At 41.1% G+C, this 53,003-nt stretch carries 48 protein-coding genes, 1 tRNA gene and 2 other RNA genes; 19 read left to right on the plus strand and 32 right to left on the minus strand.

Translation table 11 applies throughout. The features are described from left to right. Window positions 1-29: 29 nt before the first annotated feature. Window positions 30-485 carry a DUF29 domain-containing protein gene (locus H6G79_RS20340; RefSeq protein WP_190591410.1) on the minus strand — a complete coding sequence of 152 codons (456 nt, stop codon included), beginning with the start codon at window positions 483-485 and terminating at the stop codon, window positions 30-32. Between the two features lie 345 nt (window positions 486-830). On the opposite strand from H6G79_RS20340, the gene H6G79_RS20345 reads away from it, so the two are divergent. The 4 genes from H6G79_RS20345 to H6G79_RS20360 all read left to right on the plus strand — a co-directional run bounded on the left by H6G79_RS20345 (window position 831) and on the right by H6G79_RS20360 (window position 5,636). Next, on the plus strand, window positions 831-1,109 hold the full coding sequence (locus H6G79_RS20345) for a hypothetical protein (RefSeq protein WP_190591411.1): 279 nt from the start codon (window positions 831-833) through the stop codon (window positions 1,107-1,109). A gap of 187 nt (window positions 1,110-1,296) precedes the next feature. Next, complete coding sequence (locus H6G79_RS20350; protein WP_190591412.1) at window positions 1,297-2,037, plus strand: cytochrome c biogenesis protein CcdA; 741 nt, start codon at window positions 1,297-1,299, stop codon at window positions 2,035-2,037. 3 nt (window positions 2,038-2,040) lie between these two features. Then, window positions 2,041-3,426, plus strand: coding sequence for a cytochrome c biogenesis protein (locus H6G79_RS20355; RefSeq protein ID WP_190591413.1), 1,386 nt, complete (start codon window positions 2,041-2,043; stop codon window positions 3,424-3,426). An 818-nt stretch (window positions 3,427-4,244) separates the two neighbouring features. Next, window positions 4,245-5,636, plus strand: a complete 1,392-nt coding sequence (locus H6G79_RS20360) for a DUF4114 domain-containing protein (protein WP_242048473.1) — start codon at window positions 4,245-4,247, stop codon at window positions 5,634-5,636. A 213-nt stretch (window positions 5,637-5,849) separates the two neighbouring features. On the opposite strand, the gene queF is transcribed toward H6G79_RS20360, so the two are convergent. From queF to H6G79_RS20390, 6 genes are all read right to left on the minus strand, one after another. After that, window positions 5,850-6,248 (minus strand): preQ(1) synthase, encoded by a 399-nt coding sequence (gene queF, locus H6G79_RS20365; RefSeq protein WP_190591415.1) that lies wholly within the window; start codon window positions 6,246-6,248, stop codon window positions 5,850-5,852. A 102-nt stretch (window positions 6,249-6,350) separates the two neighbouring features. Further along, window positions 6,351-6,746 (minus strand): hypothetical protein, encoded by a 396-nt coding sequence (locus H6G79_RS20370; RefSeq protein WP_190591416.1) that lies wholly within the window; start codon window positions 6,744-6,746, stop codon window positions 6,351-6,353. A 164-nt stretch (window positions 6,747-6,910) separates the two neighbouring features. After that, on the minus strand, window positions 6,911-7,294 hold the full coding sequence (locus H6G79_RS20375; protein WP_190591417.1) for a phasin family protein: 384 nt from the start codon (window positions 7,292-7,294) through the stop codon (window positions 6,911-6,913). A 26-nt stretch (window positions 7,295-7,320) separates the two neighbouring features. After that, window positions 7,321-7,417, minus strand: an RNA gene (ffs, locus tag H6G79_RS20380) — signal recognition particle sRNA small type. A 95-nt stretch (window positions 7,418-7,512) separates the two neighbouring features. Beyond that, window positions 7,513-7,609, minus strand: an RNA gene (gene ffs / locus H6G79_RS20385) — signal recognition particle sRNA small type. Window positions 7,610-7,773: 164 nt separating this feature from the next. Next, window positions 7,774-8,040: a YciI family protein gene (locus tag H6G79_RS20390; RefSeq protein ID WP_190591418.1), complete on the minus strand. Its 267-nt coding sequence runs from the start codon at window positions 8,038-8,040 to the stop codon at window positions 7,774-7,776. A 192-nt stretch (window positions 8,041-8,232) separates the two neighbouring features. On the opposite strand from H6G79_RS20390, the gene H6G79_RS20395 reads away from it, so the two are divergent. After that, window positions 8,233-9,357: an RNA-guided endonuclease TnpB family protein gene (locus H6G79_RS20395; RefSeq protein ID WP_190591419.1), complete on the plus strand. Its 1,125-nt coding sequence runs from the start codon at window positions 8,233-8,235 to the stop codon at window positions 9,355-9,357. A gap of 36 nt (window positions 9,358-9,393) precedes the next feature. Here the strand turns inward: H6G79_RS20395 and H6G79_RS20400 are convergent, their stop codons facing one another. The 3 genes from H6G79_RS20400 to fni all read right to left on the minus strand — a co-directional run bounded on the left by H6G79_RS20400 (window position 9,394) and on the right by fni (window position 13,277). Beyond that, window positions 9,394-9,996, minus strand: coding sequence for a PEP-CTERM sorting domain-containing protein (locus tag H6G79_RS20400; protein WP_190591420.1), 603 nt, complete (start codon window positions 9,994-9,996; stop codon window positions 9,394-9,396). 231 nt (window positions 9,997-10,227) lie between these two features. Then, window positions 10,228-12,063 carry a signal peptide peptidase SppA gene (gene sppA / locus H6G79_RS20405; RefSeq protein WP_190591421.1) on the minus strand — a complete coding sequence of 612 codons (1,836 nt, stop codon included), beginning with the start codon at window positions 12,061-12,063 and terminating at the stop codon, window positions 10,228-10,230. Between the two features lie 164 nt (window positions 12,064-12,227). Further along, window positions 12,228-13,277, minus strand: coding sequence for a type 2 isopentenyl-diphosphate Delta-isomerase (fni, locus tag H6G79_RS20410; RefSeq protein ID WP_190591422.1), 1,050 nt, complete (start codon window positions 13,275-13,277; stop codon window positions 12,228-12,230). Window positions 13,278-13,533: 256 nt separating this feature from the next. Between fni and H6G79_RS20415 the strand changes: the two genes are divergently transcribed. Further along, complete coding sequence (locus H6G79_RS20415; RefSeq protein WP_190591423.1) at window positions 13,534-14,622, plus strand: HEAT repeat domain-containing protein; 1,089 nt, start codon at window positions 13,534-13,536, stop codon at window positions 14,620-14,622. 150 nt (window positions 14,623-14,772) lie between these two features. Here the strand turns inward: H6G79_RS20415 and H6G79_RS20420 are convergent, their stop codons facing one another. The 8 genes from H6G79_RS20420 to H6G79_RS20455 all read right to left on the minus strand — a co-directional run bounded on the left by H6G79_RS20420 (window position 14,773) and on the right by H6G79_RS20455 (window position 23,705). After that, complete coding sequence (locus H6G79_RS20420; RefSeq protein WP_190591424.1) at window positions 14,773-15,195, minus strand: rubrerythrin family protein; 423 nt, start codon at window positions 15,193-15,195, stop codon at window positions 14,773-14,775. 529 nt (window positions 15,196-15,724) lie between these two features. Next, on the minus strand, window positions 15,725-16,324 hold the full coding sequence (locus H6G79_RS20425; RefSeq protein ID WP_190591425.1) for an HMA2 domain-containing protein: 600 nt from the start codon (window positions 16,322-16,324) through the stop codon (window positions 15,725-15,727). Between the two features lie 335 nt (window positions 16,325-16,659). Then, window positions 16,660-16,965: a DUF5132 domain-containing protein gene (locus H6G79_RS20430; RefSeq protein WP_190591426.1), complete on the minus strand. Its 306-nt coding sequence runs from the start codon at window positions 16,963-16,965 to the stop codon at window positions 16,660-16,662. A 70-nt stretch (window positions 16,966-17,035) separates the two neighbouring features. Continuing rightward, window positions 17,036-19,381 (minus strand): heavy metal translocating P-type ATPase, encoded by a 2,346-nt coding sequence (locus H6G79_RS20435; RefSeq protein ID WP_190591427.1) that lies wholly within the window; start codon window positions 19,379-19,381, stop codon window positions 17,036-17,038. A 192-nt stretch (window positions 19,382-19,573) separates the two neighbouring features. After that, window positions 19,574-20,449: an HMA2 domain-containing protein gene (locus H6G79_RS20440; RefSeq protein WP_190591428.1), complete on the minus strand. Its 876-nt coding sequence runs from the start codon at window positions 20,447-20,449 to the stop codon at window positions 19,574-19,576. Between the two features lie 32 nt (window positions 20,450-20,481). Then, on the minus strand, window positions 20,482-21,621 hold the full coding sequence (locus H6G79_RS20445; protein ID WP_190591429.1) for an HMA2 domain-containing protein: 1,140 nt from the start codon (window positions 21,619-21,621) through the stop codon (window positions 20,482-20,484). A gap of 96 nt (window positions 21,622-21,717) precedes the next feature. Continuing rightward, a complete protein-coding gene (gene def / locus H6G79_RS20450) occupies window positions 21,718-22,251 on the minus strand; it encodes a peptide deformylase (RefSeq protein WP_190591430.1) in 534 nt (177 codons plus the stop codon). 215 nt (window positions 22,252-22,466) lie between these two features. Next, window positions 22,467-23,705, minus strand: a complete 1,239-nt coding sequence (locus tag H6G79_RS20455; RefSeq protein WP_190591431.1) for an HhoA/HhoB/HtrA family serine endopeptidase — start codon at window positions 23,703-23,705, stop codon at window positions 22,467-22,469. A gap of 167 nt (window positions 23,706-23,872) precedes the next feature. On the opposite strand from H6G79_RS20455, the gene dnaA reads away from it, so the two are divergent. Further along, window positions 23,873-25,261, plus strand: coding sequence for a chromosomal replication initiator protein DnaA (dnaA, locus tag H6G79_RS20460; protein WP_190591432.1), 1,389 nt, complete (start codon window positions 23,873-23,875; stop codon window positions 25,259-25,261). A gap of 417 nt (window positions 25,262-25,678) precedes the next feature. Beyond that, on the plus strand, window positions 25,679-26,830 hold the full coding sequence (gene dnaN, locus H6G79_RS20465) for a DNA polymerase III subunit beta (RefSeq protein ID WP_190591433.1): 1,152 nt from the start codon (window positions 25,679-25,681) through the stop codon (window positions 26,828-26,830). Here the strand turns inward: dnaN and H6G79_RS20470 are convergent. Beyond that, on the minus strand, window positions 26,827-27,567 hold the full coding sequence (locus tag H6G79_RS20470; RefSeq protein ID WP_190591461.1) for an amino acid ABC transporter ATP-binding protein: 741 nt from the start codon (window positions 27,565-27,567) through the stop codon (window positions 26,827-26,829). The genes dnaN and H6G79_RS20470 overlap by 4 nt on opposite strands. 285 nt (window positions 27,568-27,852) lie before the next feature. On the opposite strand from H6G79_RS20470, the gene H6G79_RS20475 reads away from it, so the two are divergent. Continuing rightward, window positions 27,853-28,758 (plus strand): DUF4351 domain-containing protein, encoded by a 906-nt coding sequence (locus H6G79_RS20475; RefSeq protein WP_190591434.1) that lies wholly within the window; start codon window positions 27,853-27,855, stop codon window positions 28,756-28,758. Here the strand turns inward: H6G79_RS20475 and H6G79_RS20480 are convergent, their stop codons facing one another. The 3 genes from H6G79_RS20480 to H6G79_RS20490 form a co-directional block, all read right to left on the minus strand. Then, a complete protein-coding gene (locus H6G79_RS20480; RefSeq protein ID WP_190591435.1) occupies window positions 28,759-29,907 on the minus strand; it encodes an amino acid ABC transporter permease in 1,149 nt (382 codons plus the stop codon). A gap of 21 nt (window positions 29,908-29,928) precedes the next feature. Then, entirely contained in the window at window positions 29,929-30,855 is a 927-nt protein-coding gene (locus H6G79_RS20485) for an amino acid ABC transporter permease (protein ID WP_190591436.1), read from the minus strand. 89 nt (window positions 30,856-30,944) lie between these two features. Beyond that, window positions 30,945-32,024, minus strand: coding sequence for an amino acid ABC transporter substrate-binding protein (locus H6G79_RS20490; RefSeq protein ID WP_190591437.1), 1,080 nt, complete (start codon window positions 32,022-32,024; stop codon window positions 30,945-30,947). A gap of 501 nt (window positions 32,025-32,525) precedes the next feature. Here H6G79_RS20490 and H6G79_RS20495 point away from each other — a divergent pair. Continuing rightward, window positions 32,526-33,083: a hypothetical protein gene (locus H6G79_RS20495; protein ID WP_190591438.1), complete on the plus strand. Its 558-nt coding sequence runs from the start codon at window positions 32,526-32,528 to the stop codon at window positions 33,081-33,083. Between the two features lie 77 nt (window positions 33,084-33,160). Further along, complete coding sequence (locus tag H6G79_RS20500) at window positions 33,161-33,805, plus strand: DUF3318 domain-containing protein (protein ID WP_062287077.1); 645 nt, start codon at window positions 33,161-33,163, stop codon at window positions 33,803-33,805. Window positions 33,806-33,855: 50 nt separating this feature from the next. Here the strand turns inward: H6G79_RS20500 and H6G79_RS20505 are convergent, their stop codons facing one another. Next, complete coding sequence (locus H6G79_RS20505; protein WP_190591439.1) at window positions 33,856-35,349, minus strand: esterase-like activity of phytase family protein; 1,494 nt, start codon at window positions 35,347-35,349, stop codon at window positions 33,856-33,858. A gap of 177 nt (window positions 35,350-35,526) precedes the next feature. Next, on the minus strand, window positions 35,527-36,324 hold the full coding sequence (locus H6G79_RS20510; RefSeq protein WP_190591462.1) for a 7-carboxy-7-deazaguanine synthase QueE: 798 nt from the start codon (window positions 36,322-36,324) through the stop codon (window positions 35,527-35,529). A gap of 285 nt (window positions 36,325-36,609) precedes the next feature. On the opposite strand from H6G79_RS20510, the gene H6G79_RS20515 reads away from it, so the two are divergent. Continuing rightward, window positions 36,610-37,659, plus strand: a complete 1,050-nt coding sequence (locus H6G79_RS20515; RefSeq protein ID WP_190591440.1) for an anti-sigma factor antagonist — start codon at window positions 36,610-36,612, stop codon at window positions 37,657-37,659. Window positions 37,660-37,771: 112 nt separating this feature from the next. Here the strand turns inward: H6G79_RS20515 and H6G79_RS20520 are convergent, their stop codons facing one another. After that, window positions 37,772-38,020, minus strand: a complete 249-nt coding sequence (locus H6G79_RS20520) for a hypothetical protein (protein ID WP_190591441.1) — start codon at window positions 38,018-38,020, stop codon at window positions 37,772-37,774. Between the two features lie 35 nt (window positions 38,021-38,055). Next, window positions 38,056-38,301 carry an HNH endonuclease gene (locus tag H6G79_RS20525; RefSeq protein ID WP_190591442.1) on the minus strand — a complete coding sequence of 82 codons (246 nt, stop codon included), beginning with the start codon at window positions 38,299-38,301 and terminating at the stop codon, window positions 38,056-38,058. Window positions 38,302-38,520: 219 nt separating this feature from the next. Between H6G79_RS20525 and H6G79_RS20530 the strand changes: the two genes are divergently transcribed. After that, window positions 38,521-38,793 carry a GlsB/YeaQ/YmgE family stress response membrane protein gene (locus tag H6G79_RS20530; protein ID WP_190591443.1) on the plus strand — a complete coding sequence of 91 codons (273 nt, stop codon included), beginning with the start codon at window positions 38,521-38,523 and terminating at the stop codon, window positions 38,791-38,793. 213 nt (window positions 38,794-39,006) lie between these two features. Here the strand turns inward: H6G79_RS20530 and H6G79_RS20535 are convergent, their stop codons facing one another. Beyond that, a complete protein-coding gene (locus H6G79_RS20535; protein WP_190591444.1) occupies window positions 39,007-39,189 on the minus strand; it encodes a CsbD family protein in 183 nt (60 codons plus the stop codon). Window positions 39,190-39,517: 328 nt separating this feature from the next. On the opposite strand from H6G79_RS20535, the gene H6G79_RS20540 reads away from it, so the two are divergent. After that, a complete protein-coding gene (locus tag H6G79_RS20540) occupies window positions 39,518-40,315 on the plus strand; it encodes a hypothetical protein (protein WP_190591445.1) in 798 nt (265 codons plus the stop codon). A gap of 208 nt (window positions 40,316-40,523) precedes the next feature. Here H6G79_RS20540 and sir read toward each other — a convergent pair whose 3' ends face one another. Together sir and H6G79_RS20550 are read right to left on the minus strand one after the other, a co-directional pair. Next, window positions 40,524-42,482, minus strand: coding sequence for a sulfite reductase, ferredoxin dependent (sir, locus tag H6G79_RS20545; protein ID WP_190591446.1), 1,959 nt, complete (start codon window positions 42,480-42,482; stop codon window positions 40,524-40,526). A 540-nt stretch (window positions 42,483-43,022) separates the two neighbouring features. After that, entirely contained in the window at window positions 43,023-43,559 is a 537-nt protein-coding gene (locus H6G79_RS20550) for an outer membrane beta-barrel protein (RefSeq protein ID WP_190591447.1), read from the minus strand. Window positions 43,560-43,893: 334 nt separating this feature from the next. On the opposite strand from H6G79_RS20550, the gene H6G79_RS20555 reads away from it, so the two are divergent. The 3 genes from H6G79_RS20555 to H6G79_RS20565 all read left to right on the plus strand — a co-directional run bounded on the left by H6G79_RS20555 (window position 43,894) and on the right by H6G79_RS20565 (window position 45,996). Continuing rightward, complete coding sequence (locus H6G79_RS20555; RefSeq protein WP_190591448.1) at window positions 43,894-44,082, plus strand: hypothetical protein; 189 nt, start codon at window positions 43,894-43,896, stop codon at window positions 44,080-44,082. Then, window positions 44,030-44,974 carry an ADP-ribosylglycohydrolase family protein gene (locus H6G79_RS20560; protein WP_190591449.1) on the plus strand — a complete coding sequence of 315 codons (945 nt, stop codon included), beginning with the start codon at window positions 44,030-44,032 and terminating at the stop codon, window positions 44,972-44,974. Before H6G79_RS20555 ends, H6G79_RS20560 begins: the two co-directional genes overlap by 53 nt. A 74-nt stretch (window positions 44,975-45,048) precedes the next feature. Beyond that, window positions 45,049-45,996 (plus strand): ADP-ribosylglycohydrolase family protein, encoded by a 948-nt coding sequence (locus tag H6G79_RS20565; protein WP_190591450.1) that lies wholly within the window; start codon window positions 45,049-45,051, stop codon window positions 45,994-45,996. 57 nt (window positions 45,997-46,053) lie between these two features. Here H6G79_RS20565 and H6G79_RS20570 read toward each other — a convergent pair whose 3' ends face one another. The 3 genes from H6G79_RS20570 to H6G79_RS20580 form a co-directional block, all read right to left on the minus strand. Next, window positions 46,054-47,052 carry a transposase gene (locus H6G79_RS20570; protein WP_190591451.1) on the minus strand — a complete coding sequence of 333 codons (999 nt, stop codon included), beginning with the start codon at window positions 47,050-47,052 and terminating at the stop codon, window positions 46,054-46,056. A 14-nt stretch (window positions 47,053-47,066) separates the two neighbouring features. Then, complete coding sequence (locus tag H6G79_RS20575; protein ID WP_190591452.1) at window positions 47,067-47,930, minus strand: hypothetical protein; 864 nt, start codon at window positions 47,928-47,930, stop codon at window positions 47,067-47,069. Window positions 47,931-48,108: 178 nt separating this feature from the next. Then, entirely contained in the window at window positions 48,109-48,768 is a 660-nt protein-coding gene (locus H6G79_RS20580) for an Npun_F0813 family protein (RefSeq protein ID WP_190591453.1), read from the minus strand. 335 nt (window positions 48,769-49,103) lie between these two features. Here H6G79_RS20580 and H6G79_RS20585 point away from each other — a divergent pair. Both H6G79_RS20585 and H6G79_RS20590 read left to right on the plus strand, forming a co-directional pair. After that, window positions 49,104-49,176 (plus strand) — tRNA-Arg (locus H6G79_RS20585). Between the two features lie 1,164 nt (window positions 49,177-50,340). Further along, on the plus strand, window positions 50,341-52,806 hold the full coding sequence (locus tag H6G79_RS20590; RefSeq protein ID WP_190591454.1) for a dynamin-like GTPase family protein: 2,466 nt from the start codon (window positions 50,341-50,343) through the stop codon (window positions 52,804-52,806). Window positions 52,807-53,003: the final 197 nt, after the last annotated feature.

The raw sequence follows: 53,003 nt of genomic DNA on the forward strand, positions 1-53,003 counted from the left end.
AAGCTGGGCGTTTAGCGATCGCTCTAAAATTAAGGGATAAAATCTGCGTCCAGAATCTGAGTTACCGAAAAAGGCGATTCTTTGGGGAATAATTCTGAGTTAAGTTGATATTTTCTAATGGTATCGTTTCTGGCATTTGTATAGCAATCTAGAAATACATCCTCTAAAACAGATTTTAAACTGGGACTATCTTCTAGAAGATAAATTATTTGTCGTCTTTGCTCAACAACAGTATTACGCCACCCTCTAGAGTTGTCATCTTTTTCGGCTGTCCAAAATTGGAGCTTTAATAAATGTTCAATTAAAATTATTAGACGATTTTTTAGTTCTTTCTTTTCACTCCGCCCCATACTATCAATTTCTTCAATTAAATTCGTAATATCTAATTGTTCCAGTTTTCCTTCCTGCAAAAGTTTTACTGTATTTTGTGTCCACAAATAAAAATCTTGTTCATATAATGTTTTGTTATTCTTGTTTGTCAGCATAAAATTTTCTCCTGACTCGATAGAATATTGATTCTATTATACAGTAAATAAATGCTCACGATTCACGATCATTATATTAATAAATGCTGCTAATGTTAGCTTAATTCAACATTATTATTCTCTAGAAAAATTTTCCCAATTTTTCTAAAAATTTTTGCATTAGTGCTTGACAAGTATAAATTTATACTTTAATATAAAGGCATGATAAAGCAGATCGCCCAATTCCATCCAGAAACAAGCGATCGCCCTTATCTAAACCCAAAACTGAAATAAAAGCGATCGCGTAATTCCGGCAAGAAGGCGGCGATCGCTTTTATAAAAACCCAAACCTGGAGTTTCAACCCCATGATTGCATATTTACTACAATTTGCCCAATCCAAATTAGCGCAGTTCTTAGGCGCAAATGCCAATTCCCCCAGCCGCAAGCAATTCGCATCACAGCCATTTCCCCACAGAGAACCAATCAAACATTTGCTCATCGGTTCTCCCAAAGCTGTCACCAGTACCATTCACCACTTGCATCTGCTGGGCTACGCTAATGTTGCAGATTGGAGTCCACTGCTTCCAACCGACAATCCAGATGAGGTGATGAGTATTCTAACTCGGCAAATTTTGATGCAATGAGTAGTGCTGTACACTTCGACTTCGCTCAGTGTACAGCACTGATTAGGGTAAAGTGAAAAAGACGTTGCACTGCAACGTCTTTTTTAACATCTAACCTCAACTAAATGTACCTCTGCTTCTTTTTCCCTAAGCCTGTGAAGTAAGCTAGAATTCAAGCATATCAAGCATTTCCACATTAAAAATTTCTATGCTGGAGACTTTACAAACTCAAATTTATCAACTCGAACAATTTGCCAACAATGTAGTTGCTAACCAACTCACACACTTAAGTTTGTTGAGTGTGGGGATTATTTTTCTGGCTGGCTTACTCACCAGCTTAACTCCCTGTATGTTGTCGATGCTACCAATTACCATCGGCTATATCGGCGGCTATGAGGCGAAAAGTCGTCTACAAGCAGCAGCCCAGTCTACTTGGTTTGCATTAGGATTGGCAACTACCCTGGCTGGAATGGGGATCATAGCTGGTTTAGTCGGCAAAGTTTACGGACAAATTGGATCTGGTTTACCCATTATTGTCAGTATCATCGCCATTATTATGGGGCTGAACTTGCTCGAAGCATTGCCCTTACAATTTCCTTCTTTGGGCGAGACAAATTGGATTTCTCAAGATTTACCGCCGGGAGTGCGTTCTTATTCAATTGGCTTAACTTTTGGTTTAGTGGCTTCTCCTTGTAGTACCCCGGTTTTAGCAAGTTTACTGACTTGGGTTGCCAGCACAAAAGACTTAATTTTAGGCGCTGTTTTGTTACTGTCTTATACAGCAGGGTATGTAGCCCCTTTAATTTTGGCGGGTACTTTTACTGCTGCAATCAAAAAACTGCTGGAGTTGCGTCGTTGGTCTGGTTGGATTAACCCGGTTAGCGGGGCGCTATTGGTAGGATTTGGTGTTTTTTCTTTGATTTCTCGCATTCCCTTTGGCAGTTTGTAACCCATGACTTTAGATAATTCAGCGTCCACATCCACAACATCAAGTTGGTGGTCAGCACCTTGGCGATTTGTGCGTCAGGAGATTTTACCTGTACTGACAGACTTACGATTAGCGATCGCCTTATTATTAATCATTGCCTTATTCAGCGTTAGCGGCACGGTCATAGAACAAGACGAGTCAGCCAGCTTCTATCGCACTAACTACCCAGAACATCCAGCTTTGTTTGGTTTCCTAACCTGGAAGGTCATCTTAATAGTTGGTTTAAATCATGTTTATCATACTTGGTGGTTTAGTGCGTTACTCATCTTGTTTGGTAGCAGTTTAACTGCTTGTACTTTTACCAGACAGTTACCAGCCTTAAAAGCTGCCCAACGTTGGAAATATTACGAAGAACCCCGACAATTCCAAAAATTAGCTTTAAGTGCAGAATTAGATACTGCTTCTTTAGATTCCCTCGCTCCCTTATTGCAAAACCGTCGTTATAAAATTTTTCAAGACAAAGACAATATTCTCTACGCTCGTAAAGGCATAATTGGACGTATCGGCCCAATTATTGTACACATTGGGATTGTGATGATTCTGTTAGGCGGCATTTGGGGTTCCATGACTGGATTTACCGCCCAAGAAAAAATTCCTAGTGGCGATCGCTTTCAGGTAGAAAACATCATCAATGCTGGCCCTTGGGCAAATACCAAACACTTAAAAGATTGGTCTGTGCGGGTAAATCGGTTTTGGATTGAATACACACCCTCTGGCAGTATTGACCAATTTTATTCCGATATGTCTGTTTTAGACGATGACGGTAAAGAAGTTGACCGCAAGACAATTTTCGTTAACCAACCTCTGCGTTATCGTGGCGTAACCTTCTATCAAGCCGATTGGGGAATTTCTGGTGTCCGGTTCCAATTCAATAACAGTCCGGTGTTTCAATTACCAATGGCGGCGTTAAATACCAGTCCCCAACAAGGTAGGATGTGGGGAACTTGGATACCTACTAAACCCGATTTGAGTGAGGGTGTGTCGTTGATTGCCAAAGACTTGCAAGGCATGATGTTAATTTATGACAGCAAAGGTCAGTTAATTACAACAGTGCGGTCGGGGATGGCAGCCGATGTCAACGGTACGAAATTAAAAATCTTAGAAGTGATTGGTAGTACTGGCTTACAAATCAAATCTGACCCTGGTATTCCCATTGTTTATGGTGGTTTTGCCATTTTGATGACGGGTGTGGTAATGAGTTACTTCTCCCATTCACAAATTTGGGCATTACAAAAAGGCGATCGCTTGTATGTTGGTGGTAAAACTAATCGCGCTCAAGTTGCTTTTGAAAAAGAAGTGTTGGAGATTTTAAATGGACTAAATTCGCAATCAACAGCAGCAGTGGGGTAAATTTAACAGTTATCAGTTATCAGTTATCAGTCATCAGTCAAGAGTGATGTGTTTATCGTTGAGGGAAACACATCACCATACGCCTTTATAACTGTTAACTGTTAACTGTTCACTGATTTAACATCTCTCTACTAAAATCAACACGTAGATAAATTATGAAGGCTGAATAAATATAGTGATTTTCTCTGTATCTTCACTGTAATTATTCAGCTTTTATATTTTTTAGTGTGCAGAGAAATATTATTTACTACTGAGAATCACAGCTAATTCTATTTTTTGAGGCTTTCATATAGCCCAAATTTATTATTATTCAGATAATTATCAGAAATATTTTGTAATTTGGCTCTTATATCTTAGCAAAAATGATTGTTAGAGAACCTAATTTACGCCTAAATTTTAAGCCTACTTTATAAATCCAGTATTACAGTCATTGGGTTTATAGAGTTTTATTTATTATCATAGCGATGAATTTATATAGTAATTTCATCCCTACTGAGATGAATGTCGTATCCTCAAAACTATCTCCTCATATTATCTGTGTTTTTACCAGTTTTGGATAACTAAATTTTTTGCCAGATAACAATCAGCCCCAAATTCTCATATCTGTTCGCTTGATTGATATTTCGTTATAAAGACTTAGCAAAAACAACTCTTAACTATCGACGTTAAAAATCTTAATAGGATACAAAGTAGTTACCCGAAAAAAAGTAGCTCCCATACAACCAGTTTTTTCCAACGGTGAGCAAGTGAATGATTGAAATTTCATTACTTGATTAAAAGAAATCAAAACTAGGTGCATATCAATATCTATGAAAAACATGAACAGAATCCGCTTTGGACTGATTGCTGCTGCTACTTTAACCTACTCACTTTCTGGTATAGCTTCAGCGAGTGCGACAACTACCATTCAAGAAGCCATCAAGGAAGCTCCCATAGCTGCTCAAAAGGCGAAAGACAGTGCAGATACTCTCAAAAAAGTTGAAGCTGCATTAACAAAAACCACACAAGTTGCAACAAAAGCTAAACAAGATGCTGCTAAGGTTTTAACTTCTGCTGAACAGACATTTCAAAAAGCAGATGCAGATTTTATTACAGCCAAAGCAGCGTATGATGCAGCCAATAAGACTTTAACTGATACCAAAACAGTCTATGATGCCGCTACTAAGGCTTTAGCAGATGCGAACACCATCCTCTCATCTGCAACTCCAGCGCAAAAAAGTGCAGCACAAAAAGCTGTTACTGACGCGACTAAAGCCTTTAATTCTGCAAATACCAAGCTGAATGATGCGACTAAAACTTTTAATTCTGCAAATACCAAGCTGAATGATGCTACAAGTAAGCGCGGTACAGCAGAACAAGCTAGAAATCAAGCTAGTCAACAACTGCAAACTGTCACTGCAAGTGCTGATAAACAAGTTAAAGATGCTGAAGATGCAAGAAATCAAGCTAAATTAGATGCTGATAATGCAGCTAAGTATTCCGTAGAGGCACAAGAAGCCGCCAAAAAGGCTAGTGACTGGAGTACAATGAAGCGTCTCTCTGTCACAGATAAAGCAGAAGACAAAAATTTCTTATCTATACTTCCCCAGTTTCAAGCTTTAGTACAAAAAGAAGGTGTGGCGATCGCCGCAGATAAAGTCCAAGCACAGCAAGTGGACTTTTCTCAACTATTTTTGAAACAAAAGCACAATGTACGTGTTTGGTTCCTGAATGAAGGCGCTACTTATAAAAACCAGTTAGCCTATGAATCAGTTAGGGGTGAACAATACAATAACGGTATGATTTTTGAAAATGTCTCTTGCGACAGCACCAAGAATAAGTGTGAAAGAGGCGATAAAGATGGTGTTTTAGATATCGGTGATTTTGTAGATTTGGGTAATTTTAAAGCTGGTACACAGCTGAATTTCTTACTCAAATCTGATGGATACAGCGCCACACCAAAAAATGGTGATATTTATGGTGCAGATGCCAGCCTTAACCCTGATGGCTTACAACACGTAATGGCTTGGAAGATTGGCAATTATCTGATGATGGGTTTTGAAGATTTACGCAATGGTGGCGATAAAGATTACAACGACACAATTTTTGTTGTTGACTTTGGTAAAGATAATCTCAAAGCCTCTGCTGTACCAGAACCTTCCGCCACACTCCCAATTTTGGGCTTAGGCGCATTGGGAATGCTGAAGTTGCGTCGCCGCCGTCGTTCATAGTTCAAGACTTAAGGATAAAGGTTGTCTGTAGAGAATGGGTTTAAAGGGGTAGGCATTTTAAACACTGATACCTCTTTACCCTAACCCACACCCTTGATTTTCCGTGTTATTAAATACTAAGTTGCTTTCAGGAATAGTATTCCTACTCCCCACTCCCTACTCCCTACTCCTACTTACTATCTTTAACTGCAACTGAGTATAAGCATTAGCGATTTAATGCGCTGATGCTTTTTGATGTCTGACTTCAATAACTGTATGGACGTTACCTCTAGGAGCAAAATCGGCTTTAACAGTAATTTCTAGCGGATCACAAGCTGCAACCATGTCATCTAAAATTTGATTGGCAGATTCTTCATGGGAGATATAGCGATCGCGATAACTGTTAATGTAAAGCTTCAGGGCTTTTAATTCTACTACCCGTTCATCTGGTATGTATGTAATATAAATTGTGGCAAAGTCTGGATAGCCAGAAAACGGACATTTACAGGTAAATTCCGGCAAGGTAATGTTGATATCATATCGCCTACCTAATCGCGGATTGGGAAAGGTAATTAAATTACCTTCCGCAATGTTGCGTTCACCATACTTTACTTCTGATGCTTCCTGGGTCATGGGTCAATTATCCTTGGTCATCTATCGCCTCAACAATAATAGGCGAAAAGCTGATTAAGATAAAAATTCTTTGATTTTTGACTTTTACCTTTTGCCTTATTTTTACTCTTGTTCCCAGTCAGGACAGTTTTGATCATCCCAACCGTGGGGGTGCATAGCGCAGACTAGCAAGTTGCCACCATAAACTTGACCATGATAGTTAGTACAACCCACACAAGCAGGATTTTGTTCTGGTGTGGGTTCCACTGAGTAAGGAAACCCCGGATCTGCATCTGCAACTACATCTTCTAGTTCCCAATAAATTTCTAGGAAGGGTGCAGATATTTCTTGTAAGTATTGTTCTACGTCGGCGGCAATGTTACTTTGTACTTGCTCAGTCAATTCTTCTGTGAGGTCAAAAAAGCTATCAACCATATCATTCATTCCTTGAAAGAAGCGTTCTACTTCCTCTGCCACTGTTTCTACGATTCCCATTAAATCTTTTTGCCACTCTTCCATAAAATTGACGCTCTTACTGGCTATAAAATTAGGATGCTAACAACCACCCCAATTGAAGTACATAAATACATTCTAGGCAATGTATGTTATCAACTTCCTGGGTGATATCTGAGTTATAGTACTATTTGCTGCTGATGCTGAAGGTAAAAACAAACTGCCGTTTATTAATCGCGTTGCAGTCTTTTTAATTCTTCTTGCAGTTTTAGCACTTGGCTACGCAAGTCATCCACATTTTCCGTTGAGGTCTCTTTTACAGTTGGCTCTTCATCTTCCTCTAGGATTTCGATGCGACGAGGTTCAGAAGGAGTTGTTTTTTCAGTAGTATCAGCAGTGGGTGTTTGTGGCTGTTGCGCTTGCTTCATCATATCCTCAACGAAGCGGCGGGCTTCTTCTGTGTTCATTTCGCCCCGCGCTACCATTTCATCTGCCAGTTTTTGGACTTGCGATCGCAATTCTGCTACTTTTCCTCCAGCTTTCTCACCTGCGTAAGAAGCCAACCCAACACCGAGGTAAAAAGCTTTTTGTACAATATCTCCAAAACCGGGCATTGCTGCTGATCGCTCCTAAAAAATAGGGCGACCCGGAGACTACGCCTACTACAAGCATCCCGTATTGCTGCTACCTTCCGGTTCTGACAAGGTTTAGGCGTTGCAGTCGCATAGATCCAGGTCTAATGAAATAATAACACTAAAAGTTCGTAAGTGTGTCCTACTCAACCACATTTTTTTCTTCGTCAAGCTGGTAGTTAACACAGACCCAAAAACAGGTCAGCCCGGAGACTACGCCTACTACAAGCATCCTTGATTGCTGCTACTTTCACGTTCTGACAAGGTTTAGGTGTTTTAGTCGCATAGATCCGAGCCTCAAGAAAATAATAACACTAGGACTTACGCATAAAAACGAAAAATTAAGGATTTTGGTGAGGGTATAGGGGTGTATGTATCTCAAACCCTTACACCCTTACACCCCATCTTCATAGACAATATTGGTGCGTAAGTCCTGAACACTAAAAGTTCGTCGGTGTTTCTTACTCAACCACAATTTTCCACTCGTAAAGCTGATAGTCAACACAACCGTTTTTAACCAAGGGGTCTAGGGCAATAATAGCTTGAGCCTCATCCAGAGAAGCAGCTTCAAACAGCAACATCCCGCCTCCCATTTTTGCCCAATAGCCTGTTTTAGCTTGATGTCCTTTGGCAATTAAATCCTGTACGAATGCTTTGTGGGCAGGTATATATTGGTCAAAAATGGTTTTATCGACTTTTCCTGACTCTATTTTGACAAACCAGGGCATTTTGCTATGAACCTCATCGGAGCAAGAACTAGCTTCCATCACCATAAAGCTTTTGAGAGACGTAGCATAGCTACGTCTCTATTTCGATATTACCAAAAACATGGGTTGAAAGCCTCGCCCTTGAAGGGCGACTTTGCTTAATTTTAAGAAGAATTTGAGTTTTTAGCTTTAGATTTTTGGTAAAAAATTAATATGAAAACACTGAAGTTTAAGCTATATCAACACAAAAGAAATAGACACCTCAAACGCATGATAAATGCTGCCGGGGTAATCTATAATCATTGTATTGCCCTACACAAACGCTACTACAGAATGTGGGGCAAGCATTTGAGTTGTGCAAAACTCCAGTCTCATATTGCTAAATTAAGAAAGCGTAACCCATTCTGGCAAACAGTAGGCTCTCAAGCAGTACAAGATATTTGTCAACGCATTGAGAAAGCCTATCAATTGTTTTTTAAACATAATAAAAAAGGAGTTAGAACACCGGGATTTAAGAAAGTTAAAAAATACAAATCATTCACCCTTAAACAAGCTGGCTATAAGTTTTTAAATGGCAATAGAGTAAAAATAGGTCAGCGAGTATATCAATTTTGGAAGTCTAGAGAGATTGAGGGAACAGTCAAAACCCTAACCATTAAACGCACACCGTTGGGTGAGTTGTTTATGGTTGTGGTGGTTGATAATTGTGTTGAGTCAGAAACCAAGTCCACGACTGGTAGAATAGCGGGGTTTGATTTTGGACTCAAGATATTTCTCACTTGCTCGGACGGTACTAAAATTGAGTCACCCCAATTTTTTAAGCAATCCCTAAACGCTATTAAAAATGCTAGTAGACAGCATTCCAAAAAGTTAAAAGGCTCATCTAACAGAGAACGAGCTAGAAAAAATTTAGTACGCAAGCATGAAGATATTTCTCATCGTCGGCGTGATTGGTTTTGGAAGTTGGCACATGAACTAACTGATAAGTTTGATGTGCTATGTTTTGAAACCTTAAACCTCAAAGGAATGCAGCGTCTGTGGGGAAGGAAAATCTCAGATTTGGCGTTGGGAGAGTTTCTACAAATACTAGAATGGGTTGCCAAAAAGAAGAAAAAGAGGGTTGTTTTCATCGACCAATGGTATCCCAGCACTAAGACTTGTTCTTGCTGCGGCCATGTTTTAGAAAGTCTTGATTTGTCTACTAGAGAGTGGCGCTGTCCGTCCTGTCAGTCATTAAACGGCAGGGATGAAAACGCATCTCAGGTAATTTGTGCAGTCGGGGCATCGACTGTTGGGTTAGGTGATGTCAGTCGGGTTATGCCTGCTATCGCTGTTTGAGCCTAGAATCCCCACTCTTCAAGGGTGGGGAGTATGTCAAGAAGCTTTTGCATGTTTCTGTTTAGTCAATTGTAGCGATTGCTGGCGTTTAGATGCTGATACTAGGCCAAGAGTGCCAACAGCAAGTAAGCTCAAAATTGACGTATATTCAGGAATAGAGATAATTCTGGCTGAAAAAACAACGGCTGATTCACTATCTTCTGTCCCCAAAGACCCCAACACAAACGGCGGTGCTGAAAAAACCTCTAAATAACCCGGTATGGGCAGAAAACTAGCAAAAAACGGACTAGCATAGTTTCCTGATGATGTGGAATAACCAAAACCGTCACCTGTTAACTGCTGACTATTCAAACTAATTAAATTGTCCACGTTAAAAGGTTCGTTGCCAGGTATAGGAGTCCCCGCAGGTTGCAAACCAGTAATTGTTTCATTATTACGGGTGCCACTGATTTCCAAAATCTCGTAAAAACCGAAATTGTCAGGAGTGTCATTAGTAATGAATTTACCGCGTGCTGTTATACCAGAACCAAAATAACTCCATTCCCAATTTAAAGTGGCAGCAGAGACAGCTTGCATGGTACCGAAAACCAATCCCGAAACAGTCAAGGCTGTAGTAGATAGTAAAGCGAGATTTTTCATAGAGGATAGTTGGGGGTAGATGCGTAACTGTAAAGCTGCGCTGCGAAAGGATGAGTCATACCCAGGCAAATGCTGAGACTTTCTGTATAGCTTCCCTGGGAATAAGGTAGATATTTCACCCGAAAGGCTTGTGGCTAGACATCAAAAACTTTGTCAGTCCATTGACATTGGAAACTTCAACCAATGGCAGTTTAACATCAAAGATACTTGGTTTATCCGTATAGCAATTACTTACTCGATTTTTAAATTAAACGGCAAACGAGCATAAACCCCATTAGGATCATTCATGCTTTGAAATATCTCTAATTCTTGTTGCAGTTTTTGGAATTCTGCGGTGAGAGGGTTGCTGGCTTTGATTTGTTGTTGTCCCTGGATTTTTAAAGCTGTGCTGGCTTCTTCCACAGCTTTACCAAATAAAATTTCGTTGAGGCTATTTTCTTTGGGATATTCTTTTAACTGCCAATTGTTGCCTAAATTGGCTTTTTCGGCTGCGTATTTCACCGCCGCATTCAGTCCACCAATTTCATCTACCAAACCAATTTGTTTTGCAGCTACACCAGACCAAATTCTACCTTGAGCAATTTCGGCGACTTTTTGTTCTGGTAATTTGCGCCCTTTGGCAACTTTATCGAGGAATATGCTGTAAATTCGGTTGACGCTACGCTGATAAAGTGCTATCTCCTGGGGTGATTTGGGACGAGCCACAGTTTGAGCATCGGCGTAGCGGGCTGTTTTGACTACATCCCAAGTGATACCATTATCATTTGCTAGTTTTTGCCCGTTGAATAGGATACCAAATACACCGATGGAGCCAGTGATTGTATTTGGTTCGGCAAAAATTCGGCTAGAGTCACTTGCAATCCAATAACCACCAGAAGCGGCGACATCACCCATAGATACTACTACAGGTTTAACTTCATGGGTTAAGCGGATTTCTCGTTGCATGATTTCGGCGGCTGTGGCGCTACCACCAGGACTATTAATTCTTAAAACAACGGCTTTGATATTTTTATCTTGGCGGATTTTGTTGAAGATTTTAGCAAAGCGATCGCCACCTACTTGTTCATTATCACCGCTACCATCAACAATTTCGCCTTCGGCATAGACTACAGCAATTTGGTTTTTTGATGCTTGTTCGGCTTTGAGAGATTTATTAATAACTTGGGAGTATTCTAGAATGTCAACTTGGCGGAAATTTTTCTCATTTTGATCGCTATCGGTGAGTTTTTTCAAGTCTGCAACTACTTGATCATGGTATGCAACTTGATCAACTAAACCATTGGTTTTCGCTGCGGGTGCTTCGACTATGGCTTGATTATCGGCGATCGCTTGCAATTTTTGTGGGTTAATTTTGCGGCTTGTTCCTACTGTAGTTCGCCACTCGCTCCACACGTCATCCAGTAGTTTCTGGGTTTGTTCGCGGTTTTCTGGACTGAGTTTGTTTAAAATGAACGGTTCAACAGCGCCTTTAAATTTGCCAACTCGCACAACCTGTACACCAATACCAAACTTTTGCAATGCACCGCTTAAGAACATTGGTTGGCTACCCAAACCATTGATTTCTATTGCACCCAAGGGATTGAGAACTACGGTATCAGCCACAGAACTGAGATAATATTCTTTTTTACCCCAATCTTGACCATAAGCAACTACTTTTTTCCCGGCGGCGCGAAATTCTTCTAAAGCTTTGCGAATTTCTTTCAGGGAAGCAAAGCCTAAATTTCCCCCGGAACTATTACTACCATCTATATATATACCAACAATTTTTGGATCTTGTTTGGCTTGGTTAATTGCATCTAGAACTTTGCGGAGTGTGATTCTGTCTTCTGGAGTCCCGGATAATGTTCTTTGTAATTCTTCACCCGCAGTTGGTTCTCGATCGGTAATATTCAAAGATAAGTCAAACACTAACACAGACTTGTTTTTGACTACTGGACTCACCTCTTGAGTAGCTGCGATCGCAAATAGGAGTAAAAATAGTCCTGTAGTCCCAATCCCAAAGAAAATAAATAACCCTAGTAAGCTACCAATCACACTGGCAGCAGTTTGTTTAACAAAATTAGTCATTAGTCTATCAATTTTAGATTTTAGATTGTCTCTCCAGAAAACTCTGGAGACTTTTAGCGTTCAGGAATTATTGGACTGATGGTGAGTGATTGACTACAACAGCTAAACTCTTTTTGGAATTGGGCTGCGTATTAAATCCTACCTCTGACGCTTAACTCCTGACTTTATTTTAGGCGTTGTAAACTGCCAGAATGTTTTAACTGTTGTAAGTTAATATTCCCTGTACAAAATAGCACTGTGACAATTTCAGCCATTAAAACTTCTACTAACTCTGAAATTGCTGTTTCTGAAATTACCGCCGCTTGCAAAAAAGGCATTGCTAAACCTGCAATATCTGCACCTAATGCGATCGCTTTGGCAACATCTAAGCCATGACGCAAGCCACCAGAGGCAATTAAGGGAATATCCGGTGCGATCGCGCGTACACTTGTAATACATTCTGCTGTTGGGATGCCCCAATCTGCAAATGTTCTGCCTAACCTGCGTTGCAAGTCATTTTCTGCCCGTTCACCCTCCACTTTTGCCCAAGAAGTACCCCCCGCACCAGCAACATCAATTGCCCTCACTCCAGCCGCCATCAATTTTTCCGCCATTGCACCGGAAATACCATTACCTACCTCTTTCGCAATCACCGGTACATTTAACTTACTACATAAATTAGCGATTTTGTCAATTAAGCCGCGAAAATTCACATCCCCTCTAGGTTGAATGCACTCTTGCAGAGGATTAATGTGCAGAATCAACGCATCAGCTTCTAGCATATCGATGATTCGCAGACATTCATCTAAACCATACTTATAGTTCAGTTGCACAGCACCCACATTGGCAAACAACAAAACATCCGGCGCATATTTACGCATCGCAAAAGTATCAACCACCTGGGGTTTTTCTACAGCTACCCGTTGAGAACCGACACCCATCGCCAACTTGTAGTGCTGACAGACTTCCGCTAAACGTCGGTTAATGATTCCCGCTTCCTCAGTTCCACCAGTCATGGAAGAAATGAGTAATGGTGCTACTAGGTACTTGCCTAAAAAATTGGTGCTGATATCAATATCGTTGCGATCGATTTCTGGTAAACAACAATGGCTAAAACGATAACTTTCCAATCCATTGGTAATTTCACGGCACTGAACGTCTTCTTCCAAACAGATACGGATATGATCTGCCTTACGCGACTGAGTTGGTTCTAAATTGCTAGTAGGGGCTTTCACAGGTAGATATGACTCAAAGCAGTTGTCATCACTATTCTATGGCTTTGATAAAAAGGTTAGAGCAGGTGATAGATAGGTTACAGGTAAATTCCCATCAATTAAGTTATTTAGGAATGGAGAAGAGTTTATGGCTTCTGCACACCAATACACCCCACACCCCTAAACCCATTCACCACAGACAAACTTTGTGCGTAAGTCCTAAATGTATTTGTCCATCAAGATTTTGAGTGGTAATATAAAATACTGAGGAGACAAAATGGCATTCCTGTATACAGAAGTACCTTTTATGGCAAAACACATTGATTTCAACTTCTGGGCTAAAGTTCCTAATTGGTTGTTAGCACATCGCGTAGCCGTAAGTGTGTTGACTTTTGTATCACCTTTAATTGTCAGTAGTATAAGTAATCAAACTTTGGCACAGACTCCCAATAGTGAGAGAGTGGATCAGTTAATCCAAGGTTTGAGCAACGAAGATTTATTAGAACAACTGAATATTGTTACAGCTTTAGGCAATGTTAGCGACAGAGAGTTTAGCAGTGAAACATTAGATAAACTCAAGCTGGCCTTGGTAAACCCTGATTGGCGAGTACGCAGTGGTGCAGCTTTAGTGTTGTCTCAAAAAGGTGGTTTATTAGTTAAAGATGCTTTACCTACTTTAGTCAAGACTCTGCAAGACCCAAATTGGTTTGTCCGTAGTAGTGCAGCCAGAGCTATTGGTAATATTGTTGCTGAAGATACTGGTGATTCTAATGGCGCAAATACGGTGATTGAAGCTGCTAAGTTTTCCAGTTATCTGGTTGATGCGCTGCAAGATTCTGACTTTTCGGTGCGTTTTAGTGCAGCGACATCTTTAGTCAAGTTAAATACTAAATCTGCTTTTATCGTATCTCGCTTAATTTCCAATCTCAGCAATACGAATGATCCTCAAACTCGCCTTGTGACTGCGGAAAACTTAAATAACATCAGTACTGAAGTTACTCCTATTCTTCCAAATCTTGGGAGAGCCTTAAAACACGGCGAACCATCAGTAAGAGCGTTAGCTTTGGAGACTATTGGTAGTATCAGTACAGATACTAGTGCAACTTTGCCTTATTTAATCCAAGGTTTGCAAGACCCAGATTGGACAGTGCGTAGCAAAGCTGCTAGAGCAGTTGTAAGAATAGTTACAAATCTTCAAGAAAAATCCAGAGCGAATTTTTTCACTGCATCTGACTTGAATGCCATAGATGAGTTGCAAACAATTCAGCAAATTTTACAAAACCCACAAAACCATTTTTATAACAACGAAAAAGCTGGGGTGAGTTTAGCTATTAATGCTCTGCAAGCAGCAAGCAGGAATAGATAATCTGAATTGACAATATCCCCGACTTTTTTGAAAAAGCTGGGGATATGATTATATTCTAGGACTTACGCAAAAGTATGAAAAAACATACGCTCAACAGATAATTAATGCTGGAAAGGGGCGCACCTCTGAACGGTTACTATCAAATACAAGTTAGAAGTTCAGTGAGTCTAAACCCTTCTGAAAACGTCCAGCATTTGATCTGGTAGCTTTAGCTACCGTCTCGAACCATTCCGCGATGTCGTTGAACCCTTCTTCACGAGCAATCTTGGCAAAGTAAGGATACAACTCTGTGTAGTTACTTGTCTCTTCATCTACAGCAAATTTAAGGTTGTCCTCAGTTCTACCAGTTGGCAAGTTAGTTAAGGGCGCACCAACAGACTTTACGTAATCTAAATGACCGAGAGCATGGCTGATTTTCTTCTCTGCGGTATCTTTATATATCCCAGCTATGTCAGGATGACCTTCCTCATCAGCAACTCTAGCAAAATCTAAATAAAATTTATTTTCTAGATACGCTATAGCAAAAGCGTTCTTTAAATTTTCGTAGGTTTTACTACTTTTAATATTAGTCATAGAAAACTCCTCCTTGTGTTTTTATGATTGATTTGCCACAAGACATTAATCCAGTACAGAATACTATTGCAGCAGCATAAATAGTTAGTTGCCTGCTTTAAGCTTCTAGTTTGATAAATGCTTTGGTGGAAGCTGTATGAAGTGCGCTTCCTATACACTTCATGCTTTTAATATTTCAAAGTTCTTATCAGAACACAAGGTCAGTTAAGACAGTTAAGGAAATTATTGAGACATTTAAGATAAGCGAAGAGGTGGCAACGAGGAAAGGTCTACTCGGTGCAGATCAGCAACTAAAATCAGGTTACGCGACTGCTTTAGGATATCCACCGAGATAAGTTCATGACTTACGTAAGCGTCACAATTGGCGGTTGGTGCGTGACGCTATAAATCTAACTACGTTCAAATCTTCTCGTTGCGTCACACACCCTACAGAAAAAATCTGCCAGTTGCGTAAGTCCTCAATTTCTCTGCACCTTTGCGCCTCTGCGTGAAACAGTTCATCCCGCATTTATGCAACGCCAATTTATTTTTACTGTTTCTCAGACACAGTGATGGGTTCTGGTTTTTTGACTCCATGCAGTTTGATGAAACTATCAAAGGCGTACCATGCCAAAACATACCAAGGGATAATTTCTAGTTGCAAACCTTTAACTAGCAACTGTCTCACCGATAAACATCCCAACGCTAAAGGAAAGATAAAGCGTAAATCAACTACGCCATTTGTGGATTTTTCGACTTGTTCGTTTAAGTCAAAAACCGCATTAGCGACTGTAGCTGCTGCTTCGGAGTGGCTTTCGCTACCGGTGGTAACATCAGCGAAAATGATGCCAATATCTTTGAGTGTAGCTAAGACATTTTGCCAGCTTTCATTGTTGCGATCGTGATGAATGACGATACTACCATTTTGGATATTAGTATTTACCTGACTGATGTTGGGTTGAGCATTCAACATCTTGACAATGCGTTGCATTTCCCCAGTGTGGCGATGAGATGGGGCTATTCTTAAGCGTAGTCTGCCTGGGGTATCGCTGATGATTTTGGTCGAGATAGGCTGGGATGGCGTGTTCAAGGTATTTGCCTCCACAACTTTCGGCATCATAGTGACATTACCATGATTATTTGTAAACACATCCACCCTCCTGAGTAATACTTTGAATCCTATTTGGTTGATAAATTATGTTGCTCAGATCCCCGACTTCTTTAAGAAGTCGGGGATCTTTTGATTTAGTAACGATTAAGAACTGCCATATCTGATGAATAGGAAAGTTTGAAGTATTGAGTCTGCAACTTGATTCTTCATCCTTTCCAAAACACAGCCTAGTAGTCTGCCAACAGAACTTTGCGTGGTGGACAGCAGAGGGGCTTCGGGGCAGAGGGGCAGGGGAGAGAGTACCTTCATTTTCCCCTGCTCCCCTGCTCCCTTGCTGGGTCTACACAACAATATTGGGTTGGTGAACTACTAGCTTATGCACCATTATCAGATGCGCTGTCCACTGGGGTCGCCGCAGCTTCAAATAATGGGGTTTCTCTGTCTTCAGCGAGTTCGGCTTTGGCTTCAGCTACGATGTCTTCCCAGGTTTCGCCTAGTTCTGCAAATGCGCCTTTGCTTTTTTCGTAAGCGACAATTCCGCCTTTGATGATGCTTTTAGCAATGGGTTTACCAATGCCGGCGACAACAGGAATCAGGACGGGTGCGAGTAGAACTGCACCGATACCAGCTATAATTCCAGGAGCGCCAGCATCTTCAACAAAATCAGTAATTTTCGGCATAGTTAGTATCTCCAGTTAAATTGAAAAATTGTTAGAAAGCTATCTAGCTTAATCTACCCAAGGTCTGATCTCATCTTGCTGATGGTAGAGCTTTCTTTGGGGAATTTTTAAGAATTGGACGCAAGCCGTTAACGCCTGCAACGATTGTTGAACCATTGTTAACTACCGTTGCACCTAGGGGGTTTAGTCCAAATAGCACTGCGATCGCCATTGCGGCAATATTAGGAATAGCAACAATACTTGTGTTTTGGCGAATGAGTTTTTTGGCGTTGCGTGCTAGGGCGATCGCTTCTAAAATTCCACGTAAGTCGTTTTCCATCAGCACTACGTCTGCTGTCTCACGAGCAATTTCGGAACCGTGAGCAAAAGATATAGAAACATCGGCAAATGCTAAAGCTGGGGAGTCGTTAATTCCATCTCCCACAAAGGCAACTGTTTTACCTTGTTCGTGCAGTTCACGGACAACGGCGGCTTTTTGTTCGGGGAATGCTTCTGCGTGGGTATTGGCTGGGGCAATTCCGAGTTCTGCCGCTACGGCTTTAGCTGTGCGTTGGTTGTCGCCGGTGAGCATGTGAACTTCTACACCTTCGACTCTCAACAGGTGGTTAATTACTTCTCGTGTTTCAGGACGCAGAATATCACTATATCTTATTCTACCGAGAAGTTGCCCATTACTCGCCACATAAATCACAGAATTAACGCGGTTAACGTTGTTGAGGGCTTCCATGTTTACGCCTTGTTGACGCAAGAAGCGTTCGCTACCAACATATACAGCCTCGCCATAAATTTCTGCTTCCACACCTAAACCAAGTTTGTAATTCCACTTGCTACGGCTAGGAATCACAACTTTTTGAGCTTCGGCATAACGAATGACAGCCTCCGCAACTGGATGTGTTAACCGTTGCTCGGCGGCGGCGGCGATCGCTAAAACTCTATCACTGTCAACTTCAGGATTGAAACTGTCAACACCAATAACCGCAACTTCGCCCTTAGTTAAAGTACCGGTCTTATCAAAAACGATGGTATCAACTTCTGCCAGTTGTTCTAAGGCGCGACCACTACGGATGAGAATACCGTGGCGGGCGGCATAAGTCAAAGCTGCCAAGACTGTTGTCGGCACAGAGACTCTGATCCCCGTAGCAAAATCCAGGGTGAGGACGCTGGCGGCTCTGGCGGCGTTACGAGTAATTGCAAATACGCCTGCACCTAGTAATAAGGTGGGTAGGACTGCTTTTTCGGCAATTTTAATGGCGCAGTTTTCCATCCTTGTGTCATGGACGGGGGCTTCTTCCATGAGTTTGATGCTTTGTCCGGCGCGGGTATCGTTACCTACCCGTTCTGCCAAGATATAGATACTGCCTTCTCTTACCAATGTGGAAGCAAATACAGGTTGTCCTTGAGTTTTTAAGACTGGGACTGATTCACCAGTGAGTTTCTGCTCATCTAGTAAGGCTTTACCCCGCAGAATACTGCCATCTACCGGGACTTGTTCACCAGGATAGACAATTACCGTGTCACCACTCTTGACTTCTTTGATAGAGACTTGTATCTTTTCACCACCACGTTCTACCCAGACAAATTGCCCTAAAGAATTGAGCAAGTCTAATGTCTGCATTTTAGAAGAACGGGCAGTGCGATCGCGGATATTTTCGCCAATTTCAATTAAACTCAGCATCAATGCAGGTGTCAGGAATTGACCTTGGACTGTAGTAATCACAATTGCCAAGAAGTCCAAGACATCAATTGTCAGTCTTCGCTGCATTACTAATCCAACGATGGCTCGTTGAAATACAGGTAATGTTGCTAAAGCAATGGTTCCAGCCACCATGACTGGCGGTACAGATAGCCCCAACGGCCCACCTAATACTGCTAGTCCAGTGGCTACCATCGACAGTTGCAAACCTGGCCAAGTGCCTTCTTCTGCATCCTCTTGGGATTTCTGATTTAGAGGCTTTTTCTGATCCAACAGCACAACATTGGCATCATTAGCTGTCATAATCAGACAACTCAGACGCGATCGCATTTTGGCATCGTTGACTTGACTTGCTTTATAAGTCACAACTAACGAGGCCGCCGCAGGTTTAATTCTGACGCTGGTAATCAGGGGATCAACTTCCAACAAAGTTTGTAGACGCTGCATGTATGCGGTGTTATCACGCAACTGTGGGATACGCAACCGCATTCTTCCGGGAACTGCGTGGACAACGTTATAGACAACCTTGGAAACTGGCTGATGAGTGCGTCTATTGAAGTTAGCAAGAGTTGCTTTGCCGTTAGACTTGTGAATTGGTTGGGCTAAAATCACTGGGCTAACGGTTTCGTAAGCTTTCGCACCCAAAGGTACCTCTTCTTTAACTTCAATTTCCGAAGATTTTTGAACTGCGGGCGATACTAGTTGTGCTGTCAATGGTGTCATTCCTGATCTCGCTAAAATGATGAAAGACTGGATTTATAAGGTAGTCGGCTCTCATACCAAATTTTGGCTCTTAGATTGGAATCTAGATTTATCAATCATTCCAACCAAGTTGGTAGCTATATTTGAGAGCGAATTTCTCTCTCCAATCACTGAAGACTGGTGAGTTACTGCAAAAAATTTACTGATATGTTGTTAAATTCTGCTGGTTGGGTTGGCGGCGATACCTGCCGTTGCTTCGTTGGCAGATTGAATCAAACAAATTAAATATGTTTTGGCTGCTGCTTCCACACTGTGTATTCGCTCTTGAGAGTCTCGCAGTTTTCCAGTGTTATAGGTAATCACCAATGAGGCTGCATCTTTATTGATGCGCTCACTTGTCACCACTGGATCTGCTTTGAGCAAGTTCTCTAAGCGTTGCACATAATGGCGATCGCGCGATATTTGCGGTATGTGAAACCTAATTCGTCCAGGTATGGCGTGAACGATATTATAGGCTACTTGAGTGCTGAGTGCTGAGTGCTGAGTGCTGAGTTTTAAGTGCTGAGTTTTAAGTGCTGAGTTGTGCGTCACCGAAGTTTGCTCAACGGGGGTTATCTCCGCACAGGACTTCTCGCTGAGTGCTGTACACTGAGCGGACTTGAAGTGTGAGTGCTGAGTAGTTTGTTCTTCCTCTGCACCTCTGCTCTCCTGTACCTCTGCTTCCTTGCTCTCTGTCTCTTCTACTTGAACAGTATCAGCAGTCTGCAATAGACTCGCTAAATTTGAGCGCATTTCAAAGTCAGACATCATCCCTGTTTTGTAGGTAATGACGACTGATCCCGCTTTTTGATTAACTTGCTGATTAATCACCCATTCTTGCTCTTTGATTAACGCTTGGAGGCGTTGCAAATATTGGGGATCATCATTAATCTGGGGTACGCAAAATGCGACTATACCGGGAAGTGCCGCAGTAATACTATAAGCTACCTTGGCAGATGGTTGATGGGCGATTTGGTTTGGTTTGGCTGCTATTTTCCAGGGGCTATGCCCAGGAGGCTGCGAGGCCGATGAGGATACAGAACCCTCCATTTTCATCCTCCTGTGTTCCTTCACGGAACGATCTACAACCGAAAGTTCGCCATATAGGCTAAAGAAAAAGACATAGCTGCGGGCTTCATCTCAGCCCAAATACTCGATATGTTTAGATTGTTACTTTCTGCTGATGTTTTTGTTGTATCAGCCGATACAACAATCTGAGTATTTTGTTTTTCCGGCTGTTGTGGTGCTGCGATTTGAACACTAGGTGCAGCAGGATGAGGTTGCAAAGCTAATTCCATTAGTTTTACCCAATGGCTGAGAGCAACTTCACCTGGATGATATGCGATCGCAATTGAGGCTGCATCACAATTCATCCGCACGTTAGTTACATAAGCATCGCTTTTCAATAACCTTTCCAGCCGTCTCGCATAAGCATGATCCTGGGCAATGCGGCTGACATTAAACCTAATTCTGCCCGGAATGTGATGAACTACAGTGTAGGCAATCTTGGCTGACGGTTTTACGTCTTGCCTAACTTGTTCAGCAACAGGTTTAGTTACTGTTTGTGTCAATTGCGGTTGTCTGGTTGTGGTATTTGGTTTTACAGATTGGCTATTGCTGTCTGACTTAGCAATTTGCGGTTCTAGATAGCCGATTACCCGACGTGTGGCATCTGCGGTAATCATATAGACTGGAATCGATGCAAATCCACTAATCCCTAGACCTCCTGTAACTGCTAAACCAGTCATTAGAGGAATAAAGGAAATAGTTTGCTCCATCCAAAAGTCTGGAGATTTCCACACTGCAAAGGGATCTTTGCTGCTCATTGATTGAGGCGAATTTGGGGAAGGGTAAATATTCAGTTTTTCTAGTATTCCCAATATCTGAGGTAATGTCAAATCATTTTCGTCAAAGTTAACGACTAAACTCCCTAATTGCCCGTTTGTCGTAACTTCTGTGACTCCTTTGTACTGTTGTAAATGTTGGGATACTAATTCTAAGCTTGCGTTTAAACTGCCGTCAGTAGCGCGGATACGAATGCGACCGTGGGTTGCATGGATAATTTCTAGGCAACCAGTTGGTAAATGCGTCTCTAACTTTGCAGTTGCCAAACTAGTATGTCTATTTACTTGTAATTGATCACTGTGACGCTGAGTAGAGATTAAGTCAGGAGACAAAGCCTCTTGCGGACTTACTCCACGGCTACTGAGAGTTTTTGTCATTTACTCGATAGTTGCACCAAGGCTCAAAGGTTAACGATAGGTTAAATATAACTCATAAATTCCGTATGTAAACTCATCCTCAATATTTATTTTAGATTAAGTAATGTTAATCACACGTTTTTGGTATTCTTGCTCGGTGATGATATCGTGAGTACTTTCAACACGGTCTATAAATACAATCCCATCTAAATGATCATACTCATGCTGAAAAATTCGCGCTACAAAGTCAGTTAATTCTTGTTTTTGTAATTGTCCGTTGCGGTCATAGTATTCAACTTCGATGGCTTGATATCTCGGTACTAATCCTCTAATGCCAGGGATACATAAACAACCTTCCCAACCCTTAACAATTTCTGTTGAATGTGACACTATCCTAGGGTTAATCATAGCTGTAGGTTCCATTGTGGGAGCATTGGGATACCTGGGATTGGGGCGAGAGGCGACAATAAATAAACGCTGTTGTTCGGCAACTTGCGGTGCAGCAATCCCCACACCATTTGCTTGAGAAACTGTGGCAATTAAATCATCAATTAATTTTTGAATTTTCTCATCATGAATGTTATCAACCCAAGCTGCGGTTTGCCGAATCACTGGGTCGCCTAACTGGATAATTGGTAATAAGTCAGCCATCTTAAAAACTCCATTGGTAAATAGCAGATCATTAATCAAACAACTACCTAAAATAATAAAAATTGACAATTTAGAATTGTCAATTTTTGCAAACATAAGCTTTACTAATATATGGTATGTAGTTTTTTAACCTAAAGTATTAAGTTCTGAACTTCATACTTCAGACTACCCTCCGGGAAGCCACCCAAAGGGTGTCTACACACTTCATACTTTCACTAGTTTTCACGTTGCACAGGTAAAGGTGCAGGACTAACGGTGACTTGGGTAATTTGTCCGTTGCGCTCAATTTGTACTGATAAAGGATTGCCGATTTGACTCTTCTCTAGAATTCTTTGTACTTCTTCTGGCTTAGTGACAGATTGGTTATTGATTTGCTGAATCACATCTCCTGGTCTGAGTCCCGCCTCCGCAGCCGGAGAGTTAGGCACAATCCGCACTAACAATACACCTTTATCTGTCGTCAGAGTAATGCGATCGCCAAATCGCTCGTTGATCCTGTCTTTAATTTCTGGTGTGAGTGACACCATCTGCACACCCAAATAAGGATGATCAACCCGACCTTTCGTAATTAATTCTTGAGAAATTTTCTGGACTGTGTTAATCGGAATAGCAAATCCCAAACCTTGGGCGTTGCGAAGAATTGCTGTGTTCATCCCAATCACTTGACCGCGTGCATTCAGCAACGGGCCGCCAGAATTCCCCGGATTAATCGCTGCGTCTGTTTGCAGATAGTCAACTCGCTTATCACTAGCACCAATATCACTGCTAGACCGATCTGTTGCACTAATAATCCCCGATGTCACAGTATTGTTTAACCCCAAAGGATTACCAATGGCAATTACCGCTTCCCCTGGTTGCAAAACATCCGAATTACCTAATGATACAGTTGGCAAGTTATTGGCATCGATTTTAATCACAGCGACATCTGTAACCGGGTCTTCTCCCAATACTTGACCATCAAAAGTTCTGCCATCTTTAAGCGTCACGGTTACTTTATCAGCACCGTCAACGACATGGGAATTAGTCAAAATCTGCCCAGAGGAACTAATGATAAATCCTGAACCACTACCCCGTTCAACGCGCTGTCTGGGTTGAGAATCCCGGAAATACCGCCGAAAGAAAGGATCGTTAAATTCGTCGGGAACGCGCGATGTAATTGTTCTAGCGGAGTCAATTCGCACAACTGCACCGCCAACATTTTTCACCACGCCGACAACAAAATTGGGATCACCAGATGAAATCGGTGAAAGTGCGATCGCCGATTCAGAATTAGATGTTTTGCTATCGACAGTTCCAGGTTGATTGACAGAATTTTCAAAGGTTTTACCTGGTAGAAGGCCACAGCCCCCCAAGGACACCACTGCTACCCCACTGAGCAGCATTAACTTCACATTTTTAGCCATTTTGCTCAATAGCCAATCCCAGCTATCAATATTATGCACTGTTGTCTTCATGTGTCTTTGCTTCTCCGTGTTGGTCAGTGGGTGATAGGATATTGCCTACTGGGTAGTCCCAAAATGATTAGAACTCAAAGTTTAGCTTAGGTCTAGAGTATCTGGATGCTAAATTGGTGCTTGCTCATATCTTCTATTTTGGCGGTTAGCAGCAAAGGTGATATGTGATGGAAACTTCTCTTGACAGTCTGTGGTTTCAGGTGCTAGATCGCCTACAGCTAGAATTATCCCGTCCTACCTTTGAAACTTGGATTAAAACTGCCCAAGCGGAACGGTTTGAGAATAATTGTTTGGTGATTATTACGCCCAACCCCTTTGCTCGCAATTGGTTACAAAAGTATTACATCAATACCATTGCCAATGTCGTGCAGAGTATTTTGGGGTATCCGGTAGAAATTTACATTACCGTCGCTCAAGGTGATGAAGTTGCGCCCATAGAACCACGAGAAGCTATCCAGGAATTTGCTAGTGCTAATTTCGTCTCAGAAAGCCTGAAGCAAAAAACTCAGACTAACGCCGAATTAAATTCCAAATATGTATTTTCGCGGTTTGTCGTGGGTGCGAATAACCGTATGGCGCACGCAGCATCCCTAGCCGTTGCTGAATCTCCAGGTAGAGAGTTTAATCCGTTGTTTTTATGTGGTGGAGTTGGTTTAGGCAAAACTCACCTAATGCAAGCGATCGGGCATTATCGTTGGGAGATTTGCCCAAATTCTAAAATATTTTACGTTTCTACTGAACAATTCACCAATGACTTAATTACAGCCATCCGTAATGATAGTATGCAGAGTTTCCGAGAACATTATCGGGCGGCTGATGTGCTGTTGGTTGATGATATTCAGTTTCTTGAAGGTAAAGAATATACTCAAGAAGAATTTTTCCATACTTTTAATACATTACATGAAGCGGGTAAACAAGTTGTGATTGCTTCTGACCGTCCACCAAACCAAATTCCCCAACTGCAAGAGCGGTTATCTTCACGCTTTTCTATGGGGTTAATAGCTGATATTCAACCGCCTGATTTAGAAACGAGAATGGCAATTTTACAAAAAAAGGCGGAGTATGAAAATATCCGTTTGCCCAAGGATGTAATTGAGTATATAGCAACTAACTACAAATCTAATATTCGGGAATTGGAAGGAGCATTGATTAGGGCTTTAGCGTATATTTCGATTTGGGGTTTGCCAATGACAGTAGAAAATATTACCCCAGTTTTAGAAACGCCAAGTGAGAAAGTTGCTGCGACTCCAGAGGCTATTTTAAACGCAGTGGCGGCAAATTTTGATGTGTCAATTGAAGACCTCAAAGGTAACTCCCGACGGCGGGAAATTAGCTGGGCCAGGCAAATAGCGATGTATTTAATGCGTCAACACACTGATTTGAGTTTACCGAGAATTGGGGAAGAGTTTGGTGGCAAAGATCATACAACGGTGTTGTATAGTTGTGAGAAAATCACCCAACTCAAAGAAAGCGATCGCAACTTAGGAAACACACTTCGTCAACTAAGCGATCGGATTAATATGAGCAGTCGTTCACAAAAATCATCCAAGAATTAATCTGGAGTTTTCCACAGCCTGCAAACTAATTACTGATCGAAATGGTTAAGTAATAAATTCCAAATATTAAGTTAAGTATAAAAAACGATTAAAATTAAATCTCTCTGTGGAAAAATAATTCTTTTCTGTGGAAAAAACCAGACAATTCTGTGGAAAACTCTATCCAGTATAATTACCTTGTGGAAAAACCATAAAAGTTTTCCACAGGTTTTCCACAGGTATTGACACTGTTTATTTAAGAGGTTAGAGGCTAGGGGCGTGAACAACAAAGACCAGGGAGACAAGGAAGAGGGGGTAGACAAGGGAGAGATGTTGATAAATCATTTAGGATTGCTATAGCTAGAAAATGTGAATATTGACTAAAGTAAAAAATACTCATATCTACCTTTCTTTATCCGAGCCTCTAGTTCCTCACCTATGAAATTACTTTGTTCTCAAAGCGACCTCAGCACTAACCTTTCCCTTGTGAGTCGTGCTGTACCTTCACGACCGAATCATCCTGTGTTGGCGAATATACTTTTACAAGCGGATGTAGAAACAAACCAAGTTAGTTTAACGGCTTTTGACTTGAGTTTGGGTATCCGTACGAGCTTTAGTGCGGAAGTTTGGCAAGGAGGTGCGATCGCCATACCTGCTAAACTTTTGCTAGATATTACCTCGCGTTTGCCAGAAGGGGAAATTACCTTAGATGATGAAGCTTCTGAAGCATCTACTGGTGAAGGTTTAATTGTCACCCTCACACCCAAAAGCGGCTATTATCAATTACGCGCCATGAGTGCGGAGGATTTTCCCGAACTCCCAATAATTGAAGATGCAGAACCAATTAATTTAACAGCCGCCGCCTTAATTGAAGGACTGCGGGGTTCATTATTTGCTACTAGTGCTGATGAAACCAAGCAAGTTCTCACAGGTGTACATTTAAGTGTGAAACAAGACACCCTAGAATTTGGTGCAACTGATGGACATCGCCTCGCAGTGGTAGAAACAACAAACGAGCGTCCTTTGGGTGGAAGTGGTGAATTAGAGGTGACAGTACCCAGCAAAGCCTTACGAGAACTAGAAAGGATGTTGGCGCATCATGCGGCGGATGATGCGATCGCCTTATACTTAGACCAAGGTCAAGTTATCTTTGAATGGCAACATCAACGCTTAACTAGCCGGACTTTAGAAGGGCAATATCCCGCATATCGCCAACTCATTCCCCGCCAATTTGAGCGCCAAGTTACAGTTGACCGCAAACAATTTTTAAGTACTTTAGAACGCATTGCTGTACTAGCAGATCAAAAGAATAATATAGTTAAACTCACCATTGATCATGCTGCCCAAGAATTAACCTTATCTTGTGAAGCTCAAGAAATGGGCAGTGGTAGAGAGTCCATCCCTGCGGAAATCTCTGGCGAAGATATCGAAATTGCTTTTAATGTGAAATATTTAATGGAAGGTTTAAAAGCTTTGCCATCTTCAGAAATTCAAATGCACATTAATCAAAACCTCACGCCAGTCATTTTTACACCATTGGGCGGTTTGAAGATGACTTATTTAGCTATGCCGGTGCAGATGCGTAGTTAAAGAATTTGAGATAAAAATTGGCGAGTTCTATCCTCTTGCGGGTTGGTAAAAAAGATATCGGGTGTTGCTGACTCTACAAGAGAACCACTATCCATGAGAATTACTCGGTCAGCAACTTCACGGGCGAATCCGACTTCGTGGGTAACTACAACCATCGTCATACCATCACGGGCTAGAGTACGCATCACATCTAATACTTCGCGTACCATTTCTGGGTCTAAAGCTGAGGTGGGTTCGTCGAATAGCATAATTTTAGGCTGCATAGCTAATGCACGCGCGATCGCCACCCGTTGTTGTTGTCCACCAGATAACTGTCCGGGATATTTCCGCGCTTGTTCTAATATTCCTACTCTTTCTAATAGTTGCATTGCCAATTCTTCAGCTTTCGCTTTTGACCAGCGACGCACCCAAATTGGCGCTAAGGTAATATTTTGCAATACGGTGAGGTGGGGAAACAAATTAAATTGTTGAAAAACCATTCCTACTTCTTGCCGAATTGCTTCAATATTCCGCAAGTCGTTACTCAGGATAATCCCATCAATAATAATTTTTCCTTGTTGATATGCTTCTAAAGCATTGAATGTGCGAATAAAAGTTGATTTTCCTGAGCCAGAAGGCCCCATTAATACTAATACTTCTCCTCGGTTAACAGTTAAACTCACACCTTGGAGGACATGAAATTTTCCATACCATTTATGAACATTCTCAGCAATAATAATTGATTCTTTATCTATCATCATGATTTTTTCTACCTAAATTGTATTTTTAATAACATCTAGTCAATAAAAATATTGGATAAATTGTAGCAAATTAACGGCTCTGAAAATTGGCAATTGATGTATTTAATAATTCAGAGTGAGATGAAAAATCAATGGTTTGGGCAAGGGTGAAAGGGTGTAGGGTTGTACGTATTCAAAACCCTTGCACCCTATACCCTTTCACCCCCACACCCAGTCTCCACAGAGCATCTTTGTGCATAAGTTATGGTATTATTAAATCTTAGTACTGTTACAAAGAATTCGGTGTCAAAACCAGCAGATACAGGTGGTAAGCGATTAATTAGTCTCGCTCCCGATGCTTGGGTAAAATGGGTAACGCAGCGCCCAGAAGTTATAGCAAAAGAAATTTTAGGTTCTGAGTTTCAGTGGATTAGCCGTGAAACAGATGTGCTTGTAAAAGCATATAGTGAGGCATGTGGCGATTTTTTGGTACTCACAGAATTGCAATTGCGCTACACAACCAAAATGCCTTTAAGGATGAGGGCTTATGCGGCTTTAGCAGAGGAACGTTACCAACTGCCTACTTATCCAGTGTTGATCAACATCTTGCCACCGCCAACGACAATAACAGTTGTCAGTAGTTACGAGCAAGAATTTTTTGGATTACGTGCTATCCAAGACTATCGCGTGATTAATTTGTGGGAAGTAGACGCTGAGATTGTGTTTCAGCAACCAATACCATCTTTATTACCATTCGTGCCAATATTGCGAGGCGGAGGAGAAGCATCTGTTGTACAACGCGCACTACAAATACTACGAGCAGATGACCAGTTCAACCAGTTAGAATCATTGCTGGCTTTTTTTGCTAGTTTTGTGTTAGAGACACCTTTAGTACAGCAAATTATGAGGTGGGATATGACAGTATTAAGAGAATCACCTTGGTATGAAGAAATTTTAACTGAAGGTAAAGTATTAGGTCTTCAGCAAGGTTTAGAGCGAGGTTTAGAACAAGGCTTAGAACAAGGTGCGCGACGGCAATTAATACGGGTGTTGCAACGACGCTTTGGCGAAGTTCCACCTTCAGTAGTCGCAAGTTTGGAAAGTGCGAGTGTAGAACAGTTAGAAAATCTCATGGATGCGGCTATTACTGTTAGTTCTTTGGCAGAATTTATGACTTTCTTATCTGATGAAAGTGATACCGCGCAATAATTAATTAAACTGTCTCTCTAACCGTTGGGAGACTAACGACATTGAATAACAAAATAGCCAGTAAATTAACCCAACAAATAAATAGACTTCTGCATAGCGCCCGATAAATTGTGGCTGTGCCAAGATGGAACGAGAAATACCTGTTAATTCTACTAAAGCTACTAAAGATAAGAGTGAAGTATCTTTAAATAAGCCAATAAATTGTCCAACAATTGCCGGAATAACTGCTCGTAAAGCTTGAGGAAGGACAATTAATAAAATTACCAATGGTGTTTTTAATCCTAATGCTTTGGCGGCTTCAATTTGCCCACGAGGAATTGCTTGCAGTCCGCCACGGACGTTTTCTGCCATGTAAGCCGCACTGAATAAAACTAATCCGGCAATTCCTCTAATGACTCTATCTAACCGCCAATCTGTTGGTAAAAATAAAGGTAACATGACTTGAGCGAGAAATAAAATACCGATTAGTGGTAATCCTCGCACAATCTCTATATATAGAATAGAAAACCAACGTACAATAGGCAAATTACTAGTACGTCCTAAAGCTAATAAAACCCCTAAAGGAAACGAAAGTATAATACTCACGACTGCCATTAAAACAGTGAGTAGTAAACCATTCCATAAATTTGTAGGAACAGTTTGTAAACCCAATCCCCCACCAATTAGCCAAATAATTAGCGGAAATGATAATAGCCAGAGTGGAGACAGCCAAGGCGTTATGGTTTTATAAAATTTTTGACTCAGCCAAAAGCTTGTTAATGTTAATGCCCCAATAAATAGTAACCATATACGCGAGGTGAAATCCAAAGGCAGAAAAATTAATAATCCACTATAAATAAAAGCAAAAATAGCAAATCCCAGCTTATTAAAATTTTGTTTATTAAATACAACACCGCTAGTTATAGAGAATAAAACAGACGCGATCGCCAAAACAATCCAAGCACGCCAATATAGGGTTTGGGGAAACCTCCCGACTAAGAATAAGCGCAAGTTAACTTGAATCACTGCCCATTGTGCTTGAGTGATTGCCCAAGTTATTACGTTATGTAATGCCCAAAATATAAATACTAAACAGACAATAGTTAGTAAGCTGTTGTACCAAGTGTTAAACAAGTTTTTCCGCAGCCAAGTTAATTGAGAATTTATCATTTGTTCTTTTTGATATCACTTTTATCGCTCTGGAATTTGTACGGTACGATTGAGCAAATTCATCATGATGGAGATAGTCAAGCTCAAGGTAAGATAAGTGAGCATAAGTAGTAACATTACTTCTACGGCTCTCCCGGTTTGATTAAAGGTGGTAGAAGCGACAAAATAAACATCGGGATAACCAATAGCGATCGCTAAACTAGAATTTTTCGTCAAATTCAGATATTGACTTGTTAATGGCGGAATGATTACCCGCAAGGCTTGGGGAAAAACTACTAAGCGCATTACTAATCCTGGTTTGAAACCAAGCGATCGCGCCGCCTCCCATTGTCCTTTAGGTACTGATTGAATTCCACCCCGGACAATTTCTGCAATAAACGCACCTGTGTAAAAAATTAATCCTAACAGTAAAGCCGAAAACTCTGGGGAAAAACTCAACCAAGGTAATTCAATGCCATTTTGACTGAGACTGATAAAACCCCAAAGAGAAATTTTATTGTCTGCTTTAGGAAAACTCAAAAAAACAGCAAAGTACCAAAATAGTAATTGCAATAGTAAAGGTGTATTCCGAAAAATTTCTACATAAATTAAGCTGATATTTCGTACTAACCAGTTATCAGATAACCGAGTTATCCCAGCAGTTATGCCGACAATTGTCGTGAAAAAAATGCCTGCGATCGCCACCCGCAATGAGTTAATTAATCCTACCCATAAAGCACGGGTATATGTATCAGTGGCTTTGTAAGCAATTGGCGTTTCACCAATATCAAAAGATGCTTGCTGTTTGAGAAAATCAAATCCGAATTTAATGCCTAATTGTTGTAAATTACGGCTCAGATTGCTCCAAAGTATGATTACTAAAATGGCTGCTAAAAATACAGCAACAAATTGTGCAGTGATTTGCCAAAAACGATAATCACGCCAAATGGGGGGTTTGTCATTGGTCATTTAATTTGTATGGGGAGGTGAGGGAGACAAGGGGGATAAGGGAGAGATGTTTGTCAATTATTTAGGATTGCTAGATGAAGTTTCACACTTCATCTAAATGGTGGGGAGTAGAGTAATCCGCCTTTTGACCAGAGTTGATTTTGACCACGGGCGAGATTGAGTTTGGTTTTGGGGCCGAGGTTGCGATCGTATACTTCCGCGTAATTACCAACGTGTTTAATGACTCTAGCGGCGAAATCGTTAGTTAAGCCGAGTCCTTCACCTAAGTTGCCTTCTGTGCCTAAAAAGCGTTTAATATCTGGATCATTACTACTGGCAAATTGCGCGACATTCTGAGAAGTAATACCCAATTCTTCAGCTTTGACGAGGGAATAAACCACCCATTTGACAACATCACCCCACTTTGTATCTCCTTTAGCGACTGCTGGTGCTAAAGGTTCTGAGGAGATGACTTCATCAAGAATGACGTTATCTTCTGGTTTGGGTAAGAGTGAACGCCGCGCCACTAAAGCGGAACGGTCGGCTGTAATTCCGTCACAACGACCTTCAGCGTAGGTTGCAAAGGTAACATTCACATCTTCAAACACAACGGGTTTGTAAGTAATACTGCGTTTCCGCATCTGGTCGGCTAAGTTTTGTTCAGTGGTTGTACCAGTTTGCACGCAAATTGCTTTGTCTTTTAAGTCTGCTAATGACTTAATATTGCTATTTTTGCGAACCATGATGGCTTGACCGTCATAAAAGACAACAGGCGCAAATTCTAAACCTACAGAGGTATCACGGCTGAGTGTCCAAGTTGTGTTGCGACTGAGGACATCTACTTCACCCGTTTGGAGGGCTGTAAATCGCTCTTTAGCATTGAGATTGCGAAATTCTACTGCATCTGGGTTATCAAACAAAGCTGCTGCTATACCCCTGCAAATATCTACATCAATCCCACTGTATTTACCGTCAGTACCTACAAAACTAAATCCTGGGACTTCACCACTCACACCACAAATCAATTGACCACGGCTTTTGATTGTATTCCAACGATTGCTAGTTGCTTGTGTTGCAGGACTACCACTAGGAGTAGTGGTTGTATTTGCGGTTTGTCCTGATTCTCCACTACAAGCAGCAAGTGTCAAGATTAAAGGTGCGATCGCTAGAATCCAAGCTGATTTCCACATAAACTTTCGTGAATATTAAACCCTAAAAAATGTGTTGACGACTACAATATTTTGGTAAAAAATCAGTCGATGCTTGTAATATAAAACTTTTTGGAGATTTTTTAGCATCTGGGTTGTCAAGCAGTTTTATTTGATTTTGGTGATCATCAGGCTTTAGATTTCCGACTTATTCAAGAAATTGAGCATCTATTTTTTACTTAAAATTGGAAATTTATCTAGCTTTTTATTACTCATGATATGTGAATTTTTAACTATTACTTGAAATACTGATTCTTGAGATACAAAAATGGCGAAATATTTTGTCCTTATGGGTACTTTCTCGAACATAATTTTCTTATTTCATAGAATTTAGACATATCAGTCGAAAAAATCTGAAATTATGCAGTAATTTATTGCATACTTCTCAACAAGCAGAAGTCGCCACATCAACCTAAACATAGACCCCTAGCAGGTTACACTAGTTTTGGTGACAGCCGCTCCACCATTTCTTACGAGGCTTTTATGGGAGCAAATCTCGAACAGATTGCCAGTTACTTAGACAAACTAGGTTGGGACTACCGCTTTGATGATGAAGAAGACCGTATTATCACAGGGGTGGAAGCTGATAACCTAGAAGATTTTCTGATAGTTGTTCAACTAGATGAGGAGGGAAAGTTTTTCCGCATTTTTGCGCCTCAAGTTTTGGCTGGAGTGCAAGACCACCCTTACAAAGCGGCAATTCTCCAGACGATGTTAGCCATTTCTTGGGAAACCAAAATGCTGCAATGGGAATATGACCCATCTGACGGCGAAATTCGGGCAATTATTGAATTTCCCTTAGAAGACTCGATTTTGACAGAAAAGCAATTTCAACGTTGTTTGAGTGGGTTAATTCAAATTGTCGATAGTATAGCTATCCCTCGCTTGAAAGAAGTGATGGCTACAGGGGAAGATCCTGGAAACGTGGAAATTGGCGAAAGAATGTTACTCACGATTCAGGAAGAAGCACCAGGATTACTGGAACTGTTAGAAAAGGCGATGGAGGCCAGAAAAAAGCGGGGGACTTTTCCAAGTGACTGAGGCGGATCACCACTTAAATAGCTATACTCCAAAGTGATACCCTCTCTATATACTGAAATTTTCTAGGGCTGGATTTTATGACATCCTATGCAACCTCCTCTGCCAAAGCAGAAATGAGTGAACTCCGGCGATTAAAAGGCTTACTACCACCAGAATTGCAAAGCTGGGTCACAGTTGAAGGCACAACTGAGGTCAATCCACCCCTGATCCGCAGCGAAGAAATTGGTAAAGACCAAGTAGAAATTCAAATTGACTTGGTGAAATGGGATGCTCTCGCAATGGATCAGCGTAATCTGCTGTTCTGGCATGAAGTTGCCCGCATTCAAATGGACACAATTCCCAAAGATGGTTGGGAAATGGCAGCATTGGCTATTGGTTTAGGCGGTGCTGTGGGTGAATTGTGGGTACAAGATGGATTGTTGCTGGTGTTAGCTTTGGCGCTATGTGGCGTTTCTGGTTGGCGACTTTATCAAAAAAATAATGGCGAAAAGCAAATGCGAGAATTGCTGGATGCTGATGAAAAAGCGATCGCACTAGCAACTCGTTTTGGTTACAGTCTCCCCAATGCTTACAAGAGTCTCGGTAGTGCCTTGAAAACCTTAATTGATACTACTCCCAGCAAACGCCAACGGTCTCGTTATGAAGCACGACTTTCTGCCCTCAAACGCAGCGCCAACAAGGCAAAAGCTAAATCTCGCACTCCCGAAGATAGCGGACTGTAACTACAAAGAATTATCTTGGGTGGGCAGTACCCACCCAAACCAGCATTTATTTACTTTTGTAAAGATTTAAACTGTCGCTTCACAAATAAACTACTAGCAGCCAGTAAGATGAGTCCCGCCGTTGTGGTTGGTTCAGGAACTTTTTTTGGTGGTACAAATCCAGCTAATTCCTGTCTACTAGCTTTTAAGGCATAAACAAAAGTTGGAATTAAAGACTGTCCTGTAGGACAACCGCTATCAATGGGGACTTGAGAGAAGTTAGTCCCATCTGTACACACGTCAAATTGTACATTCTGTCCATTTTGAGTCACGCTGAAATCGTTATCTGTCCCGGCAATCAAGGCGTAAGAACCATCAGCAAGTTGCGGCCCAATTGCCAACCCTTCAAATTTTTCGGGAATAGTTTGTCCAGCATTTCTCAGGAGTTCGGCAATATCGGCAAACAAAATCTTAGTGACTGGTGTGATTTCAGTAGGTAAATCATTGATACCTGTCAAGCTAATATCAGCTACGTTGGTTGCATCAGTCAAATCAATTTTGTAGATGCGTTTACTAGCAACAGGGGTCGCACCTGTGGGATCTTCCACACCCACACCGCGATTATCCCGTTCCAAAACTAAAAATTCGTTATTGTTCAAGGCTGTGATGGAGCTAATACCAATATTGCGCCCTTGAGAATTAGCTCCAAAATCATTATTTGTTCCAGGGATACGGGCATTAATATCTGTCAAGCTTTCTAGTTGATAGATGTATTGAGCAGTACTATTCCCGGTGTTGGTGTCAAATTCCACTATTCTTAAATTGCGGCTGCGTCGCCCATCTGGAGAACCTTCATTAACTAACGGGTCTTGCAGCATCGCAAATAGGCGGCTACCGTCTGGGCTGAGGGTTACGCCTTCAAAGCCGCGATTGTCTTGACGACCAGTGGCAATTGTGGGACGACCATCAACATAGTTAATTGTGCTGTCATTTTGTCTGGGGATCAGATTGCTGGGGGTGTTAAATGCCCGGATAAAGGAACCAGTCGGGCTAAATTCGTAGACAGAGGGGCCATATTCATCAGAAACGTAGAAATTCCCATTCGGAGCGATCGCAAATCCTTCTGGGTCAAAACTGCGACCAAGAAGGCTGGCATTTCCATTGAGGATTCCGGGATTTAAGCCGTTAAAGTTTTGACCATTTTGGGTGAAGATAATCGTGTCTAGTAATTGGAAATTACTGATGGCTCCTGTATTTTGGTCAACATCCAAAGAAAATTTCTGCACTCGTGGATTGTAGCTGATGACACCACCACCGGGGCCGCGATCAGCCAGGCTATAGTACACATTATTGGAGCGATCGTAGTACAAGTCAGAGAAAAATCCCAGGCGATTAGTGTTGGCGCTATTCGTACTAGAAGCAGATAAATCTGTACTACCACCGGGAATTGTGATGCCATTAGACAAAGAAACTGCACTAGCAGTTGTGGCCGATCCGGTAATACTAACTACGGCAGTGACCAGGGAAAAACTGAATCCAGAAATCCAATGCTTGACAGAAATCATGTACACCTTGCAAAAAGACACAGTGGTTTCAGCTTTGGACTTCTAGATTAAAGAAAGGTTATCGAAAAATTAAGGTATTGAATATCACATGGTTACTTAATAGAATACGGTTTTGACATGGGAAAATCTTCATCAAAGTTTCATACTACTCAGCACTTAGCACTCAACACTTTTTCTTCACAATTGATTGAGCATTTTATGAGTTTGCGGTACAACCCGGACATGAGGTACAAACTTTTTCATTAAAGCTTGCCACATCAGCACTTGGTCGGGATTCGGGGCGAGTATGGGTGTAGTAGTGAACTGTTCAGAAGTAGGTAATGGGGTGACTGGTTGTAAAAAAACAGGAACCTTGGGATTGATATCTGCTATCAGTAAAGCTGTTTTTTGCAACTCATCGGGATTGGTACTTTGCGAAATAATTATCTTGACAAAAACATCCAAAGATGGGTTGTTGTGGCATAATTGGAGAAATTTTGTATGTTCTTGCCAATAAGTCTCGCCGCTAACGCTAGGCAGTTTCCAATCCATACCCACAGAGTCTAGGTAAGGCAAAATCATCGCCAGTTGTTCTGGGCGATGTCCCCCAGTCTCTAGGTATATTGGTAAACCAGTAAGCGATCGCACTTGGGGCAGAAATTCATACAAAAAAGGGGCATGTAAAAGCGGCTCACCGCCAGTCAGGCTAATGCTATCGTGTAGCAACGGTAGATTTTGACGTTTAATCCAGTCGAGTAATATGGTTAAGGGGACGGGATTAGAGTGAATTTCAAACTCTCGTGATCCAGGTGATCGTTCTACCTTACAGGTAGTGGGTGCATTCCATGTGTGGGAGCTATCGCAAAAATGACAGCGTAAGTCACACAAAGCAAAGCGAATAAAAATTTGACGTGTCCCGACATTCAATCCTTCCCCTTGAATAGCAGAAAAGACCTCAATCAGTCGTGCGGTAGGTTCTGTAGTGTTAGCAGTCATGGGATAGTAGCAAAGCGATCGCGCCGTGGCGATATCAAAACAAGTACATTTTTGTGTTCTTGTTCTATTGTGAATCGTCCTTGGCAATCTCGGCTCTAAACCTAGACAACTACAGTCAAAAGCAAAAAGGAACAGAAGGTAAAAATATTACTTTTCTTAGCCTTATGCTTTCAAAACGTCCTCACCCCTCCAACTACAGCGAAAAATCAGTCTTTGTTCCTACCCCTGAAATTTGAGGTTCAGTGATTTTCTAGGACAAAATAATGTTTGGCAGATTAAATTTACATGGCAACGAAAGTGCAGAGCTTCATGACTAGCCAACCCACAGAGGTAAATTTCCCAGTTACTTCCCTCAATGAAACGGCGATAGTGCAGGTATCGGCGCGGTTAAGCGTGCTAGAAGCAGTCGGCTTTAAACAAACCTGCCAAGACCTGATCGCCGCCAACCCACACCTTAAGAAAATCATCGTTGATTTTCACCAGACGATTTTTATGGACAGTAGTGGTTTAGGCGCTCTGGTCAGTAATTACAAAATTGCTCAAGAAAGAGGAATTACCCTCATTCTGCGAGATGTTACCCCCCAAGTTATGGCGGTACTAACTCTGACAGGATTAGATCAAGTTTTTCCGATGGAGTCTAGTGGCGAAGCCGCATTTATCGCAGCAGAAAATGATATAGAAGTCTCTAAAAATAGTTCTCGTAAACTAGAGCAACTTCCTACTACTCATCCCTCTATAGCTTCTTGGATGAAACGCTTGATTGATATAGTTGGTTCACTAGTGGGTTTAGTGATTACAGGAATTTTGCTGATCCCGATTGTCATTGCAATTACAATTGATGATCCTGGCCCGATTTTCTTTAGTCAAACTCGCTGCGGCTGGATGGGTAAGCGATTTAAAATTTGGAAATTTCGCTCTATGTGTGTAGATGCGGAAGCCAAAAAAGCTTTAGTCAAAAATCAAGTGCAGGGCGCATTTTTTAAGAATGACAACGACCCCAGAATTACTAAAGTCGGGCGATTTTTACGGCGCACAAGTTTAGATGAATTGCCACAATTTTGGAATGTTCTCAAAGGTGATATGAGTTTAGTAGGTACTAGACCACCAACACCGGATGAAGTTGAACGTTATGAAGTACCAGAGTGGCAACGTTTAGACGTAAAACCAGGAATGACTGGAGAATGGCAAGTTAATGGTCGGTCTACAGTCCGAAGTTTTGAAGATGTGATTCGCCTGGATTTGCAATATCAAAAAAATTGGAGTTTGCTATACGATTTAAAGTTAATTTTCAAAACTGTTGCTATTTTGTTTGACAAAAAGAGTGGCGCTGTTTAGTAAAAATCTAATTTTAAATTTGTCACAATATACTCATTCAGATACCCGACTTATTTCATCAGTCGGGTATCTTGTTTTTGAGGAGTAATTTACGGCTAATATAGTTTAGCTGTTAAACTTTGCCGTTGCGGCGATCGCAGTGATATGGATAAAGCCATTCACACCTGAATAACCCAAACGTGTGCTTTTCTAAAAATGTGCCAGCATGATAACTACCTGAGATGTTGATTCCCGCTTTTGTTTTAATTTCATACAGTTTAGGAAAGGCAGCCGCTAAAATAGCGATCGCAGCTAATAAATACAATGCCGGGGTTCTAAGTTTGCCAAATCTACGAGAATTGCTGTTGACTTTACGAGACATAAAAATTCAAAACTAACAGCCTATACTAGATTAGCTCAACTTTGAAAATGTCGCCGAAAACGCTGATCTGTTTTGTCAGATTTTTTGAGATTACAAGTCAAGCAAAGAGTGTGTAAATTGCTGATATCATTTTGACCCCCACGCGCCAAGGGAATGATATGGTCAATGGTCAAATTAGTTTCTAAATCAGTCTTACCACAGCTTTGACATTGATATTTATCACGTTGAAACACATATTGTCTAACTTCATTTGGTATGCGAATCCGGGGGGTTTTATTCATACATTATCCTCGTGAATCATCCGACGTATTTCCTCAACAAAAGTAGATTGGTAAGAACAATAACGCAACTCAAGCAAGAAAGCACAGATATTGGCTTAGTTTCCTTTGAGTAAAAATAGAGACATTACACTTATTTTGCCATAATACTTATTTCTTGAGATAGAAGGAAAAGCAAGTAGCTCTCAATAACATACGGGGAGAATCTTTGCAGAATTAATTATGAATATTATTGCTTGGATTATCTTAGGTTTGATTGCTGGAGCCATTGCTAAAGCTATTTATCCCGGCCGTCAAGGTGGTGGTATTTTGGCAACTATGGTTTTAGGAATCATCGGTGCTTTAATTGGCGGAACTCTGGTTACACTGTTAGAAACTGGCAGGTTCCAATTTACTGCGGCAACCCTGAGTATTCCGGGGGTAATTGTTGCCATTATTGGTGCAATTATCGCTATTTTCATCTGGAGTTTACTTACTAATCGCCCCAGTTATTAATTGAATCAAAAATTATGGTTAGGCTGATTTTGTCGTTACAATCAATCATAAATATCAAAAACTCCACTTTGAATCAAAGTGGAGTTTTTTGTATAAAAATGAAAGCAGAAAACTACAATTATTGCCTTAGTTTTATGACTGAAGATAGTATTGATGACTCAAAGCCTTGAATCTACTAACTTTCTCCTCAGCACTCAGAACTTTACTTTCTATTTAGTCTATAGCTTTTTTAAGTTCATCTTTGATGTTTTCTGTAGTGTGAATTACCTTCGCTGCCGCTTGTTTAGCTTTACCTTCAGCCTTATCTGCGGGATTACCTGTAACTTCACCAACTACTTCCTGTACTTTACCTTCAATATTTTTAGCAGTTGCTTCAATGCGATTTTCGATACTCATATTTTTTACCTTGACTATTTGTGAACTAAGGAAAAAATATCAGGATTTTCAGTTTTGATGTATCTATCAAGTGATATAACAATTAATTATTATTAATATCTTTAGATAGATAGATATACGAAAATAATTTACACAGGGTTGTCTGTTGAGAATGGGTATAAAGGTTTTGGCTCACCTACACTTTTATACTCCTGCGCCCTATGTCAAACTCTTCACTATGTAACTTCTGATAATGATGAATCTTAGAGGATTGGTTCTCAGCTTGGACTGACAGAAAGTCGCCGAGAGTGAAATACTAATCCTGCGGATGTCTTATAGCTCAAGGTAGATGAAACACCTAAAATCGCGATCGCAAGACCTGCGGAGTTTGTTTGAGAACAACATTACAATCGAGTATGTAGCAGAACCTCTGAAAGCTGTGTCCTCCCAAGCAGAGGTAGTAGAGGTATTGCAGTGGATGGAAGCACAGGATTTTGATGTGGTCGGTATTGAAACGGGAGATAATATCACTGGTTATATTGAACGCTCTTGTTTAATCCAAGCAAAATCGGGTAAATGCGGCGACTACCAACGGGTATTTCATTCCCAAGAACTTATAGCCATCTCCACGCCACTGATGAAGTTATTACCGATTTTGCGGCAAACTCCTCGCTTATTTGTCTTAGATTGCAATCAAGTTAGTGGAATTGTGACTTGTGGCGACTTACAAAAAGCACCAGTGCGAATGTTACTATTTGGCTTGGTGACATTGCTAGAAATGAACTTACTGCGACTGGTGCGGCTTTATTATCCCCAAGATTCTTGGCAAAAATTCCTCAAACCAGAACGGGTAGAAATTGCCAAACGCCTGTGGCGAGAAAGTCAAGAAAGAAACGAAGCCACAGATTTGTTAGATTATCTCCAGTTTTGTGACAAACGAGAATTAGTGTTAAATCAACCAGAATTACTTGAGCAATTAGAATTAAAGTCAAAACGTTTTGGTGAACGCTTCCTTAAATCTGCTGAACAATTACGCAACCGACTAGCACACGCGCAAAATTTAGTCACTGGTTCTTCTTGGAAAGATTTAATTTCTCTTGCAGAAGCGATGGAAAAGTTATTAATTCGTTGTGAAGAAATAGAGTAATTCTAAACTTCAGTTAATTGTTTAAAAAAACGAAAAATTAAGTTTTTAGAGCAGAGTGTAAGGGCAAAATCAAGTCAAAAATTAAAAATTCTATTACTTGTGAATTTTGACCTCTCCGTAGGGGTGTAGGTATTCAAAATACCTACACCCCATACCCCTTCACCCTTACACCCAATCTCCACAGACAATTTTGGTGCGTAAGTCCTAGTTACTTATCTATCTGCAAGTAAATTTTCAAGGCTTCATTGACGATTTCTGTCATTGATTTACCTTGACTGGTAGCAGTTTCCTTCAACTTGCTGTAAACCTCATCATAAAGGCTAATGCGGGGACGGGAGCGGCTGGGTGCAGCTTTCTTTTTAGCTGGTGCTGAAGTTTCTGCTGTGGTGACGGCAACAGTTTCCGGCTGATACTGTGCTGAAAATTCCCGAATAGCATCAAAACCAACCCGTGAGCAAAAATCACCAAAGCTTTCTTCTGCTTGGCGTGATTTCTTGAAGAAAACAAAAATCGGCTCTAAAAAGCTTTCAATGTCATTGTGGTGCAACTTTTCGACTATTGGTTGAGCTAATCTTGTTTGATGTGGTGAACCGCCCAACCAAACTTGATAAGATTCTGGCGCACTACCAACAAAACCTAATTCTGCCATGTAAGGACGAGCGCAACCATTAGGACAACCTGTCATTCTGATGACAAAATGCTCTTCTGGTAAACCAACTTTATCTAATAACGCCCGGACTCGTTCTAAAATTCCTGGTATTGCTCGTTCTGATTCGGTAATAGCCAAGCCGCAGGTAGGCAAAGCTGGACAAGCCATTGCATAGCGGAACAGTGGTTCAATTTTACCGGGGTCAGAGACAACACCGCAACGGTCGAGAATTTCTTGAATGGCTGCTTGATTTTTTGGGGCAATGTCGCAGAAAATCAGGTTTTGGTGGGGTGTTAAGCGGATAGGTAGGTGAAACTGTTCGACAATTTCCCGCAATGCGGTTTTGAGTTGCAACGAACCTTCATCTTTTACCCGCCCATTGTCGATGGAGATACCTAAAAATAACTTGCCATCGCCTTGTTCTTGCCAACCAAGGAAATCTTCATACTTAAATTCTGGCAGTGGTTTAAAGGGGGCGACTGATTTACCAAAATATTCCTCAACTTTGGCGCGGAATTTATCTACACCCCAATCATTGATTAAGTATTTTAAACGAGCATGGCGGCGGTCAGTGCGATCGCCATAATCTCTCTGAGTCGCCACAATTGCCTTGACAATTTCGTAAACATCTGCTTTATCTACATAGCAAATCGGGTCTGCTAACCTGGCAAATGTTTCTTCTTTATTGTGGGTTCTGCCTAAACCGCCACCAGCAAAGACATTAAATCCTTCTAGTTCGCCTTGAGCATTGGTAATAACTACCAAAGTCAAATCTTGGGAATATAAATCAATAGAATTATCCCCCGGTACTGTCACGCTAACTTTGAATTTGCGTGGCATGTAGTAAGTACCATACAGAGGTTCTTCACTGTCAGTAAAAGTTGTGCCGCTACCATTACTTTGCCGCGCTGCTTTCACCTCTGGATTTTCTTCTGCACTGATAGCTTTTTCGCCATCTAGCCAAATTTCGTAATATGCACCAGTTTGAGGAGACAGCAAGTCAGCAATATTTTGGGCATATTCCCAAGCATACTGATAATCAGCACGATTTTTGAAAGGTACTGGTGGAGCCATAACGTTGCGGTTAATATCTCCACAAGCGCCCAAAGTCGAACCTAGATTTTTAACAATAGTCGCAATGGCAGCCTTGAGATTTTTCTTTAAGATGCCATGCACTTGGAAACCTTGACGAGTGGTAGCCCTTAATGTGTAGTTGCCATATTCATCAGCCAGCTTATCTAAAGCCAAATATAATTGCGGCGGTACAAACCCCCCTGGGTTCTTTGTCCGCAGCATAAATTGGTAATCTTTCTCCTGCCCCTTGACGCGATTATCGCGGTTATCCTGCTGGTAGGAGCCATGAAACTTGAGGATTTGGATCGCGTCTTCACTAAAGTGAGTCGTATCCTCAAGGATCTGCGTTGCTACAGGTTCACGCAAAAAATTACTATTTTCTTTGATGCCTTCTACTTTTGAGGGCTTACGGTTGGCAAGTGGTGGAGGAGCAGATTTAACCATGAGAGTTGTATAGTATTCTCAATAAAGCAGGGATGAAACCCAAGACTAAGTTTTTGGCTCAGTGATTCCCGGTAATTCGGTCGGAAATATGAGGAATACGACAATTGTAACACGGCGAAAAGCCGGCTTTGTCGATAGTTTTACACTTAACAAAACCAGCATATAGAAGTAGGTGGTATAAATCAACTTTAAGTTTGTTGGTTTTCGCTGACTTTTACGGATAAAGTCTGATATTCCCTCAACCTGCAAAGTTCAACAACAACATTCACCATGTTGAACTGGAATTATCCCAACATCCTTAAGTATGAGTTGATAGCTAATAAATCTTTATTTTCTAACATTTGTAAATGTTAGAATTGCTCACCAAGATTACATCTATTGAAAAATTAACTTCTCACTTCCGAGAGAGTTATAGGATTCATATTTGATTTGGGAAAAAAATCAGTACACCCAGAGCAGGCTTCTTTCCTACTCCCTACGCCCCATTCCCTACTCTCTGCTTACACAACTAGATTCAGGAATCAAACCATATTCCTATAGTTATTTAAAACGATAGCCAATACCACCGTTGATGCTAACAGCAGAAGCCGGACTATCTTGATAAGCTCGTAGTCCAACTTTGGCATTTGTGTAAATCAAGAAATTATTTGCCACTTCTGATTCGACACCAGCACCCACCACCACAGCATCTCTATTACCTAAAGGACTGGGTGAACCATCTTTTTCAACAAAAGAATAACCACCAGTGACATAAGCATTAGTTCTATTAGCAATAGGCACGTCTACGGAAAGTTCTGGGATGATAGCACTCGTCTTATCACTCCAAAGCACATTACCCCGTGCAGAAACTGGAAGGCTGCCTAATTTGACTCTACCTGTGAGATTACCACCAACGTTAGCTGCATCGTTGTTGAGTCCGCCATTAGTCACGCCTGCTGCCACACCAGCACCAATGTAACTAGCATCAGTTCCTTTTTTATCTTGAGCCGCAGCTTGTCCTGCATTCATCATCAAAGGTGCAATAACTAAAGAAGACAATGCTGAAATTGCTACGAACGACCGAAGTAAACCTTTCATAATTTTGTTCAATTTTGTGATTTTTTACTGTTATTTACTAGGTCGTAAATTGTGTACGAAAGTTCCGAATAATTTTTAATCTCTAGAAAAAGGTTGTTACGATTGATGCCCAAAAGCTGATAGTAGATTTACTATTTTAGCTTGCATAAAATTTGCCAATATTCGCAGCAAGATTTATTTCAACCGGAACTTTTGCGAGTAGTCGCTTAAAAAACTGGCACAGAAACGAAAGAAAAGTTAATTTTTTCTTACATGACTGATGCAATCAAAATTGATAATTTTGTAATTTCTCCTAATGCCTAATAATTGCTTGTAGCAGTAATAGCAATAAGCTATGGCAGAAATATATAAAGTAAATTCAGCAGAATTCAGTACCCAGAGGCGATTATCAGGGTTGAGTGTGATTTATGGATATTGGGCTGCTTGTGTTCTGGCTGTGAAATTTTGGCAATTTTCGTGGAGATGGCATAATGCAAACCGCTACACAAACATTGTCTGGTTTGATGGGTTTATGTGTCGGTGATGCCTTGGGTGTGCCTGTGGAGTTTACAAGCCGCGCTGAACGTATGAAATTCCCTGTCACGAAGATGCTGGGTTACGGCACATGGCATCAACCGCCGGGAACTTGGTCTGATGATAGTTCCCTAACATTTTGCTTGGCAGAAAGCCTTTGTCGAGGGTATTCTTTGGATGCCATAGCTTTGTCTTTTTGGCGGTGGTATAAGCAAGCTTACTGGACTCCCAGAGGGGAAATATTTGGCATCGGACAAAGTACTCATGCGGCTATTATGCGAATTAATCAAGGGGTTCCACCTTTAGAGGCTGGGGGAACGAGCGAGATGAGTAATGGTAATGGTTCTTTGATGAGAACTTTACCGATGGCTTATTGCCATCAAACCTTAGATTTCCCGGAATTGATTTCGCGGGTGCATCAGGTGTCTTGTATTACCCATGCTCATGTGCGATCGCAAATGGCCTGCGGCATTTATACTAGTATCGCCATTGAACTGCTGCAAGGCGCTAATTTACCCACAGCTTACGCTCAAGGCTTAGAAAAAATTCAACCTATTTATTCTGCACCCCAATTTCTGGAAGAAATGCCCCATTTTGCTAGAGTATTCAGTGGTGACATTGCCAGCTTACCAATTGAAGAGATTAAATCTGGTGGCTATGTCATTGAAACCCTGGAAGCATCGTTATGGTGTTTATTAAATAGCTCATCCTATGCAGAAGCAGTGTTAAAAGCTGTAAATTTGGGCGGACATACAGATACAACTGCGGCTGTCACCGGTGGGTTAGCGGGAATTTACTATGGTATTGAGGGCATACCTCAACTTTGGGTAAATCAAGTTGCTCGCAAACAAGACATTGTGAATTTAGCGAAGCGTTTTACTGCTGCTGTTTACAGCCAATGATAGTACCCAGTAGTTAATAGGGACTTTTCAAAAGTAAAATTATTTATTGAAACGTTCCCCATACTTGTTGAATAATGCTAACCTCTGCAAAGGTTTTGTCTGGCTTAATGGGTTTATGTGTCGGTGATGCCTTGGGTGTGCCAGTAGAGTTTACCAGCCGCGCTGAACGTGTGAAATCTCCAGTTACATCAATGCTGGGCTATGGAACTTGGGATGTTCCCCCTGGCACTTGGTCAGATGATAGTTCACTGACGTTTTGTTTGGCAGACAGCCTTTGTGGGGGATTTTCTCTAGATACTATAGCGAGTTCCTTTTGGCGCTGGTACAACGAAGGTTACTGGACACCTCAAGGCGAAGTATTTGACATTGGTAACACCACATTTCTGGCAATTGTCAATTGGAAACAAGGAACTCCGCCCTTGAAAGCAGGGGGTACTAATGAAAATAGTAATGGCAATGGTTCTTTGATGAGGATTTTGCCGATTGCTTATTGCCATAAAGCCTTAGATTTCCCCGAATTGATTTCGCGGGTGCATCAAGTTTCTTGTATTACTCATGCTCATGTGCGATCGCAAATGGCATGTGGTATCTATATTAGTATTGCGGCGGAACTGCTAAAAGGAGCTAATCTTCAAGCTGCTTATCTACAAGGTTTAGATAAAATCCAATCCCTTTATTCTGCTGATGAATATCTTTTAGAAAAGCCTTATTTCGCTAGGGTATTAGGTGGTGAAATTGCCAAGCTACCAGTTGAAGAGATTAATTCTGGCGGCTATGTGATTGATACTTTGGAGGCATCTATATGGTGTTTGTTAAATAGCTCATCCTACGCTGAGGCAGTACTTAAGGCTGTAAATTTAGGTGGAGATACAGATACCACCGCAGCAGTTACTGGTGGGTTAGCTGGAATTTACTACGGTGTAGACAGTATCCCCCAGGAATGGATTAACCAAATTGCCCGTAAAGATGACATTGTTAGTCTAGCAACACGTTTTGCTGCTGCTGTTTATTCTGGTAATTGAGAAGGGGACAGGCAATAGTTTAGAAGCAGTTTTCTTTACCTGGTTCCCCTTCCTAACTTATTGAACCGTAGACAAAGAGTAGACTTGACCATCAATTAACAGGCGGGTGATGCCTTTAGCTTGGAGGTGAGTCCGTGCCTTGTGTAGCATTCTACTATCAGGAACTTTAATCACGCGATCGCGCTTTGTCGAGAAACGTTTGGCTACGCGATGGTTATCAAATATCGGCAAAGTGCGCTGCTGAGTTTCCAGAGTTGGAATTTGCCCTAAATCACCAAAATCCTTGAGTGGTCTGGTAATTAGCTCGGCGGAACGGTCAATTACCAAATAACAAGTTCTCGGTAAATTCGCCGCCGACAATGGTAAAACTTGGACTGGTGCTTCACCTAACCTGCGTCTTGTAACTAACGGTCTTGGCTCATCAAAGTAATCGTCATCCTCCTCGTAATCATCATCATCTAAATCGTCATCATCTAAATCATCGTCTAGATCATCTAAATCTTCAGACTCATCGAGCAGTTCTTCGCCCAGAATATCGGCAAAAGCCACAACTTTGGGACGTTCCTCATCCAGTATTGGGCTAGGAATGCTGGCAATTTCTGGTGGTGGTTCTGGCGCAATGTCGGCTTTTTTCACCAATTTTGGCTTTGGTTTTTCTGTAGTTGCCGAGGAACGCCGCCGCACTCTTCTAATACCAGAATTTGAGTCTTCATCATCTTCTGGTTCTAATGCTGCTTCAATGACTGGCTCTTGTGACTTGAGCTTGGGCAATTCTATAGGCTTGCTTTCGCTCTGAGGAGGTTCAATTTCTGGCTCTTTTGGTACCAGCAAAGGCAACTGCTCATAATTTACCTGCGCCCTACCTTCAGGAGTCCGAGCCGCGCGTTTCAACGAAACTAAGTATTCGTACTCATCCTCTGGTAAGGTACTTTTGAGCAGACGACTGATGGTTGAGTTGCTCACGTCATAACGTTCTGCTAAAGTCGAGGTCGTTTCAGCAGTTTCTCGATATAACTTAAGAATTTCTTGTTTATCTGATTCTGTTAGTTTTCTCACGGTAGACACCAAATCTAAGTTCGTTTACGTCCACGCTCCCGGCGAGTCCGGCTCAATGATGCGTCATGTTCTAGGACTGCGCCCATACCAAATAACACTCCACTAAATACCCAAAACACTTCTAATATGTCTCCACTTTGATAATTATCCCCTTGAGCGAATTTAAACCACATATCTGCAATGTAAAGCGAAAATGCGGCCGCTGCAATCATTCGCCAAGATTGAGCTACTCGTCCACCCCAAAAAGCTAAGAGTAAGGTTGTCGCAATAATCAGCAACAATACATCGCTCACGATGTAAAACCAATTCAAAATTGTGGCTAGTAGTCCTGTTGGTATTTCTGTTGTTGTTTTTGGTTGCATTGAAATCCACCATGCCACCAAACTACCAAACACTCCTATGGCAGCGACAATCAGCCATTGCCATTTTTCGAGATTAATGCGTCTTGATGCCACAGCTAAAATCATGCCTACGCCCAGGGAAATATAAGTCAATACAAAAAATACATCGCCAATGGATACATCCGGTTCTTTTTTTAAAACTATTTCTGTATAGCCAAAAAATATCCCTCCCAGGAAATAAGAAAGCATACCAATGGCAATTGCCAACCACACATTTCGACTACTGACGATTTGGGGGCTACGCCAATTCCTTAAGCATAAAATACCAGCACCCAAGTAAGCTAACGCTTCAAAAATATTTGTGCCAATTACATACCACTCGGCACGACTTTCTTCGCCGTTGGCTCCTGGAATTTTAGCACTAAATAGCAAAAAATATAATAGTGCCGCTACCGCCCAGGTAATTCCGGCCAAGATAATATTACGATTACTGAATATAGATTTAGAACGCAGAGAATTGTTGTAAGAGCTACTCATAGGGATTGACTATGTATATGCACGCTGGAAGGTTGGAAGTTTGAAGTCTGAAGGATAAAGTGAGAATTTATGGGTATGTGCCTTGGTTGCTATGGAAGCAGAAAAGCTTTTTTTGCAATAATTCAGGGTATAAGTGAGTTTTTCAGGCTTCATACTTCATAATTCATGCTTTTGCTGGCTATTGCCAGAGTTTATTGAGGGAAGATTGGTTGAGCCAGGAAATAAATAGCGATCGCTCGCCTTCTGCCATATCCTGTAACCTATCGGCTACTTTATTGGCAAAGTTGGCATTACCAAAATAAGTTTTCCCTAGCTTGTGCAGTTCCTGTAAAAACGTAGTTACATGATTTTCTTGCCAAGCTGGAAGTTTGGTATCTTCTAAGGGATCTATGGTGACTAAATGCTTAACAGATTCGGGGGAAGAAGCTTCAGGAAATTTCTGCTGTCGAAAAACTTCCCCCATATCTTTTTCAAATAATGTTAATTGACGAGCGCCTAAAAACTCTTCAATGTCTAGATGTACCGCTTGTAATAGCAAGATACTAGCTTGAATCAGTATGTCTGTCTTACCATGACCACCAGTATCACTATCTAGCTGTTCTAAGCGGATTTTACCCCAGATGCTAAAACGATCTGGCTCTTCTAGTAAGACACAAGCTTTACCGCGATTATCTGTCAAATCTCTCCACAAGGCGCGAGCTTCTTCTTCTTGATTAGCTTTAAACAAACTAATCAACCGAAAGGTTTGCCCCTGATAATGGAGGATCGGCACTTGCTGATCCCTTTTTGGGTGCTGAATGCTTGATATTTCAACATCCTGCCGTTTGAGAATAAACATGGCACGCTAAAATCACTCCTCACAGGGGCTTTGTGGATATGCGATCTATAATCTGATTTAGTAACATCGCCAAGAGTGCGATTACTTAGTAAGTGTTTCAGGTCAGTGGCGCGATCGCTCTTTAGCCACCCTAGTGTAAGCTACCCAAAGGATATCTCCACTAAAATGCAAATAACTCGCCTTGACCACTCAATATAGCTAATCAATAACTGATTTGCTTTGTTCGACTAGCATCTTAGCCTTGCTATCGCAAATCTGCAATTTTTGATTGCTTCTTAGGGGCAATAACGATATAATTGTATTGATGGCTCTCATAAAAGCCACTATTTTGTCTTGGGCGCGTAGCTCAGTGGATAGAGCAATTGCCTTCTAAGCAATCGGCCGCAGGTTCGAGCCCTGCCGCGCTCGTTTAAATTTAAATACCAAATGTTAAGTTAAGTTATTACTCAGAGTTAAAATTACTGGGGTATTTCCGCTTCAGTGTCAAAAGCTGATGTTGATTTCACCAACAAAAACTGCTACGAATTATCCCAAGATGCTCTTTCTTTCATCTCTCTTTAGGTAGAGTTTATTCATAGCTCAAAGTGAAGGTAGTGAAGTACCTACAGCGACCTTCGGTACACTGTAGGCTTCCTGTCTCGCTTGCCACTGCTCTGTTAGGAACATTGTTAAACAATGTGCGTTACCAAAAACGCTCCGAGTCTTATGTAGCATCTCTGGGGTTCCCCCCTTTATCTGGTCAACCCTTCGACTACGCTCAGGGCGAGAGCCAGAACCCAGGTAGCCGCCCGCCTCCCGCAGGCAGTTTAATTGTTAATCCGAGAATCTACATGGAGTGTGCCTATGCGTTCCAGTGGCAAATTCCCTTCCCCCTTACTCACGCTAGTTACCTCCGCAAGCGTCGTACCGCTACTTCGTTTTGTTTACAGCCGTGTGGGCGGGTCAATGACCACCTATATATTATCATATATGTATCCATAACAGTGATACATCGTGAAGGAAAAATCTATCAGAATTAGGCTTTCTCAGAGAAGATACGACAAGCTTAAATCTTATGCAGAATCTAGAGAAAAAACAGTTACTCAGTTAGTTGAGGACTGGATTGATAGAATGCCAAGTATCAAGATTGGCGACTCCTCCTCGACCCCACTCCCTAATCAACCTAGCGGTTGATAATGGTCGGAGGTCAACTCGTCGTCGCCCAAAAATTCATCTCATCGCCTCCCGTTCCGGGTAGGCGAGAGGCTTCTTTTTGATCAAGCTAAATTTAGAGAGTTGATACATTCATTTAAAATATCAAACAAAATTATTTAGGAAAACAGAGTACAGAGGTCAGGATAGAACTCATATCAGTAATTGAGGTAAGGCTACTTTCCTACTCTATAAATACACAAGTAAATTAGGAAATTAACCAGGATTTCTCTATTTAGGATTCATCTCTGGTTACCATCGCTGCGACTTCTTAAATTAGTCGGGAGATGATTTGTCCAGTGACTTATATGCAAGTAGATTTACTGAGGTTTTACAGATTTAATCATTATTAATATATATGTAATCTTCAGGGTATTAAAAATGACTAGCCTGCCGATTCAATGTGCAAATTTAAAAGAGCAAGTTGAATTAATCTTACAACTTTTCCAGCAAGAACCTGCTTTACGTTCTCAGGATATCACACCTGTACAAACTTCTTTAGGCAAGGCTATTTCTCCGAAGTTTGAAATTGTGTTTGCGGGTGCGTTTAGTGCAGGTAAATCTATGCTAATTAATGCCCTCCTGGAAAGAGAATTACTGTATAGTGCAGAAGGTCACGCCACAGGGACAGAATGCAAAATTGAATATGCAGAACTAGATAAAGAAAGAGTCGTACTAACTTTTTTAAGTGAATCGGAAATTAGAGAACAAGCCAGTTATTTATGTCAGCAAATAGGATTTACAACCGCAGTAAATATCAATCAAGCTGAAGTAATTAATTTGCTCAATCAAGGCTGTGACTTAATTCTACAACAGGAAGGTGGCGAAAGTCGTTCGGAACGTGCAAAACAAGCTAAGGCATTAATTTTATTGTTAGCAGGTTATGAAGCGAACCGTGAGCATATTCATACAGTTAATAATGCGACTTATTCAATGGAAACATTTAATTTTTCCAATTTAAAAGAAGCTGCTGGATATGCAAGACGCGGAAGTAATAGTGCTGTTTTAAAGCGAATTGAATATTATTGCAATCATCCTTTGCTGGAAGATGGCAACGTTATTATTGATACACCAGGAATTGATGCTCCTGTAGAAAAGGATGCACAGTTAACTTACGCTAAAATTCAACATCCCGATACTTCAGCAGTGGTATGCGTGCTGAAACCTGCATCGGCTGGTGACATGACAAAAGAAGAAACGCTGCTTTTAGAAACAATGCGGGGAAATAGCGGAATCCGCGATCGCGTCTTTTATGTCTTCAACCGCATCGACGAAACTTGGTACAATACCCAATTAAGGCAGCGATTGGATGATTTAATTAGCAGTCAGTTTCGTGATACCAGCAGAGTTTATAAAACCAGTGGTTTACTTGGTTTTTATGGCAGTCAGATTAAACAGACAAGTATACAGAACAGGTTTGGTTTAGATTCTATCTTTGCGGAAAGTGTAAAAGGCTTGAATGGAGAAGAAGAAACACCACAGTTTGTCTACGCATTTAATAACTATTGTGTGACTTCTGGTAAGCTTTCCTACACTAATTTTCGCATTTCTCTGAATGGATTTGAAACTCCCAATCAAAATTATTCGCGGATTTTAGCTGAACAAGGTATACCTTTAATTAATCAGCTAATTCTCGATAGTGGTATTGAAGAATTTCGCACAGCTATTACCCGCTATCTCACAGAAGAAAAGCGTCCGATGCTGTTTCAAAATCTGGCTGATGATTTGGAAGGTATTTGTATTAAACTGAAAAAAACTTATCAGTCAGTTTACCGAGATTTAGACAGTCAACCAAGAGAAATTGAGGCGATGAAGTCGCAGGAATTACAGCGACTCAACCAACAACTCCAGGAAATTGGCAAAGATTTTAATCAACATATTATCGCAGAAATCAACCAAGTCATTAATAATGGTTCTGAAATCTTTGAAGCTGATTTCCGTCAATTACAATCACGGATGATTCGGCGTTTAGATGAATTGCTAGATACCTTTTCTGTGGCTGAAGCTTATCGCCGTGCAACTCTGAGTCATTTACGGAATGCAACTGCGCCATTGCTGGCGATTTTAGTCGAGGCATTTTATTATTTATCCAATCAGTTGGAAGATATTTTAGTTAATTCCTCTGAACAATTAGTTGCTAATTTCTTTCAACGCTTAATTGAGACAATTCGCAAAACCGAATATTATCGTCAGTTATATCGTTTATTGGGGAATGATGGTGGGATTGAACAAAACATCAAAGCCATCGAAAAACAGGTAACATTAGCTTTAGTAAGTGCTGCTAGTGTAGAATGCGATCGCTTCGTGCGCGAAAGTCCGAGATTTTATGATGAAGGCACTTTTTCTATCTATCAATTTCGTCAAACTTTGCAGCAAACATCCCAAAGTTATGACTGTGAAAGTATGATTGAAGCTGAACCAGCAATTCGGCAATTGTTAAAGTTAGATTTTGAACCAAAAGTTTCCTATACCATTCGGACATCTTTCCGCCAAACTATCAATCAAATTCTAAAAACCCAATTGTTACCAATGGCGGAACAACAAGCCGATGATATTCTCCAACAATACCCCCAAGCGCGTGTTTATTTAGAACAGACTTTACAACACGAAGCCGAAGAGAAAATTTTGCAGAATCGCCGCTTGCTAAGTGCTGTGGAACAAAAAATAGAAAGTTATAACACAGCAGTATCGGGAATGAATAGTTGTTTACAAGCAATGCAGTTATATGACTATTTATTGCCAGTAATTAATCTAAATGAATTGGACGCTGTGGAAAAGATTGCTGCAAGTAATGGTGTAATAATTTCTGATGGTTTGTTGGATGGGATGGTGCAAATTCAAGATTGATTAACCACAGATGAAAGTAGGGTAAGACCAATTTAATATGAAGACGCATATAAAAATCAATTACCCCCCTTAATCCCCCCTTGGAAAGGCAGGACTGTTTCATTCTAAAAAGGAAAAAAGTAATTTAATATCATGGGCGCAATGCCGTATTGCTCTGGTGAGGGAATCAAAACCATTGTGACGCAAGAGGTTAATCA

The organism is Anabaena sp. FACHB-83 (assembly GCF_014697485.1).
Classification (GTDB): Bacteria; Cyanobacteriota; Cyanobacteriia; order Cyanobacteriales; family Nostocaceae; genus Nostoc_B.

Bases quoted from the DNA above. Each gene is read 5' to 3' on its own strand.
- H6G79_RS20340 (WP_190591410.1), bottom strand. From the start codon at position 485: ATGCTGACAAACAAGAATAACAAAACATTATATGAACAAGATTTTTAT.
- H6G79_RS20345 (WP_190591411.1), top strand. From the start codon at position 831: ATGATTGCATATTTACTACAATTTGCCCAATCCAAATTAGCGCAGTTC.
- H6G79_RS20350 (WP_190591412.1), top strand. From the start codon at position 1,297: ATGCTGGAGACTTTACAAACTCAAATTTATCAACTCGAACAATTTGCC.
- H6G79_RS20355 (WP_190591413.1), top strand. From the start codon at position 2,041: ATGACTTTAGATAATTCAGCGTCCACATCCACAACATCAAGTTGGTGG.
- H6G79_RS20360 (WP_242048473.1), top strand. From the start codon at position 4,245: ATGAACAGAATCCGCTTTGGACTGATTGCTGCTGCTACTTTAACCTAC.
- queF (WP_190591415.1), bottom strand. From the start codon at position 6,248: ATGACCCAGGAAGCATCAGAAGTAAAGTATGGTGAACGCAACATTGCG.
- H6G79_RS20370 (WP_190591416.1), bottom strand. From the start codon at position 6,746: ATGGAAGAGTGGCAAAAAGATTTAATGGGAATCGTAGAAACAGTGGCA.
- H6G79_RS20375 (WP_190591417.1), bottom strand. From the start codon at position 7,294: ATGCCCGGTTTTGGAGATATTGTACAAAAAGCTTTTTACCTCGGTGTT.
- H6G79_RS20390 (WP_190591418.1), bottom strand. From the start codon at position 8,040: ATGCCCTGGTTTGTCAAAATAGAGTCAGGAAAAGTCGATAAAACCATT.
- H6G79_RS20395 (WP_190591419.1), top strand. From the start codon at position 8,233: ATGAAAACACTGAAGTTTAAGCTATATCAACACAAAAGAAATAGACAC.
- H6G79_RS20400 (WP_190591420.1), bottom strand. From the start codon at position 9,996: ATGAAAAATCTCGCTTTACTATCTACTACAGCCTTGACTGTTTCGGGA.
- sppA (WP_190591421.1), bottom strand. From the start codon at position 12,063: ATGACTAATTTTGTTAAACAAACTGCTGCCAGTGTGATTGGTAGCTTA.
- H6G79_RS20415 (WP_190591423.1), top strand. From the start codon at position 13,534: ATGGCATTCCTGTATACAGAAGTACCTTTTATGGCAAAACACATTGAT.
- H6G79_RS20420 (WP_190591424.1), bottom strand. From the start codon at position 15,195: ATGACTAATATTAAAAGTAGTAAAACCTACGAAAATTTAAAGAACGCT.
- H6G79_RS20430 (WP_190591426.1), bottom strand. From the start codon at position 16,965: ATGCCGAAAATTACTGATTTTGTTGAAGATGCTGGCGCTCCTGGAATT.
- H6G79_RS20435 (WP_190591427.1), bottom strand. From the start codon at position 19,381: ATGACACCATTGACAGCACAACTAGTATCGCCCGCAGTTCAAAAATCT.
- H6G79_RS20440 (WP_190591428.1), bottom strand. From the start codon at position 20,449: ATGGAGGGTTCTGTATCCTCATCGGCCTCGCAGCCTCCTGGGCATAGC.
- H6G79_RS20445 (WP_190591429.1), bottom strand. From the start codon at position 21,621: ATGACAAAAACTCTCAGTAGCCGTGGAGTAAGTCCGCAAGAGGCTTTG.
- def (WP_190591430.1), bottom strand. From the start codon at position 22,251: ATGGCTGACTTATTACCAATTATCCAGTTAGGCGACCCAGTGATTCGG.
- H6G79_RS20455 (WP_190591431.1), bottom strand. From the start codon at position 23,705: ATGAAGACAACAGTGCATAATATTGATAGCTGGGATTGGCTATTGAGC.
- dnaA (WP_190591432.1), top strand. From the start codon at position 23,873: ATGGAAACTTCTCTTGACAGTCTGTGGTTTCAGGTGCTAGATCGCCTA.
- dnaN (WP_190591433.1), top strand. From the start codon at position 25,679: ATGAAATTACTTTGTTCTCAAAGCGACCTCAGCACTAACCTTTCCCTT.
- H6G79_RS20470 (WP_190591461.1), bottom strand. From the start codon at position 27,567: ATGATAGATAAAGAATCAATTATTATTGCTGAGAATGTTCATAAATGG.
- H6G79_RS20480 (WP_190591435.1), bottom strand. From the start codon at position 29,907: ATGATAAATTCTCAATTAACTTGGCTGCGGAAAAACTTGTTTAACACT.
- H6G79_RS20485 (WP_190591436.1), bottom strand. From the start codon at position 30,855: ATGACCAATGACAAACCCCCCATTTGGCGTGATTATCGTTTTTGGCAA.
- H6G79_RS20490 (WP_190591437.1), bottom strand. From the start codon at position 32,024: ATGTGGAAATCAGCTTGGATTCTAGCGATCGCACCTTTAATCTTGACA.
- H6G79_RS20495 (WP_190591438.1), top strand. From the start codon at position 32,526: ATGGGAGCAAATCTCGAACAGATTGCCAGTTACTTAGACAAACTAGGT.
- H6G79_RS20500 (WP_062287077.1), top strand. From the start codon at position 33,161: ATGACATCCTATGCAACCTCCTCTGCCAAAGCAGAAATGAGTGAACTC.
- H6G79_RS20505 (WP_190591439.1), bottom strand. From the start codon at position 35,349: ATGATTTCTGTCAAGCATTGGATTTCTGGATTCAGTTTTTCCCTGGTC.
- H6G79_RS20510 (WP_190591462.1), bottom strand. From the start codon at position 36,324: ATGACTGCTAACACTACAGAACCTACCGCACGACTGATTGAGGTCTTT.
- H6G79_RS20515 (WP_190591440.1), top strand. From the start codon at position 36,610: ATGGCAACGAAAGTGCAGAGCTTCATGACTAGCCAACCCACAGAGGTA.
- H6G79_RS20520 (WP_190591441.1), bottom strand. From the start codon at position 38,020: ATGTCTCGTAAAGTCAACAGCAATTCTCGTAGATTTGGCAAACTTAGA.
- H6G79_RS20525 (WP_190591442.1), bottom strand. From the start codon at position 38,301: ATGAATAAAACCCCCCGGATTCGCATACCAAATGAAGTTAGACAATAT.
- H6G79_RS20530 (WP_190591443.1), top strand. From the start codon at position 38,521: ATGAATATTATTGCTTGGATTATCTTAGGTTTGATTGCTGGAGCCATT.
- H6G79_RS20535 (WP_190591444.1), bottom strand. From the start codon at position 39,189: ATGAGTATCGAAAATCGCATTGAAGCAACTGCTAAAAATATTGAAGGT.
- H6G79_RS20540 (WP_190591445.1), top strand. From the start codon at position 39,518: ATGAAACACCTAAAATCGCGATCGCAAGACCTGCGGAGTTTGTTTGAG.
- sir (WP_190591446.1), bottom strand. From the start codon at position 42,482: ATGGTTAAATCTGCTCCTCCACCACTTGCCAACCGTAAGCCCTCAAAA.
- H6G79_RS20550 (WP_190591447.1), bottom strand. From the start codon at position 43,559: ATGAAAGGTTTACTTCGGTCGTTCGTAGCAATTTCAGCATTGTCTTCT.
- H6G79_RS20555 (WP_190591448.1), top strand. From the start codon at position 43,894: ATGGCAGAAATATATAAAGTAAATTCAGCAGAATTCAGTACCCAGAGG.
- H6G79_RS20560 (WP_190591449.1), top strand. From the start codon at position 44,030: ATGCAAACCGCTACACAAACATTGTCTGGTTTGATGGGTTTATGTGTC.
- H6G79_RS20565 (WP_190591450.1), top strand. From the start codon at position 45,049: ATGCTAACCTCTGCAAAGGTTTTGTCTGGCTTAATGGGTTTATGTGTC.
- H6G79_RS20575 (WP_190591452.1), bottom strand. From the start codon at position 47,930: ATGAGTAGCTCTTACAACAATTCTCTGCGTTCTAAATCTATATTCAGT.
- H6G79_RS20580 (WP_190591453.1), bottom strand. From the start codon at position 48,768: ATGTTTATTCTCAAACGGCAGGATGTTGAAATATCAAGCATTCAGCAC.
- H6G79_RS20590 (WP_190591454.1), top strand. From the start codon at position 50,341: ATGACTAGCCTGCCGATTCAATGTGCAAATTTAAAAGAGCAAGTTGAA.